Here is a 57,671-nt window from a genome sequence, read left to right as displayed (position 1 = left end):
CCGTGCGGCATGCCGTCGTAGCGGCGCAGTTCGACCGGCACCCCGGCGGCCCGCAGCGCCTCGGCGTACAGCTCGCCCTCGTCGCGCAGCGGGTCGTACTCGGCGGTGATCACGGTGGCCGGGGGCAGCCCGGCCAGCGAAGGGGCCCGCAGCGGGGAGGCCAGCGGGTCGGCGCCGTCGGCCGGGTCGGCCAGGTAGTGCGACCAGTACCAGGCCACCGAGCGGCGGTTGAACAGCAGCGGGTCGTCGTGCTCGCGGACGGACGGGGTGTCCGCGGCGTGGTCGGTGTTGGGGTAGACCAGCAGCTGGTGGCGGAGCGCGGGGCCGCCGCGCTCCCGGGCGAGCAGGGTGAGCGCGGCGGCCAGGTTGCCACCGGCGCTGTCGCCCGCGACGGCCAGCCGGGCCGGATCGGCGCCGAGGTCGGCGGCGTGCGCGGCGATCCACTCGGCGGCGGCGGCCACGTCGTGGACGGCGGCGGGGAAGGGGTGTTCGGGGGCGAGCCGGTAGCCGGCCGCGACGGTGACGCAGCCGACGGCGTTGGTGAGGCGGCGGCAGATCGCGTCGCCGGTGTCGAGCGAGCCGAGCGTCCAGCCCCCGCCGAACAGGTAGAGCAGGACCGGGAGCGGGTCGGCCGGGTCGGCCGTCCGAGCCTCGTCGGCCGCCGGGCGGTAGACCCGCAGCGGGAGCGGGCCGCCGGGGCCGGGGACGGTGAACTCCTGGACCGCGCCGACGGGTTCGGGGTTCCCGGCGGCCGCGCGGATGTCGGCGAGGTCGGCGGCGCGGGCCTCGGCGAGGGTGCGGGTGTACAGCGGGGGCGTGCCGGCCGCGGCGCGCTGTCGGCGCAGGGCCTCGGCCTGGGGGTGCAGTGGCAAGGGACGTTCCTGTGATCGGGCCGCCGGTCGGTGACGGCGGTCGGGTGCGGATGCGGATGCGGGTTCGGGTGCGCGGCGCGGCCTTGCCGGACGGCGGGGAGGGGGCGCGGCGCACGCGGGAGTGCGGGGACGGCGAACGCTCCCGAAGGCCCGGCCCGGCCACCGGTAGGTGACCGGACGAGGGGCACGGCCTGCCGCCGGATGGCGGCCCGGCCGGGACGCGGCGCGCGGGGGGCGCGGGAACCGCGGACGCCGCCGGACATCTGACCACAGGTCAACGACGGCACACCGACCGGGACCGGAACCGGAGCGGCCTGCCACCGGGTGGCGGTCCGGCCGGGGCGCGGGAACCGCGGACGCCTCCGGACAACTGACCACAGGTCAACGACGGCACACCGACCGGGACCGGAACCGGAGCGGCCTGCCACCGGGTGGCGGTCCGGCCGGGGCGCGGGAACCGCGGACGCCTCCGGACATCTGACCACAGGTCAGCGGCAGCGCACCGGCCGGGACCGGAGCGGCTGGCGGTCAGGGGCGGTCGGCGGGGGGCTCCGGGGCGACCGCGGTGGGGTCGAGGTCGGACAGCCGGGGGCGGCCGAGCAGGGCCAGGGCGTCGTCGAGTTCGGCCTTCAGCAGGTCGAGGACGCGGGCGGCGCCGGCCTCGCCGTCGACGGCGAGGCCCCACAGCAGGGGGCGGCCGATCAGGACGGCGCGGGCGCCGAGGGCGACCGCGAGGGCAACATCCGTGCCCGTACGGACACCGCCGTCCAGGAGGACGGGCAGGTTCGGCGGGACGGCGGCGGCCACTTCGGGCAGCGCGGCGAGGGACGGGAGGGCACCGTCGAGCTGGCGGCCGCCGTGGTTGGAGACCAGGACGGCGTCGACGCCGTGCTCGGCGGCGAGCCGGGCGTCCTCGGCGGTGAGGATGCCCTTGAGGACGATCGGCAGGCGGGTGCGCTCGCGCAGCCAGGCGAGGTCGGCCCAGGTCAGGGTGGGGTCGAACTGCTCCTTGGCGTGGTCGGCGATGCCCGAACTGCCCGGTCCGGCGCGGTGGCTGGCGGCCATCACGGCCTGGTCGACGTTGACGGCGCGGACGTGCGCGGGGACGGCAAAGCCGTTGCGGGCGTCGCGCAGGCGGCGGCCGATCCGGGGGGCGTCCACGGTCAGCACCAGGGCGCGGTACCCGGCGGCTTCGGCGCGGTCGACCAGGGCGGTCAGCACGTCGCGGCGGCGCAGCCAGTACAGCTGGAGCCAGAGCGGACCGGTGGCCGCCTCGGCGATGGACTCCAGGGTGCGGCTGGCGAAGATCCCGGCGACCATCAGCGCGCCCGCGCGGCCCGCGGCGCGGGCGGTGGCGACCTCGCCCTCGGGGTGGAACAGCTGGTGGTAAGCCATCGGGGCGATGCCGACCGGGGTCTCCAGGCGGCTGCCGAGCAGGGTGAGGCCCTGGTCGGTGGCGGAGACGTCGACCAGGGTGCGCGGGCGCAGCCGGCACTGTTCGAACCGGGCCCGGTTGGCGGCGAGGGTGCGTTCGGCGCCGCTGCCGCCCTGCACGAAGTCCCAGGTCCCGGCGGGGAGCCGGTCCCGGGCCGCGCGTTCGAAGTCCGCCAGTTCCAGGGCTTCCAAGGGTCTGCCTTTCCGGGCAGGCCTCGGTCGGGCCCGCTCCGGCCCGGCAGCGTAGGAGGCCGCGCCCCCAATGGTCTAGACCTTGCTTCGGCTCGAACGCCTGTGTCATGGTCGGGAAGCCGAACCGACCACGTCCGTCGCGACCGGCCCCCTTCCAACCTCCCCTCCGTGGAGTGGTGTTGACCGGATCTCCTTCCCTCCCCGGCCAGTCGTGCGAGGTTCCGCACGACTGGGTGGACCGCTACCTGCTGGCCGGCCCCGCCGACCAGGAGTGCCTGCGCTTCGGCGCCCCGGTGGACCGGGCCGCGCTGCGCGCGCTGGTCGCCGAGCAGGCCGAACGGCTCACCGCCGTCGGCCTGCGCCGCGGCGGCACCGCCGCACTGCGGCTGGCGCCCTCGCTCGGCTACACCGCCGCGCTGCTCGCCTGCTGGCGGCTGGGCGCCCAGGCCGTCCTGCTGGACCACCGGCTGACCGACCACGAGGTGGCGCTGGCCGTCGAACGGCTGGCCCCCCAGGTGCTGGTCGAGTCGGCGCACGGCCCGGCGGCGGCCATGCGCGGCTTCGCCGAGACCGACCCGGTGCCGGTGGCGCGGCCGGACGGCCGCCCGGCCGCGACCGGCCACGCCCTGGTGCAGCTGAGCTCCGGCTCGACCGGCCCGGCCAAGGTGATCGCCCGCACCGCCGCCGACCTGCTGCGCGAACTCGACTGCTACGCCCGGCTGGAGGCGTTCCCGAAGGCCGGCGAACGGGTCGTCCTGCTCTCCTCGGTGGTGCACGTCCTCGGCCTGGTCGGCGGGCTGCTCAACAGCCTGCACGCCCGGGTGCCGCTGACCGTCCCCGCCCGGATGACGACGGCGGGCGTGCTGGCCGCGATCGCCGAGGACGACCGGCCGACCACCGTGATCGGCGTCCCGTTCCACGCCGAGCTGCTGGCCGGCGCGGCCGCCCCGCCGCCGCTGCCGCAGCTGCGCCGGATGATCGTGGCCGGCGAGCTGGTCCGCCCCGGGCTGCCCGCCGCCTTCACCGCCCGCTACGGCGTGCCGCTGGGCACCATGTACGGGATGACCGAGCTCGGCGTCATCGCCACCGACCTCGACGGCACCCTGCACCCCGAGGCCGCGCCCGTCCACGGCGTGGACCTGCGCGAGGACGGCGGCGAGCTGCACATCGCGATGGCCGCCTCCCCGTACCCCGGCCTCACCGACCCGACCCGCTGGTCGGACGGCCGCCTGCACACCCGCGACGCCGGCCGGGTCGACCCGGTGACCGGGCGGGTCACCGTGCTCGGGCGGCGCGACTCCCAGGTCTCGATCGGCGGCCTCAAGGTCGACCTCAACGAGGTCGAGCACACCCTCGCGGCCCTGCCGGAGGTCCGCGAGGCCGTGGTGGTCTTCGCGGACGGCGCCATCGAGGCCTACCTGGCCACCGAGGGCGCCGGGACCGCCGACCGGGCGGACGCCGACCGGGCCGACGCCGTCCGCGCGGCGCTGACCCGCGAACTGGCCGCCTTCAAGCGCCCCCGGCAGCTCACCTTCCTCCCGGCGCTGCCGCGCACCGCCACCGGCAAGCTCGTCCGCGACACCGCCGTGCTGCGCGCCGCCGCCCCCTGACCGTCCCGAGACCGCACCGAACCCCGACCCCGCACGAGGAGCACACCATGCAGGAGCGCATCCGCACGTTCGTCATCGCGACGCTCGCCGAGATGAACTACGACACCGCCGAGGTCACCGGCGACACCGACCTCGGCCCCGCCGGCCTCGACCTGGAGTCGCTGGCCCTCGCCGAGCTCTCGGTCCAGGTCGAGGACGAGTTCGGGATCAAGTTCGACATGGACGAGCTGGAGACCACCGCGCTGATGACCCTCGACCAGTTCACCGCCGACGTGGCCCGCCGGGTCGCCGAGGGCGCCGCCACCGCCGGCAGCGCCGCGTGAGCACGCCCGTGCTGCCGGGCCGGGCCGAGGTCGTGCGGATGCTCGCGGCGTTCGGGCAGCGCCCCGAGAGCAGCGTGCCCGATACCCTCGGCTCGCTCGAACTCACCTGGCTGACCGCCGAGTTCGAGCAGCACTACGGCATCGAGCTGGACCTCACGGACGAGCAGTTCGCGGCCGTCCGCACGGTGGACGACGCCGTCGAGGTGCTGCGCGGGGCCGTGCTCGCCGCCAACCCCTCCCCCGGCACCGACGGGGCCGCCCGGTCATGAACAGCAGCGCACCGCCGGTCGGAGGGCCGGTGTTCACCGGCCTGGGGGTGCTCAGCGCCTTCGGCGCCGGGCTCGCCCCGCTGGCCGCCGCGACCGCCGGGACCGGGACCGGGGACGGGACCGGGGCCGGGTTCACCGAGGTGACCCGCTTCGACGTCACCCGGCGCGGCACCCGGCGGGCGGCCCTGCTGGCCGACCCGCCGCCGCTGGCCGCCGCGGTGCTCGGCGCCGTCGCCGACGCGTGCGCGCAGTCCGGGCTCCCGTCCGGCGCGCCGCTGCTGCTCGCCCTGCACAGCGACCTGCGGACCCGCGAGGTCGCCGCGGAGGTGTCGCAGGTCGCCGTCGCCCTCGGCCTGGCCGGGGTGACCCGGGTCTACACCGGCGCCTGCGTGGCCGCCGCCACCGCGGTGGCCGACGCCGCCGCGCTGGTCCGCTCCGGCCGCCACCCCCGGGTGGTGGTCGCGGCCGGGCACCTGGTGGAGCCGGGCGTCTTCGCGGCCTTCGACGCGGGCCGGGCCCTGGCCCGCGACGGCGAACTGCGGCCGTTCAGCACCGGGCGCAGCGGCACCCTGCTGGGCGACGCCGCGGCGGCCGTGGTGGTCGGGCGGCGGACGCGGCCGCCGGGCGCGGCGCCGCCCGCTGGCCCGGCTGGCCGGGTGGGGCGATCCGGCGACGCGCACCACGTGTGCCGGCCGCGGCCGGACGGTGCGGGCGTGGTCCGGGCCGTCCGGTCCGCGCTGGACCGGGCGGGGGTCGCCCCGGCCGAGGTCGGCTACGTCAACGCCAACGGCACCGGTTCGCCGATGTCCGACCTGGCCGAGGCGCGGGCGTTGCGCGAGGTGTTCGGCGGCGGGCCGGCCGGGCCGCCGGTCAGCTCCAGCAAGTCCGTGCACGGGCACGCCCTGGAGGCCTCCGCACTGCTCGAACTCGCCGTCACCATCGGCGCGTTGCAGAGCGGACGGCTGCCGGTCAACGCCGGCTGGCTGGGCCCGGACCCGGAGGTCGAACTGGACCTCGTGCTGCCCGGGCCGCGCGCGGACGCCCGTCCGCGCTACGCGCTGAGCCTCAACTCGGCGTTCGGCGGCGCCAACACCGCACTCCTGGTGGCCGCCGCGTGAACACCCTGCGCACCCTCGCCAGCGCGAGCTGGACCCCCGGCGAGCCGCCGCCCCCGCTGCCCGGCTTCTCCGCCTCGGCCTTCAACCCGCTGGTCGCGGCCGTCGCCGAGCGCTGCCTGGCCGCGCACTACGGCGAGCCCGGCGAGCCGCGCCGCACCGGCCTGCTGCTCGCCAGCGCCGGGGGCGACCGCGCCACCGCGCGGGCCATCGACACCGGCGCGGCGGGGCACCGGATGCCGCCGCTGCTGTTCTTCCAGTCCAACCCGAACGCCGTCCTGGGGCACGTCGCCGCCCGCTGGGGCCTGACCGGCCCGGTGGTCGCGATCACCCCCGTGGCGGCCGCCGCTCCCGGTGAAGTCCCGCCGGACGCACTGGAGTTGGCCGCCCTGCTGCTCGCGGACGGCGACGCCGACCAGATCCTGGTCATCGCCGCCGAACAGGCCGAACAGGCCGAGCCCGTCCAGCAGGTCGGTCCGGCCGAGCAGGCCGAGCAGGCCGAGCAGGCCGAGCAGGCCGAACAGGCCGAGCAGGCCGAACAGGCCGAGCACGCCCCGGGCGCCGACCACGCCACCGCCGTCCTGGTCACCGCCGCCTGAGCGCGCCGCCCCTTCGTCCACCCCGCCCCCTTCGTCCACCACGTCCGTACGCGTCCCCGGACGCCGCACCGCACCCGCATGGCCAGCACCATGGGAGGGATTCATCACCGTGAGCATCCGCAGCATCCGCAGTCTCCTGGCGAACGACCCGGACGTCGGCGCCGGGAACGTGCTGACCAGCAGGATCGCCCTGGGCGCCGGTCTCGACGAGCCCCGGCTGACCTTCGACACCGCGGTGGACGCCCACGCCGCCGGGGCGGCGCTCACCTTGCGCCAGGCCGACCACGCCGTCCGGGCCCGGGCCGCCGCGCTGCACGCCCTCGGGGTCGGCCGGCGCGACGTGGTGGTGGTGTACACGACGGCCGCCGCCGACCAGGTGCTGTGCTTCCTGGCGCTGGCCCGGCTCGGCGCGATCCCGGCGCTGCTCAACCCCGGGGTGGAGGGCGAGCGCGCGGCCCGCTACATCGCCCGGCTCGGCGCCGCGGGCATCCTCACCGACCCCGAGCACCGGGCCGAGCTGGCGGGGCACGACCCGGCGGCCCCGGTGCTCGCCGACGCCGCCGACCTCGGCACCGCCGACCCGGACGCGGCGCCCGCGCCCTACCGCCACCACGCGGACGACCCGGTGGCGATCACCCACTCCTCCGGCACCACCGGGATGCCCAAGGCCGTGTTGCACTCGCACGCCAGCCTGTACGCGTCGATCCGGCACCGCGCCGCGCTGCCCCGCCCGCAGGGCATCGACCGGGTGCTCAGCGCGCTGCCCGCCGCGCACGCCGCGACGCTGATCGCGGTCAACCTGGCGCTCAGCTTCGACGCCCAACTGCACCTGATCTCCCGGCAGACCGGCCCGGCGGTGCTGGAGGCGATCGAGCACTGGCGGCCGCAGAGCGTGTTCGGCTTCGCCACCACCTGGGCCGACCTGGCCCGGCAGGACCTCGCCGCCCGGGACCTCTCCTCGGTCGGCCTGTGGTGGAACACCGGCGACTGCGCGCACGAGGCGCACATCCGCCGCCTGATCGCCCAGGGCTCGCGCGAGACCGTCACCCGCGAGGGCCGCGGCCGCCTGGCGGGCTCGGTGTTCATCGACGGCCTGGGCTCCTCCGAGATGGGCCACTCGCACTTCCACATCACCCACGCCCCCGGCACCGAGAAATACGGCCGCTGCGTGGGCCGCCCGCACACCTTCGTCGACTGCGAGGTGGTCGGCCCGGACGGCGAGCCGCTCGGCCCCGGCGAGGTCGGCGAACTCGCCACCGCCTCCCCGACCCTGGCGCTCGGCTACTGGAACGACTCGGTCACCACCTACCGCACCCGGCTGCGCGGCCGCTTCCTCACCGGCGACCTGATGTACCGCGACGAGGACGGCTACTACTACCACGTCGACCGGCTGGTGGACGCGGTCGACCTCGGCGGCGGCCGACGGCTGTACACCGCGATGTCCGAGGAGCGGGTGCTGGCCGACGTCCCCGGCGTGCAGGACTGCACGGTCGTCGCGGTGAAGGACGTCGACCGGGTGGTCACCGACGTGCTGCTGCTGCTCGCGGACGGCGCCGACCCGGCCGCCGACCGCACCGCGGAGGTGCTCGCCGCGCTCGACCCGCACACCGCCGCCACCGTCCGCTCGGTCCTGGTGGTCGACGACGCGGACATCCCGCTCGGCCCGACCGGCAAGGTCCGCAAGGTCCTGCTGCGCGAGCGCCACCTCGCCGCGACGGCCCCGGCCCCGACCGCGACCGCCGCCACCGCCCCGGCGGCCGCCCGGTGAGCGGCGCCGGACGGCCCGGGGCCGTCGTCACCGGCCTGGGAATGGTCACCTCGCTGGGCCGCAAGCCCGCGGAGGTCTTCGAGGCGCTGACCTCCGGGCGCAGCGGCATCACCGCCGTACCGGAGGGCCACGTCGCGCACGGCTGGCTGTCCGCCGCCGGGATCGCCCCGGACATCGACGGCCGGGAGGTGCTGCCGCCGACCGAGACCCGCTGCGTCGACCGCTTCGCGCTGCTGGCGATGGCCGCCGCGGACGACGCGCTGGCCGACGCCGCCCTGGTGGTCGGCCGCGACGTCGACGCCCGGCGCACCGCCGTGGTGCTGGGCACCGGCGGCGGCGGCCTGGAGACCTACGAGCAGCAGGCGGGCCGCCGCCGGGAGCGCGGCCGTCCCGGGGTCAGCCCGTACCTGCTGCCCGGGATGCTCTCCAACATGGCGACCGCCCGGGTGGCGATCAAGCACGGCATCCGCGGCTTCAGCACCGCGATCGTGACGGCCTGCGCGGCCGGTGCCCAGGCGGTGGCCGAGGGGCTGCGGCTGATCCGGGCCGGCGACGCGGACGTGGTGGTGTGCGGCGGGACGGACGCCTCGCTGCACCCGACGATCATCTCCGCCTTCGCCAACGCCCGTGCGCTGTCCGTCGGTTGGGACGACCCGGCGCAGGCCTCCCGGCCGTTCGACGCCCGCCGCAACGGCTTCGTGCTGGGCGACGGCAGCGCCGTCCTGGTGCTGGAGAGCGCCGAGCACGCCGCCGCCCGCGGCGCCGCCGGGTACGCCGAACTGATCGGCTGGGGCTCCAGCACCGACGCCCACCACCCGACCATGCCCCGCCCGGACGGCTCGGGCGCCGCCGACGCCATGCGGGCCGCCCTCGCCAACGCCGGGCTGGAGCCGTCCGACATCGGCTACGTCAACGCGCACGGCACCGGCACCAAGCTCGGCGACATCGCCGAATCGGCCGCGCTGAACGCGGTGTTCGGCGCGCACCGGCCCGCCGTCAGCTCCACCAAGGGCGCCACCGGCCACCTGCTGGGCGCGGCCGGGGCGGTGGAGGCCGCCGTCACCGCGCTGGCGGTGGCCCGCGGCCTGCTCCCGCCGACCCTCAACCTGGACGAGCCCGACCCGGCCTGCGACCTGGACCACGTCCGCGGCGCCGCCCGCCCGGCCGTCCTGCGGGCCGCGCTGAGCAACGCCTTCGCGTTCGGCGGCCACAACGCCAGCCTGGTCTTCGGGCCGACGCCCACCCGCACCGCCAAGTAGGCCGTCCGGCACCGCAGTTCGCCAAACAGGCGCTCCTGCCCACCAGTTCGCCGAGCAGGCGCCCCGGCGCACCCGTTCGCCGAGCAGGCGCCCCGGCAATCCGGTCGGCCGAGTGGGCACCCCGGCAAGCCAGTTCGCCAAGTGGGCACCCCGGCCCGCCAGTTCGCCAAGGGGGCTGCCCGGCAAGGCAGTTCGCCGCCGTCAGCCCCCTCCGCTCTCCACTCCGCTTTCAGGGAGTCACGTTGTCGATCCAGACGATCACCCATGTCGAGTACCACTGCGAGGACGCCGCGCGGACCGCCGCCGAGCTGCAGACCCGCTTCGGCTTCCGGCGCGACGCCGACCAGCCCGAGTGGCAGCCCGGGATGCGGGCCGTCCACCTGCACCAGGGCACCATCCGGCTGCGGCTGCACTCCAGCGGGATCACCGACCACCCGGTGGCCCGCTACGTCGAGCGGCACGGCGAGGGCGTCGCCGTGCTGGCGCTCGGCTGCACCGACCCGCGGGCCGCACTGGAGCGGGCCGAGCGGCACGGCGCCGTGGTCCTGGACCGGGACGGCGCCCTGATCGCCGGCTTCGGCGACACCGCGCTGCGCTTCGTCGGACTGCCGGACGCCCAGGAGCCCTCCGGCGGCGAACTGCTGGACGCCCTCGACCACGTGGCGATCTGCGTCCCCGCCGGGCAGCTGGCGGAGGCCGTGCTGTTCTGCGAGGCCGCGCTCGGCATGCACCGGATCTTCGGCGAGTACATCGAGGTCGGCGAGCAGGGCATGGACTCCAGCGTGGTGCAGAGCCCCTCCGGGGACGTCACCTTCACCCTGATCGAGCCGGACACCAGCCGCCGGGCCGGCCAGATCGACACCTTCCTCGCCGACCACGACGGCGCGGGCGTCCAGCACCTGGCGCTGCGCACCGACGACATCGCCACCGCCGTCCGCACCGCCAGGTCGCACGGCGTCGAGTTCCTCTCCACCCCGGGCGCCTACTACGACGGCCTGGCCGAGCGGCTGGGCGACACCGCGATCCCGGTGGGGACGCTGCGCGAACTGGACGTCCTGGTCGACCAGGACCACGGCGGCCAGCTGTTCCAGATCTTCGCCCGCTCGACCCACCCCCGGCGGACCTTCTTCCTGGAGGTGATCGAGCGCCAGGGCGCGGGCACCTTCGGCACCGCCAACATCAAGGCGCTCTACGAGGCCGTCGAGCGCCAGCGCGCCGCCGCCTCCGCCTGACCCACCCCCGACCGCCCCCCGAGGAGGCACGCCCCGTGACCACCGCCCCCGCATTCGCCCTGACCGCGGCCGAGACCGCCCTGCTGCCCACGCCCGAGGAGGTGGCCGGCTACCGCGAGCACGGCTGGTACCTCTCCCGGAAGCTGTTCACCGACGCGGAGATCGACGCCCTCCAGGCCGCCACCGACGACTACTACGAGGGCCACCGCGACCGCACCCTCGCCGTCCGGCCGCCGAACCTGGCCGCCTGGGAGCCCGCGCACGGGCCGGTGCAGCGGCACAACGACTACGTGCACTACGAGAGCGACGCGATCGCCGCGATCCTGCGCAAGCCGCTGGTCGGCGCCGTCGCCGCGCTGCTCGCCGGCGCCGAGGAGATCCGGGTCTTCCAGTCGACCCTGATCCTCAAGCCGCCGGTGCCCGAGGAGCCCTCCAACCAGGTGCCGTGGCACTTCGACAAGCACTACTGGCACAGCTCCTCCTCGGAGGAGATGCTGACCGCCTTCATCCCCTTCCACGACTGCGGGGTGGAGAACGGCACCATCACCATGGTCGACGGCAGCAACCGCTGGGAGGAGCTCCCCTCCGCCGAGGACGCCACCCGGCACTTCGCCCGGCGCGACCGCTCCGAGCTGGAGTCGATCCTCGCCGCCAACGCCGCCCACAACGGCGCCGAGGTGCGCAAGGTCCCGGTGGTCATCCCGCGCGGGCACGTGAGCTTCCACCACTGCCGCACCTACCACGGCAGCGGCGCCAACCTGGCCGACTTCCCGCGCCGGGCGATCTCGCTGCACCTCCAGGACGGCGCCAACGAGTACCGCCACGCCACCCGCCCGGACGGCACCCTCGCCTCCTACAACCACGACGCGCTGGTGCGGCGCACCGCCGACGGCCGCCCCGACTACGCCGACCCCGAGATCTGCCCGGTGATCTGGCGGGAAGGCCGGTGACCCAGCACGACCCGGTGACCCAGCACGACCCGATGCCCCAGCACGACCCGGTCGACCCGGTCGGCCTCGGCTCGCCCGCCGGGCGCTACCGGATGCTGCGGCTGATCCGCGGCTTCGAGGAGCTGGCGCTCGGCCTGGTGAAGTCCGGGGAGATCACCGGCGGCATCCACCCGTACATCGGGCAGGAGGCGGTGGCGGTCGGCGTCTGCGCCGCGCTGCGCCCGCAGGACCGGATCACCTCCACCCACCGGGGCCACGGCCACGTGCTCGCCAAGGGCGCGGCCCCGGACCGGCTGCTGGCCGAACTCCTGGGCCGCACCGGCGGGTTGAACCGGGGCCGGGGCGGCTCGATGCACGCGGCGGACTTCTCGCTCGGCGTCCTGGGCGCCAACGGCATGGTCGGCGCGGGCGGTGCCATCGCGGTCGGCGCCGCCTGGTCGGCCCGGCAGGCCGGCGAGGACCGGGTCGCCGTCGCCTTCTTCGGCGACGGCGCGCTCAACCAGGGCGTCCTGCTGGAGTCCTTCAACCTGGCCGCGATGTGGCGGCTGCCGGTGCTGTTCGTCTGCGAGAACAACGGCTACGCCACCACGCTGCCGGCCGCCACCGCGGTGGCCGGCAGCGCCACCGGCCGGGCCGCCGCCTTCGGCATCCCCGCCGCCGAGGTGGACGGGATGGACACCGAGGCCGTCCGCGCGGCGGCCGCCGAGGCCGTCGAACGGGCCGCGTCCGGCGGCGGCCCCGGCTTCCTCGAGTGCCGCACCTACCGCTTCGAGGGGCACCACACCATGGAACGGCTGATGAAACTGCGCTACCGCACCCCGGAGGAGGTCGCCGACTGGCGCGCCCTCGACCCGCTGCCGCGCGCCGCCGCGCTCCTGCCGCCCGGCCGGGCCGGGCAGTTGGACGCCTCGGTGGCGCAACAGCTGGACGCCGCGCGGGAGTTCGCGCTCGCCTCCGAACACCCGGACCCGGCAGGGGCGTTGGAGCACCTGTACGCCGACGGGCTGCGGCCGAGGACGGGGTCCGGGGCATGAGGCTCTCCTACACCAAGGCGCTCAACCGGGCGCTCACCGACGCCCTTGCCGAGGACCCGGCGGTCTGCGTGTTCGGCGAGGACATCGGCGCCGGCATGGCCGGCCCCACCCTCAACCTGCTCGACCGCTTCGGCCCCGGCCGGATCGTCGACACCCCGCTCTCCGAGCAGGCCTTCACCTCGATGGCGATCGGCGCCGCCCTGACCGGCCGGCGGCCGGTGATCGAGTTCCAGATCCCCTCGCTGCTCTTCCTGGTCTTCGAGCAACTCGTCAACCAGGCCCACAAGTTCTCCCTGATGACCGGCGGCCAGAGCGCCGTCCCGCTGACCTGCCTGGTGCCGGGCTCCGGCTCCCGGGACGGCTGGGCCGGGCAGCACTCCGACCACCCCTACGGCCTGTTCGCGCACGCCGGGGTGAAGACCGTCGTCCCGGCCACGCCCACCGACGCCTACGGGCTGCTGCGCTCGGCGATCGCCGACCCGGACCCGGTGGTGGTGTTCGCCCCGGCCGCCGCGCTGCCGGTGCGGGAGACCGTCACCTGGGAGCTGGCGCCGGTCCCGCTCGGCTCGGCCCGGATCCACCGCGAGGGCACCGACGTCACCGTGGTCGCCGTCGGCCACCTGGTGCACGACGCGCTGGCCGTCGCCGAGGAGCTCGCGCCCGAGGTCTCCGTCGAGGTGTTCGACCCGCGCACCCTGCACCCCTTCGACTGGACGGCCCTGGCCGCCTCGCTGGAGCGCACCGGGCGCCTGGTCGTCATCGACGACTCCAACCGGAGCTGCGGCATTGGCGGGGAGGTCATCGCCACCGCGGCCGAGGGGATGCGCCTGGTCGCCCCGCCCCGGCGGATCACCCGGCCGGACGGCACCGTGCTGCCGTTCGCCCCCGGGCTCGACCGCGCCCTGCAGCCGAGCCGCGGGCAACTCCGCGACGCGATCGGCGAAGTGATGAAGCACCGGGCCCCGGTGCGCCCGCACGGCGAAGGCCCGGCCCGTTGAACCGGCCCGCCGCCCCCGGCCACCTCTCCCCCGCGCTGCGCGCCGCGCTGGCCGCGTCCACCGACGACCGGATCTTCTACGACCTGGCCGGGATCGCCCGCCGCTACGCCGCGCTGCGGGACGAACTGCCGGGCGTCGACGTCCGGTTCGCCATGAAGGCCTGCCCGGTGGACGAGGTGCTGGCCGGGCTGGCCGCGCTCGGCGCCGGGTTCGACGCCGCCAGCCCGCACGAGATCGCCCAGGCCCTGCGCACCGGCGTACCGGCCGCCCGGGTGCACTACGGCAACACCGTCAAGTCGGACCAGGGCATCGCCGAGGCGTACCGCCTGGGCATCCGGGACTTCGCCACCGACAGCCTCCCCGACGTCGCCGCGATCGCCGAACACGCCCCGGGCGCACGGGTGTTCTGCCGGCTCGCGACCAGCGGCGAGGGCGCGCTGTGGGGCCTGAGCCGCAAGTTCGGCTGCTCGGCGGCGGACGCCGTCCGGGTGCTGACCGCCGCCCGGGACGCCGGGCTGACCCCCGCCGGGCTCTCGGTGCACGTCGGCTCGCAGCAGCTGACCTCCAAGGCCTGGACGGCGGCCTTCGACCTGCTCGGCGACGTCCTGCTCGAAGCCCGGCGGCACGGCATCGAACTCGACCACGTCAACCTCGGCGGCGGCCTGCCCGCCCTCGGGTACGTCGACCGGCACGGCACCGCGCTCGCACCGCCGCTCGACGAGATCTTCCAGGCCGTCCGGGAGGGCGTCGACCGGCTGCGCCGACTGCACGGCGGCGCACTGGACTTCGTCCTGGAGCCCGGCCGCCACCTGGTCGCCGACCAGGGCGCGATCCGCACCCACGTCTACCGGCTGACCTCCCGCCAGCAGCCCGACGGCGAGCGGGAGCACTGGCTCTACCTGGGCTGCGGGAAGTTCAACGGCCTGTACGAGATGGACCAGGTGCAGTACCGGCTGCTCTTCCCGACCCACCCGGACCCGGAGTGCGTGCCCGCCGTGGTGGCGGGCCCGACCTGCGACAGCGACGACACCTTCCCGCACGGGCAGCAGTCCGGCCTGGTGCCGGTGCCCCGAACGGCGGCCTCCGGCGACCCGGTGTGGGTCCTCTCCACCGGCGCGTACGCGGTCAGCTACCTCACCCAGGGCTTCAACGGCTTCGAACCGCTGCCGTACACGGTGCTCACCGGCGGGGACGCTCAGCCGCCGGAGCCCGCCGCCCGGCAGAACAGCAGTTGCTTGGGCGAGGCGCCGGTGAACGGGGAGGAGTCGTAGTCCCCGTAGCGGTGCACGACGTCGAGGCCGGCCAGGCGGCACAGGGCGAGCAGTTCCTCCGGGAAGAAGCAGCGCATGCTGACCTTCTTGGTGCGCACCCGCTCCTCGCCGCGCAGGTAGTCGAGGGTGAAGTGCAGCACCTGGGTGGCGGCGTCGTAGCCGGTGGCGGCGCGCACCTCCAGCTCGGTGCCGTCCAGGTCGGTGACCGACTTGTGGTGGTAGGGGGTGTCGGGGAGCCGGGTGAGCTTGGCCGGGGCGGGGTTGAACACGTCCAGGAGCAGCGTGCCGCCGGGGAGCAGCGCCTCGCGGGCGGAGCCGAGGAAGGCGAGCACCGAGTCCAGGTCGTGCAGGTGCTGCATGGCGTTGGTCGCGGAGAAGACCAACGCGAAGCGGCGGTCGGTGCGGATGTCGCGGCAGTCCTGTTCGAGCCACTCGACCGGCAGGCCCTCGGCGGCGGAGCGGCGGCGGGCGAGCGCGAGCATCGAGGGCATCACGTCCAGGCCGGTGACGTCGACGCCGGCCCGGGCGATCGGCAGGGTGATCCGCCCGGTGCCGCAGGCCACCTCCAGCACCGGGCCGTCGGCCCGGACGGCCTGGTCCAGGAAGAACGGGACGTCGTGGGTGCGACCGGCGAACTCCCGGTCGTAGAAGTCGGCGTCGTCGTAGACGGCCAGGTCCTGCAGGGGTTTCATCGGACGTTCTCCGAAGCGGTTGCGGGTGCGGGTGGGGCGGGGGCGACGGGGGCGAAGGCCGGGGCGAGGCTGGTGAGGACGGAGCCGGTCCAGGGGGTGTCGCCGAAGGCGGTGGCGGGGATCGCGAGCAGGCCGTGCTCGGCCAGCAGGGCCTCGGCCGGGATGTCCACCGGGAAGAAGTAGTTGCCCGGGCTGGTGCGGGCGGCGGCGGGCACCTCCGCGAGGACGCCGGCCGGGAGCCGGGCGAAGAGCCGTTCGGCGCGGGCGGCCAGCGCGTCGGCGACCTGCCGCGGGGTGTCCGCGTGGTCGGCCAGCAGGCGCTCGGCGAGCCGGAGCCGGTCCTGGCCCGGCGGATCGCCCCGGAACGCCTCGGCCACGGCGGTGTCGTCCGGGCCGAGCAGGACGATGCCGAAGGTGCGGGGGTGCAGCCAGCCCTTGGTGGCCGAGTGCAGCAGGACCGTCCGGCCGGTCTCCAGCAGCCGCCGGGTGCCCGGCGCGAACGGGGTGCCCAGGTCGTAGACGGCGTCGATCAGCAGGCGCCGGTGCGGGGAGCCTTCCAGCCAGGCGGCCAGCCCGGCGCACTCGGCGTCGGTGAGGTGGCGGCCGAGCGGCTTGCTGGGGTTGGCCAGCAGCAGGTACTCGGGGCGGTCGTCCGGCGGGGCCTGCGGCAGGACGGGGGCGGGCAGCGTCGGGTAGGAGCCGGGGGCGAGTCCGGCGGCGCGGGCGAGTTCGAAGTAGACCGGGTACACGTCGGCGGGCAGCCACAGCCGGGCCCCGGCGGTGCGCAGGTGCCGGAACAGCAGGTCGAGGCCGTGCCGGACGCCGCCGCCGACCATCGCGCGGCGCGACCACTCCTCGGGCAGGCCGTAGCGGCGCAGCCAGGTGCGGGCCAGGTCGCACCGGTACACCGTGCGGGCGTCGTCACCGCCGCCACCGTCACCGCCGCCGCCCGGGGGCTCGGGGCGCAGCGGGGCGAGCGCCCGGTAGACGTTGGTCTCGGCGGCGTCCAGCAGGGACGGGTCGGCGGCGAGCAGTTGCTGCCGGTGCGCCTGGAACGCGTCGAACCTCATGCCGTCGCCCCTTCCTGCGCCGGGTGGACCGCTTCCGGGCCGACCGCTTCCGGGCCGACCGCTTCCGGCACGGCTTCTCGTCGCACGGCTGCGGTCGGGGGGTTCCCCGGCGGCAGGACCTCCAGCGGGAGGGCTCCCGCCGGGTGCACCTCGCTGGCCCGGTCCTCCAGGGAGGCGTAGCAGCGGCCGTCGGCCAGGACGTTCCAGCTGCGGGCGACGCCGTGGGTGCGTTCCCAGAGCAGGCTGGGCTCGGTGTAGGCGGCGATCCGCATCGGGCGGCCGTCCCAGCTGCCGTCGAGGACTGGCGCGCCCCAGGGCAGGCGGCTCGTCTGCGCGAAGCCGTGCCGCTCGGCGAAGCCGGTGACCACGGACAGCGAGACCTGGTGGTCGCGGCTCCAGCGGTTGGCGGCGTGGTCGTGGTAGAGCGACTCGGTGCTGGTGGAGACGTAGAGCTCCTTGAAGCAGACCTCCTCGATGCCGTGCGCGGCGGCCCAGGAGAGGTAGGCGGCGACGCCCTCCTCGTCGGCGACGCCGCCGTGCTGGAGCACGCAGATCAGCCGCATCCGCAGCCCGGGCCAGCGCTCGCGTCCCGCGCGCCAGGTGTCGGCGACCTCGCCGACCGGGGTGCGCAGCGCCATCAGCCGCTCGCTGGCGTCGTCGTCCTGGTGGTGCCGGGAGACGGCCAGCACGCTCAGCCCGGCGGCGGTCAGCTCGGCCAGACGGTCGGCCCGGTCGGCGGGGGCGAGCTTGGCGAGGTTGTGCGCGTTGCTGATCAGGACGGTCTTCGGGAAGGCGGCCGCGCAGGCCGCCACCAGGCGCAGCTGCTGGTCGAACGGGAGCAGGGTGGGCTCGCCGCCGCCGGTGATCACCGCCCGTTCGGCGCCCGCCGCACGGCCGCGCTCCAGCCAGGCGGCGACGGTGTCCCACGGGACCCGGGCGGGCGGCTGGTCGCTGGAGATCGAGGCCGCGGAGAAGCAGAACGAGCACTTGGCCTGGCAGGCGGCGGCCACCGGCAGGACCGAGACCGAGCGCGGCCGCAGCTCGCCGTAGGCCGCCAGGTCGGGGTTCAGCCGCAGCGAGGCGGCCATCGCGTCCTCGACGGTGGTCGGGTGCAGGACGATCCGCCCGTCCGCGTCCGGCTCGGCGGCGGGCTCGTGGACGGCCGACAGCCGGATGCGGTCCCGGCGCAGCTCCATGCCCAGGCCGGTGGCCTGGTTGGGCGCCAGGGCGTCCGGGTCGACCTCGGTCTCCAGCACCAGCAGCCGGTCGCCCGGTATCGCCAGCCGCTCCAGCAGCCGTCCGGCCTTGGCGGTTCCGATGCCCAGCTCGGCCCGGGTCAGCAGGTGGAACCTGTCCGGGAAGGTGCTCTCCGGGATGCCCGCCTTGCCGTAGGTGAGCGCGTACTTGTCGAAGCCCTTCGCGAAGTTCGACAGCACGATGACGTGGAAGCGCTGGTCGGTGCGGTTCATCGGGCCATCATGCCTCCGACCCTGCGGCCCGGGAAACGGGATTCGTGCCGCGACTTCCGGGGGGGGAGGACTCGACCGCCGCGGGCTCCGCGCGGGGCCCGCGGCGGTCGGTGCGGGTCGGCAGACTTTTCGGCAGACGTTTCAGGAGACGTTGACGTTGACGTCGTCGAGGACGAACGAGGTCTGCTTGGTGTAGTCCTCGGTGCCGGTGAACTTCAGCGTCACGCTCCGGCCGGCGTACCCGGCGAGGCTGAAGGTGCGCTGCTGGTAGCCGGTGGCGGCGTTGGTGTTGTCGTAGCGCGCGAGGGTGGTGCCGTTGGCGGTGACGGTGAGCGTGTCGAAGGCGGTGGTGGTGGAGGCGGCGCTGTCGATGTGCAGCCAGAAGCTCAGCGTGTACGCGGCGCAGCCGGTCGGGAGGGTGACCGTCTGGGAGAGGGTGTCGGTGGTGGTCGCGCCGTGGCCGTCGAGCCAGGCGTCGTAGCTGCCGGTGTGGGCGGGCTCGCCGCCACCGGAGTGGACGGTGCTGCTGCCGCCGCTGTTGGTCTCGGTCCAGCCGGCGGCGGAGCCGGTCTCGAAGCCGGGGTTGGTGATCAGCTGGGCGGCGGTGCAGCCGGTCCCGCCGCCGGTGCCGGTGCCGCTGCTGTTGGCCAGCCAGGCGGTGGCGTTCAGGGCGAGCGCGGCGTCGGTGCCGGCCGGGTCGTTCCAGCCGTCGTAGAGGGTGTTGCCGGACTGGCCGGTGCCGTCGTCGATCGGCGAGGAGTCGCCCCAGATCGCGACCCGGCCGCTGCCGAAGGCGGAGGTGACGAAGAAGGCGCCGGTGTTGCCGCTGTAGCCGGTGCGGTAGAGCAGGCCCTTGACCGAGGGGTTGTCGGCGGGCTTGAGGGTGAAGGTGGTGCCGTTGCGGATGATCGAGCCGGTGACCTTGCCGAAGGAGCCGTTCAGCACCGGGTCGGTGCTGTCGGCGATGGCGCGCGGGTTCTCGTTGGCGATGTTCAGCAGGTCGACGGAGAAGCCGAACGGGTCGGTGTTGTCGACGCCGTTGGTGGTCAGCAGGTCGTTGATGACGGCCGGGGAGTCCCAGCCGTCGTTGTTGCGGTCGCTGACGTTGTGGTCGGAGATCAGGAACAGGCCGCCGCCGTTCTGGACGAACTTCATCACCGCGGTCTTCTCGGCGTCGCTGAGCCTGACGTTGGGCTCGGGGAGCACGAACTCGTCGAAGTTGGCGAGGTCGAGCGCGCCGCCGGTGCCGTAGGTGATGGTGTTGCCGACCGGGAGGGTCTTGAGGCTGTAGTTGCCGGTCTTCTGCAGGGCGACCCCCCAGGCCGAGATGGCGCCGGTCCAGGAGGTCTCGCTACCGGGGTTGGCGTTCTGGGCGAGCGGGTCGGGCTGGCTGGTGGAGATGATCCAGTCGGCGTTGCCCGCGGTCTCGCCCTTGCTGTTGTCGAACAGCACCCGCCTGGGGGTGGTCGCGGTGGTGGTGGCCGCGGTGGTCGCAGTGGCCGCGGTGGCCGTGGTGACCGCCGAGGCGGGGTGCGGCTGGACGGTCGCGGCCGCAGCGGCGAGCAGCAGGCCGGTCGCGGCGAGGGCGGCCGGGCGGACGGCCTTCGAAGCCCTGGTCATCTGTTGATCTCCTCGTACCGTGGAAGGGAGCGGCACAGACGTGCGCTACGCGCGTAGGCGCATCGGCACGGTCCCATGGTGAGGTAAGCGGGGCTTGAACGGAACACGTCGACTCGGCGAGCCCTCCTCGGGGCCGCCGCACGGACCGCCCCGCCCTTCGGTGACGGTCCGCCAGCCGATCCGCCGTCAGGTGCCGGGCACACGGCCCCGGGAATCGCCGCGCTCTTGCCAAAAGCCCCGGGCGGCTTGTTTGGTGGAGGTCCGATCCGGCCGATGGGCCGCCGGTCGCGGAGGGGGACGGATGCGCGCGCGGGAGCTCGGGTACGCGGTGTCGGACGGACCGGCGATCTCGTTCGCCGCCACCGCGCAAGCGGTCGCGGAGAGGCGGAGCGATCGCTGGAGACGTCGCGTCCTCCTGGCCTGCTATCCGGTCCTCGCCGCGGCGGCCGCGTGGCTGGGATTCGAAACGGGACCGGAAAAGGGGATCATCGCTTTCCTGCTGGCGGGCTTTCTCCCTCCCCTGCTGCTGGGCGCCCGCTCCGTCGGGGAGAGGTACAAGCGCAGGACGCTTCTGGAGAACGGCCCGTGGCAGGTCTGGCCGGTGCGGATGGAGTTGTACGCGGGGAACCCGTACGGCCCCAGGCGCGTGGTCCTGCTCCGCCCGGACGGCAGTGCGGAGCGGGCGTTCAAGGCGAAGGTGCCGGAGTCGGTGTGGCTCGGGTACACGGACGGGCTGGGTCTGCTGTGGTTCTGCGGGGACCTGCGGTTCGGCGGGGTCATGGCGGCCCCGGGGGGCTCCGCGCCGTGGTCCGCGGAGGTGATCGAGGAGGAGGCCCGCGAGAGCGGACGGCCCGGCGAGGAGTCGGTCGTCGACGAACTGGCCCGGGAGGCCATGCGGTCCGTTTTCCGGGAGTGGCTGGCCTGACGCCGGTCCGGGAGGCGTCGGTTCCGTCAGCACGCCCCCGGGAAAGGGGGTGGGGTGCCCGCCGCGGCGCTCAGGCGTCGTCCGCGGCGGGCACCCCGTGGGGCGGGCCGGTCCACCAACCGGCCGCCCCGGTCAGGGGGGCGGGTTCACTGCGCGGTCAGGCGGAAGGACTGGGCCGAGCCGCCGGTGCAGGACCACTGCTGGAGGCGGGCGCCGTCGGCGGTGGAGACGTCGGTGACGTCCAGGCACTTGCCGCTGTTGCGGTTGACCAGCGTCCAGTTGCCGTCGGAGCGCTGGACGGGCTTGAACTGCTGGTTGGCGCCGGAGGACCACTGCCAGGTCTGGATCTTGGCCCCGTCGGTGGTGGCGGCGCCGGTGACGTCGAGCACCTGGGCGCCGGCGGCGGCGTTGCGGTTGGTGATCCGGTAGTAACCGCTGTCGGTGGGGGTGAACTGCCACTGCTGGTTGGCGCCGGTGCCGCAGGCCCACTGCTGGACGGCGGTGCCGTTGGCGGTGCCCCAGGCGGTGTCGTCCACGCACTTGCCGGAGTTGGCGTTGGCCAGGGTGTACCAGGCCGCGGTGTCGATGCCGCCGCTCGGCGGGGTGGTGCCGCCGCCGGTGGGGGCGCCGGGCCAGGTGAAGGTGGCGACCGCGCCGGCCGGGAGGTCGTAGACCAGGGAGCGGCCGCCGTCGCTGATCGAGAAGTGCTGGGAGCCGCCGGTGGCGTTGAGCACCACGGCGCCGCGCGAGCCGTCCGGGTTCAGGAAGGCGACGTCCTGCAGGCCGCCGCTGCCCTGGCTGGTGGAGCCGATCCGGTGGGCGCCGGGCTTGACGAACTTCGAGACGTGGCCGAGCGCGTAGTACTCGGCGTTCTTGCTGTACGTGCCGTTCGCGATCTCCAGCACGCCGTTGCAGTTGGTGGAGCAGTTGCCGTACTGCGGGCCGCCGTTGGCGTCCAGGGCGACGTTCCACAGCACGGCGGTGCGGCCCCCGCTGCGCAGGTTGCGGATGATCAGGTTCTCGGTCTGCCACTTCAGCGTGTTGCTGAAGGTCTGCGCCGGGGTGGCCGAGTCGGTGCCGGTGCACTCGGTGAAGAACACCGCCTTCCCGGTGTTCGCGACCTGCTGCTCGGCCTCGGGCTGGCCGCCGTAGCAGTGGAACGCGGCGCCCTTGAGCCGGGCCACCGAGGCGTCCTGGGAGAGCACGCCCAGCGGGAAGGAGGTGTCGTCCCAGTTGTGGTCGTACGCGTAGAGGTCGGTGGACAGGCCGGCCGCGGTCAGCTTGCCGTCCAGCACCTTGATGAAGTCGGCCTGTTGGGCGGCCGTCATCCCGGTGGAGGGGTAAGTGGTCTGGAACTTGGGCTCGTTGGCCACCGTCAGGTCGCTGATCGGGGCGCCCGCCGCGCCGTACGCCTGGATCGCCTTGACCAGGTAGTCGGCGAAGTCCCCGTAGTTCTCCGGCTTCAGGCTGCCGCCGTTGAGTGAGTTCGAGGTCTTCATCCAGGCGGGCGGCGACCACGGGGTGCCCATGATCCGGATGTTCGGGTTGACCGCCCGGGCCTGGTTGATCGCGGGCAGGATCTCCTGCTGGTCGCGGGCGATGGAGAACGAGCCCCTGGTGTCCTCGTACGAGTAGAACGGCAGGTGCGAGACGAAGTCGGAGGCACCGAGCGGCTGGCGCAGGTAGTTCAGGCCGATGCCGCTGCCGGCGGTGGAGAACAGGTCGTTCATCAGGGCGGCCCGGGTGCCGGCGGACAGGCCGGCCACCAGGTGGGCGGAGGACTCGGTGAACGCGGCGCCGAAGCCGACCAGCGGCTGCTGCACGTCGGAGGCGTTGACGGCGATGTCCTGCGCCTGCGGGGTGGTGGCGGAGAACGGGACGGCGGCGGCCTGGGCGAGACGGCTGGTGCCGTCGGCGGTGGTGATCCAGACCTGGGCGGTGGTGTCGGCGGCCTGGGCGGCCGTTCCGCCGGCGGTGGCGAGACCGGCGGCGGCCAGGGCGAGGGCCACGGCGAGGCGGGCGGGGCGGTGCGGTCCGGACATGGGACTGCTCCTCGTGGGGGGGTGGGGTGGGATGCTGCGCGGTGGTGCGCACGGAACGTCGGGTGTTCCGCGAACCGGAGGGGTGGCGGGGGTCAGCGGTAGAGGCGGACGTCCGCGAGGCTCCACCAGTTGGGCGCGGCGGCGGTGGCGGTGATCCGCAGGTAGCGGGCCCGGGTGTCGCGCGGCAGGTCGACGGTGGTGAGCTGGCCGGTGCCGGCGCCGGCGGCGAGGGGGCGCCAGCGGGTGCCGTCGTCGCTCGCCTCGATCCGCCAACCGCGGGCGTAGTCGCCGAGGTTGTCGCCGCTGTCGAGGGCGACCCGGTCGAAGGCGGTGCGCCGTCCCAGGTCGATCCGCAGGTACTGGCCGGGGGCCTGGGCCGCGCCGCTGGACCACCGGGTGGAGGCGTCCGCGTCGATCGCCGCGCGGGCGTCGGCGGCGGCCGGCCCGGCGGTGGCGGTGGCGCCGGTGAGCGGGACCTCGCGCCGGTCGGCCTTCGGCGCACCGGCCCCGGGCCAGCTGAAGGTGGCCAGCGCGCCGCCGGGCAGGGTGTACTCGAAGCTCTGGCCGCCGACCGCGACGGCGAAGTCGCGCGGGGCGTCGTTCTCGTTGTGCACCACCAGCACGGTCGACCCGTCCGGGTCGGTGAACGCGACGTCGGTCAGCTGCCCGTTCCAGCCCGGCGTGCCGAAGTTGGTGCTGGCGATCCGGACGGCGCCGGGGCGGACGAACTTCGACAGGTGGCCGATGGTGTAGTACTCGGCGCCGGTGGTGACGCTGTGGTCGTCGTGCACGGTCAGCAGGGCGGTGCAGGTGCCGCAGCCGCCGTTGTGCGGGCCGTCGTGCTCGTCCAGCGCGATGTTCCAGTTGAGCACGGACTCGGCCCAGTTGCGGGTCGCGCCGACGGTCAGGTTGCGAGCGTGCCAGGTCAGCGTCCCGCGGAAGGTCTGCGCGACGGTGTCGTCCGGCCCGTGCGAGCCGGAGCACTCGGTGAACCAGATGCCCTTGTCGGGGTGCGCGTCGTGCAGCGCGCTCTGCGCGGACGGGTCGCCCGCGTAGCAGTGGTAGGCGGTGCCGGCCAGCCACTTGGCGGCGTCGCTGTCCAGCAGCCGGTACGGGTAGTCGGTCTCCGGGTCCTCGCCGGGCGGGGTGTTGCGGACGTCGTCGGGGTGGGTGACCCAGTTGTGGTCGTAGCCGAGGATCTTCGTGCGCGGGCTGGCCTTCCTCAGCAGCGGCCCGAGCGCCTCGATCACCTTCTCCTCCTGCTCGGCGGTCAGGTCGGTGCCCGGGTACGCGTTGGGCTTGCGGTTCTGCGGCTCGTTCTGCACCGTCAGGTAGTCGACCGGGACGCCCGCCGCCGCGTACGCCTGCACGAACTTCACCAGGTAGCGGGCGTACGCGTCGTAGACCGCCGGGTCGTCCTTGAGCTTGCCCTCCAGCAGCGAGTCACCGGTCTTCATCCAGGCGGGCGGGCTCCACGGCGTCGCCACCACCTTCAACTCCGGGTTGAGGCGCCTGGCTCGGCGCAGCAGCGGGAGGATCTGCCGCTCGTCGTGGGCGATCGAGAAGCGGCTCAGTGCGAAGTCGCTCTGCCCGGCCGGGACGTCGTCGTAGGTGTAGTGCTCGGCGGCGGCCGTGAAGTCGGAGGAGCCGATCGGCTGGCGGACCATGCTGATGCCGATCCCGCCCGCGGGGTCGAAGAGCCGGCGCAGCGCGGCGTCCCGGTCGGTCGGGGGCAGGGTGCTCAGCACGGCGGCGGAGGAGTCGGTGATCGAAGCACCGAAGCCGTCCATCCGCTGGAAGGTCTGCGTCGGGTCGACGGTGATGGTGGTGCGGGCGGACGCCCCCGGGTGGAACGCCACCGAGGGGCGCTGGTGCAGCAGTTCGGCGCCGTCCGGGGTGGTGACCCAGACCCGGACCTCGGCCGGTCGGGTCGGCCGGTGCGCCGGGGCGGGGGCCGCGCCGGTCAGGCCCAGGACCACGGCCGCGGCCGTGGCGGTGCCGAGCACGCGTCGGTACATCGGATTCCCTTCGCCTTGCCTTCATGAAACAAAATGAAACGTTTCTGACATCTGTGCGTGCGTTCAGGAAACGGCACCAGCTTTCCCCCTGTCAAGATTCCTGCACGCCTTGGGAATTGGGAGTTGTATGATCGCTTCCATGAAACGAAACGATGAAACACATGGGTAGGCCGAAGTCGACCCGGGTCACCGTCCGGGAGATCGCGGCCGCCGCCGGGGTCTCCCCCGCGACCGTCTCCCGCGTCCTGACCGGGCAGGCCGCCGTCGCCGAGGAGACCCGGGCCGCCGTCCGCGCCGCGATGGAACGGCTCGGCTCCCCCGGGGCCGCCGCACCCCGGCGGACGGCCCGGCCGGGTGCGGTGTTCGTCCGCTGCCCCTACCTGCTCACCGACTACTTCGGCACCATCGTCACCGCCGTCGCCGAGGCGCTCGACCGGCACGGCCGGGAGCTGATCCTCAGCGCGGGCAGCAGCGCCCAGCACAACGGGGCGCTGGCCGCGCTGCCCCGCCGCCGCGACCTCGCCGGGGCGCTGCTGGTGCTGCCCGTCGAGGAGAGCACCGAACTCGAACGGCTGCGCCGCGAGGAACTCCCGTTCGTCGTCGTCGACCCCCGCACGCCCGTCCCCCGGGACATCGCCGCCGTCTCCGCGTCGCACTTCACCGGCGCCCGCAACCTCACCGCCCACCTGGTCGGGCTCGGCCACCGCCGGATCGGCTTCATCAACGGCCCCGCCGACTGGCTCGCCTCCACCTCCCGCTTCGCCGGCCACACCTCGGCGCTCGCGCAGGCCGGCGTCCTCATCCCCCCGGAGCTCGTCACCCACATCGAACCCACCAGCGACTGGGGCCACACCGCGGCCGCCCGCCTCCTCGACCTGCCACGGCCCCCCACCGCGCTGGTCGCCTTCAACGACAAGGCCGCCATCGGCGCCCTGCGCGCCGCCCACGAACGCGGCCTGCGCGTCCCCGCCGACCTCTCCCTCGTCGGCTTCGACGACGACTACCTCAGCCGCACCTCCATCCCCACCCTCACCACCGTCCGCCAGCCCCTGGAGGAACTCGGCGGCCTCGCCGTCAGCCTGCTGCTGCGCCTGATCGAGGGCACCGCGGTCGAAGCCCTGCACGTCGAACTCGCCACCGAGCTCATCGTCCGCGACTCCACCGGACCGGTGCCGGACGCCACCGCGTGAGGATGCCCCGCGGGCGGGCCACGGGCGGACCGCGGGCGGACCGCGGGGAGCGGACGGGGCGCAGCGGGCCCGGGAGGAGGGCATCGGGCCCGGGCCGCCGGGCGGCTGACGGACCGTCAGGAAGGCCGGGGTGTTTGCGGAACGGCACACGGGTCATCCGAGGCCGCGAGCGAACCGAACTGGGCGGCCCCGAGCGGGCGGCCCCCGCGTCAGGAGGCAGAGCATGTCCAGCGGTCTGATCGTGGCGATCGTCGTGATCGCCGTGGTGGTGGCGGCGCTCGCGTTCGCCGTCCGCCACCGGCAGCAGCACCCCAGCCTGAGCCGCCGGTTCGGGCCCGAGTACGAACGCACGGTCGCCCGGCACGGCGGCGACACCGCCGCGGCCGAGCGCGAGCTCGCCCAGCGGGTGGAGCGCCACCGGGAGCTGACCCTGACCCCGCTGAGCGAGGCAGAGCGCGCCCGGGCCGAGGAGCAGTGGGCGCAGGTGAAGGCACGCTTCGTCGACGACCCCCGGCAGGCCCTGGCCAACGCGGAGGCGCTGCTGGCCCGGGTGGCCCGCGACCGCGGCTACCCCGACTCCGACGTGGACGCGCAGATCGACACCATCTCGGTCGACCACGGCGAGCACGTCGAGTCCTACCGGACGCTGCGCGCGCTCTCCCGGCCGAACGCCACCGGACGGTCCTCGGCCACCGAGGAGCAGCGTGCGGCCCTGGTCCGGGCCCGGGAGCTGTTCACCGCGCTGGTCGGCACCGGGGACGAGCCGGAGCAGGCCCCCGCCCACGACATGACGAAGGCCGGAAGGCCGTCCTCCGGGCGGGTGCCGGCCCAGCACGGCCACCGCGCCTGAGCACCGGCCGGCCCCACCGCGACACCGCCGCCCCACCGTTCCCCGAGGAGGACAGCATGACCACCGACAACCCCAGCACCGAGCGCGCCACCGGCTCCGCCACCGACACCGACCGCGCCACCGGCATCGGCTCCGCCACCGGCGCCGGCGCCACCCGGGGCCGCTTCGTCTCCAACACCCCGCCGGCTCCCGGCACCGACCGCGCCAACGGCACCAATGGCACCGACCGCACCAACGGCACCCGCGCCGACCGCACGGAGACCGACCCCCGCGCCGACCGCGCCGACGGCACCGCCACCGGCACCGTCCCCGCCCCCCGCAGCGACCGCACGGACACCGACCGTACGGGCACCGACCGCACGGACACCGGCCGTACGGGCACCGACCCCCGCGCCGACCGCACGAGCACCGACGTCGACACCGACACCGACACCGCCCGTGCGTACGGCGACCGGACGGACACCGCCCCGCGCCCCACCGACATGACGAAGACCGCCGAGCCCGCCCGCCCGCGCTCCACCGCCGGGAACCCGACCGTGACGGACGGGGCCGACCTGCTGCTGCCGCCGGAGCTCACCTCCCGGCTGACCGGTCGGCTCGACCACGCCGTGGGCACCTTCGTGGACGACCCGAACCGGGCCGTGCAGGAGGCCGACGAGGCCCTGGACGAGACGGTCCGGGTGCTGACCGACCGCTTGCAGGAGCGCCGCACCGCGCTGCGCGACGCCTGGCGGAACGGCGGCGACCGGGGCGCCGCGGACGCCCCCTCCCGCACCGAGGACCTGCGCCTCTCCCTGCGCGCCTACCGCGACCTGCTGCACCAGCTCCTCGCGGCCTGACCGGCCCCCGCCGACGCCGAAGGGCCCGGCCGCTCCCGTACGGAGCGGCCGGGCCCTTCGGCACGTAGCTACGGAGCTACGGAGCTACGGAGCTACGCAGGTACGAAGCTACGAAAAGAGCCCCTAGCCGACGGACGAGTACGCGATGATGCCGCGCCGCATGCCGTCGACCGCCTTGCGGGCGGTCTTGCGCAGGTCGGTGTCGTCACCGGCCGCGTCCTGGATCTGCCCGAGCACGTCGATCAGCTGCTTGGTCCAGCGGACGAAGTCACCGGCCGGCATGTCGGCGTCGCGCAGGACGGCGTCGAGGTCGTGGCCGAGGGCCCAGCGGTAGGCGGTCCAGGCGAAGCCGAGGTCGGGCTCGCGCTGGCCGACGCCCTCGGCGGTGGAGATCTTGTGCTGCTCCTCCAGGGCGTCCAGCCGGCCCCAGATCCGGACCATCCGGCCGAGCGCCTCCTTGGCGCCGCCCTCGGGGACGCGGGGGGCGGTCGCGTCGTCGGACTGGCGGGCCTCGTAGACCAGCGCGGAGGCGCAGGCGGCGAGTTCGGCGGCGGCCAGGCCGTCCCAGACGCCTTCGCGGATGCACTCGGAGGCGAGCAGGTCGAGTTCGCCGTAGAGCCGGGCCAGGCGCTTGCCGTCGGCGGTGACGGTGTCGCCGCTGAGGTAGCCGAGGTCGGTGAGCAGGCCGCAGACCCGGTCGAAGGTGCGGGCGATGGTGTGGGTGCGCGAGCGCATCCGGCGTTCGAGGAGTTCGGTGTCGCGGTGCAGGCGGTGGTAGCGCTCGGACCAGCGGGCGTGGTCCTCGCGCTCGTCGCAGCCGTGGCAGGGGTGCTGGCGCAGGGCGGTGCGCAGCCGGCCGATCTCGGGGTCGTCGGCGGCGGCGGCGCGGCCCTTGCGGTAGCGCTCGGGTTCGAGGTGGCCGGCCTTGGTGCGCAGCGCGGAGGCGAGGTCGCGGCGGGACTGCGGGCTGCGCGGGTTGAAGGACTTCGGGATGCGCATCCGGTCGACCGCGGCGACCGGGTACGGGAAGTCGATCATCGCGAGGCGCTTGACCTGGCGCTCGGCGGTGAGCACGACCGGGCGCGGCCCGTCCTGGAAGTCGGGGTGACGCGGGCCGCCGCGGCCGTGCCCGTTGCGGCCGGCCGGGGGCAGGCCGGGGTCGAGGACGAGGGCGAGGCCGGCGAACTTGCCGGTCGGGACGTGGATGATGTCGCCGGGCTTGAGCTGCTCGATGGCCTCGACGGCGGCGTTGCGGCGCTGCGAGGAGCCCTCGCGGGCCAGCTCGTTCTCGCGGTCCTTGAGCGCGCGGCGCAGCCGCATGTACTCGTCGAAGTCGCCGAGGTGGCAGGTCATCGACTCGCGGTAGCCGTCGAGCCCCTCCTCGTTGCGCTGCACCTGCCGGGCGATGCCGACCACCGAGCGGTCGGCCTGGAACTGCGCGAAGGAGGTCTCCAGCAGTTCGCGGGAGCGGTGCCGCCCGAACTGGCCGACCAGGTTGACGGCCATGTTGTACGAGGGGCGGAAGGAGGACTTGAGCGGGTAGGTGCGGGTGCCGGCCAGGCCGGCCAGCGCCTCCGGGTCGAGGCCGCGCTGCCACAGGACCACCGCGTGGCCCTCGACGTCGATGCCGCGGCGGCCGGCCCGGCCGGTGAGCTGGGTGTACTCGCCGGGGGTGATGTCGGCGTGGGTCTCGCCGTTCCACTTGACCAGCTTCTCCATGACCACCGAGCGGGCGGGCATGTTGATGCCGAGGGCGAGCGTCTCGGTGGCGAAGACCGCCTTGACCAGGCCCTGGACGAACAGCTCCTCGACGACCTCCTTGAACCGGGGCAGCATGCCGGCGTGGTGGGCGGCGATGCCGCGCTCCAGGCCGTCCAGCCACTCGTAGTAGCCGAGCACGTGCAGGTCCTCGTCGGGGATGTCGCGGCAGCGCTCCTCGACGAACTGGCGGACCTTGAAGCGGTCGGCGTCCCGGTTCAGGCGCAGGCCGGAGTTGAGGCACTGCTGGACGGCGGCCTCGCAGCCGGCCCGGCTGAAGATGAAGGTGATCGCGGGGAGCAGGCCCTCGGCGTCGAGCCGGTCGATGACGTCGACCCGGCTCGGCGTCCAGACCCGGCCGGGGCGCCCGGCCGGCATCGAGCGGCCCCGGCCGCGGGCGAACCTGTCCCGGCCGCGGTCGGCCTCGGAGCGGGCCAGCCGGACCAGCTCGGGGTTGACCGCCTTGGCGGGGTTCTTCAGGCTGCCCTTGGGGCGGCCGTCCCGGTCGGGGCTGGCGAACAGGTCGTACATCCGGTTGCCGGCCATCACGTGCTGCCAGAGCGGGACGGGGCGGTGCTCGGAGACGATCACCTCGGTGCCGCCGCGGACGGTGTCCAGCCAGTCGCCGAACTCCTCGGCGTTGGAGACCGTCGCGGAGAGCGACACCAGGGTCACCGACTCGGGGAGGTGGATGATGACCTCCTCCCAGACGGCGCCGCGGAACCGGTCGGCGAGGTAGTGCACCTCGTCCATCACCACGTAGCCGAGGCCGTCGAGGGCGCTGGAGCCCGCGTACAGCATGTTGCGCAGGACCTCGGTGGTCATCACGACGACCGGCGCGTCCCCGTTGACGGAGTTGTCGCCGGTGAGCAGGCCGACCTTGGCCTGGCCGTAGCGCTTGACCAGGTCCGCGTACTTCTGGTTGGACAGCGCCTTGATCGGCGTGGTGTAGAAGCACTTGCGGCCGGCGGCCAGCGCCAGGTGGACGGCGAACTCGCCGACGATGGTCTTGCCGGAGCCGGTGGGCGCGGCGACCAGCACGCCCTGGCCGGCCTCCAGCGTGCGGCAGGCGCGGACCTGGAAGTCGTCGAGCGGGAAGTCGTACAGCTGCTGGAAGCCGTACAGCGCGGTGGCCTGCTCCTTGGCGCGCTCGCGGGCCGCGGCGTAGCGCTCGGCGGGGCTGAGCTCCTCCTCGGCGGCGGCGCGGGCCGCGGGGTCGAGCTGCTCCTCGGGCGTGGGGCTGCTGGGCACTGGCGTCACCTGTTCTTCCCGTGAGTGTGGCCGGACGAGAACGCAGACGGCGACGCCTGCGGCTGCGGGGCCGTGGCCGGGGGCGGCGACGGGGCGCAGCGGGTGCGTGGGGTGTGGTGATCGAGCATCTCAGCCTGAGATTACCCGTCCGGAGTGACATCAACATCAGACTTTCCCGGCAGTTCTGCGCTGACGTGCCCAGGTCAGCACAGGTCCGTCCGGCCGGGCGGAAAACCGGGTGACGGTCGGACGGGCGGGCCGCTAGCGTCCTGCCCGTGGCCAAGTTGAACCAGATCATCGCCGTGGAAAAGGGCGTCAAGTCGAAGTCGTTCCAGGAGCTGACGCAGTCCCACCAGGACCTGCAGAAGCCCGCGCTGCTGGCCGGTCTGTCCCGGACGTACCAGCCGAAGGACGAGGAGGGCGAGCAGCTGCCCCCCGAGTCGACCAGGGTGCAGGTCAAGGCGGAGGACGTGCTGCGGGCGACGGCGGCGACGCTGACCCGGCTGTTCGACGTGACGGCGACCAAGGACTGGGCGAACACCGCGGCCCGGGCCGACGTGGTGGTCGACGGGCGGACGCTGGTGGCCGGCGCCCCCGTGACGTACCTGCTGTTCCTGGAGAAGCAGCTGACCGACCTGCGGACGTTCGTGCGCAAGCTCCCGGTGCTGGACGCCGCGGAGTCCTGGTCGCTGGACGTGTCCACGGACGCGTGGAAGACCGAGGCGGTGCGGACGATCCGCACCAGGAAGGTGCCGCGCAACCACGTGAAGGCGGAGGCCACGGAGAAGCACCCGGCCCAGGTCGAGGTCTACTACGAGGACGTCCCGGTCGGGTACTGGACCACGGTGAAGTTCTCCGGCGCGCTGCCCGCGCGGCGGGTGAACGAGTTGCTGGAGCGGGTGGAGAAGCTGCAGCAGGCGGTGCAGTTCGCCCGTGAGGAGGCCAACGGCGCGGAGGTCGACGACCGGCGGGTCGGCGACGCCGTCTTCGGCTACCTGTTCGGGTAGCCCCACGAACGCCCCGGGTGAGACCGGGGTGGCGCGCGAAGCGCAAGCTGACACTGAGGTTGAAGCTGACTTCGGGGAACGGTGGGGGTTCGAGTCCCTCCCCCGGCACCACGTGCCGGGGTGGCCCAACACGGCAGAGGCACCCCGTGAAACTCAGGCTCTCGCTCAAGTCTCAGCATTCGCCACCGAGCGCCGGATCGACCGGACGGGGCCCATGGCGTGAGATGGGGGTTCGACTCCCTCCTGCGCCTCTACGTGGCGCGGTAGCTTCAACGGTAAAGCGAACGCCGTAAACATGATCGCCGTCCTTAAACGTGCCGGTGCGCAGCAATTGGGTGGCACACAGGGGCCCGGGAGCCGGATACCGCTCCCGGGCCCCGTCACGTTCCGGGGCCCTTCCCCGGGGGGTGCCGCAGAAATCGCGTACGCGTGAACTGTTCACATCCTGAGTTGCAAATGTCTTCATGTGGTCAGCAGATCGACACTGATCGATCAACCTTGAACCAGAAACGAAAGATTCCGGTCAACACTCGGCCGCAGTGCGATCCCGTTCCTACAGTCGTGCCGAACCGATCACAGCCACGACAGGAGACAGGCGATGGCGAACCTCGAAACCTCGCTCAAGGAAGCCATGACCATCGAAGGAGCCATCGGGGTGGCCCTGGTGGACTACGGCAGCGGCATGGCGCTCGGCACTCTCGGGGACGGCGGGGACATCGACCTGAACGTCGCAGCGGCCGCCAACACGGACCTCGTCCGTGCCAAGATGCGGGCGATGGAAATGCTCAATCTCCACGACGACGGCATCGAGGACATCCTGGTCACCCTGACCAACCAGTACCACCTGATCCGGCCGCTCACCACGTCCAGCGGACGCGGCCTGTTCCTGTACCTCGCGCTCAACCGCACCCGGTCCAACCTGGCGATGGCCCGGCACCAGTTGAAGCGGATCGAGTCGACGCTGGAGGTCTGAGCGCGGGACGGCGGCCCGCGTGCCGCCGGAAAAGGGGAGGAAGCATGCCCGTACCGCTGTACCAGGCCAAGGCCGAGTTCTTCCGGATGCTCGGCCACCCGGTGCGAATCCGGGTCCTCGAACTGCTCCAGGCCGGACCGACGCCGGTGCGCGACCTGCTGCCCGAGTTCGACATCGAACCGTCGAGCCTCTCCCAGCAGTTGGCCATCCTGCGCCGCTCCGGCCTGGTGACCGCGACCCGCGAGGGATCGACGGTGGTGTACGCCCTGGCCGGCGCGGACGTCGCCGAGCTGCTCCGGACGGCTCGGCGCATCCTCACCGAACTGCTCGCCGACCAGGGCATGCTGCTGGAGGAGCTCCGCGCCGCCCGCTGAGCGGACCGGACCGTGCGGACCGGACCGTGCGGTCCGGTCGGCTCCGACGGGGAGCCGTGACGCCGGCGGCTCCCGCCGTTCGCCTCAGCCGGCCCCCTCGGCGGCCAGCATCCGGAAGTCGTAGGCCCGCGGGAGTCCCGGTGCGGGCCGCGCGGCACCGGTGCCGTCGGCGTCGTCGGCGGCGTCGTCGGCGGCTGCTGCGGCGCGCCGGTGGGCGAACCAGAGGGCGTGCAGGGAGTCCTCGCCCTCGCGGAGGTCGGGGAGTTCGATGCCCTCGCGCAGCAGCCGGCCGCAGCGCTCGGTGTCGCCGGCGTCCAGCGCGGCCCGGGCCTCCGCCCAGCGGACCCGGCCGACGGCGCGGTGGGCCGGGTCGAGCGCCTCCACCCGGTCCAGGACCTCCTGCGGGTGCCCGGCCCGGAGCAGGACGCCGGCCGCCTCCAGGACGAGCGGCAGCAGCCCGGGGGCCAGGCCCAGCGCCCGGCGGTAGGCGCGGGCGGCCTCGTCGAGCCGGCCGGTGTGGGCGGCGAGGGCGCCGAGGTTGCGCCAGGCCCAGGCGGTGGGCCGCCGTTCCAGCGAGCGCAGCCAGGCCGCGCGGGCGGCCTCGTGGTCGCCGCCGTGGGCGTGCAGGGTGCCGAGGTGGAGGTGGGCGAGCCAGCCGTCGGCGGCGGCCAGCGGCCGCGTCCAGACCGGGTCGCTCTGGTGGGAGGACGGCGGCCGGTCCGGGTCGTCGGTGCTGATGGTGCCGTGGGTGAGGAGTTCGAGCCAGGGGGCCTGCTCGGGGCCCAGGGTGCGGGCCGGGAACGGGGTGCCGGGGGTGGGCAGGGGGGCTTCGCCGGCCAGGGTGCGGCGGTGCTGTTCCAGGGCGCCCCAACCGGAGCCGGTGTGCAGGATCTCCTCGGGTGCGCGGTCCGCCCAGTCGTCGGCGGCGGCCAGTTCGGCGTCCAGCAGGTGCTGCGGGAGCAGCGCGTCCAGGGCGCGTTCGGCCGCGGTGCGGGCGGCCGTCCAGTCGGCGCCGTGGACGGCGGCGGGGTCGGCCTCCAGCAGTCCGTACGCCTCGGTCCAGGCCCAGCGGGCGCCGGCCGGCATCGGCAGGTGTTCGAGCTGGGTGCGGGCCAGGCCGGCCTGGATCTCCAGGTAGGCCTGGCCGGGCCCGGACAGCCACTCCTGCCAGTGCCGGCCGCCCTCGCCCTGGCCCCAGAGGAAGAGCTTGCGGCCGCGGAGCCGTTCGGTGGAGGCCTGGACCAGGCCGCGGCCGCCCGCGTCGAGGGCGGCGACCCAGCCCCGGCGGCCCGCGGGGACGTCGAAGAAGTAGTCGGCGGCGTCCCGGGAGAGGGTGGTGCGGCTGAGGTCGGTGCCGTCGGGGGCGGGGAGGGCGACCCGGCGGACCTTGCGGTCGTAGGAGAACTGCCAGGCCGCGTCGGCCGGGGCCAGCACCCGGACGTCGGGGGCCTCGGGGACGGCGATGTTGGACCACCAGTACATCGGGACGGTGTCCGGACGCGGGTTGGTGATCCGGACGTGGACCAGCAGGACCGGGGAGTCGTCGGGGAGGCAGGCGTCGATCTGGAAGACCACGCCGCGCATCCGCTCGTACTCCCACATCCGCAGCACCGGGGTGCCGTCCGGGCGGGTGAGGCGGGCGGCGTGCAGGGGTTCGCAGGTGGTGGGCGAGTGGCCGATGGTGCCGATGTTCCACTCGACGCCGCCGGCCAGCCAGGCGCCGCGCAGGGCGAGGTTGGCGGGCTGGAACACCGGGTTGCGGAACAGGAGTTCGCGCCCGGTCGGCCGGTGGACCAGGGACTGGAGCCGGCCGCCCGCGCCGAGCAGGAAGACCGCGCGCAGGGTGTCGTTCTCCAGCACCGCGACGGGGTGCTCGGCGGGCGACCGCTCGCGGGCGTAGCCGTCCTGCACCAGGTAGGGCATGACGGAGGGCACCCGGCCGTAGCCGATGTTGTGGCGCATCTCCTCGTCCGCCTCGCCGGCGTCCTCGACCTGGTGCAGGTCCGCGCCGCCGAACAGCGGGGGGAGGGGGTTGACGGGTCCGACCGGGGCGGTCGGCAGCGTCAGGGTGGTCAGCCGCAGCTCACTCATCTGTTGCTCTGCCTCTTCGGAAGGTGTGCGGGGGGCTACTTGACGCTGCCGGAGGTGAGTCCGGCCTTCCAGTAGCGCTGCAGCAGGAGGAACATCACCACGATCGGGACGACCGACAGCAGCGAGCCGGTGATGATGAGGTTGTAGGGGACGGTCTGGCCGCGCTGCTCCTTCCAGGCGACCAGGCCCACGGTGACCGGCTGCAGGCGGTCGTTCGCGAGCATCAGCGACGGCAGCAGGTAGTTCGTCCAGACCGTCACGAACTGGAACAGGAAGACGGTGACCAGCGAGGGCTGCAGGACCCGCAGGGCGAGGGACCGGAAGATCCTGAACTCGCCCGCGCCGTCGAGCCGTCCGGCCTCCAGCAGTTCGTCGGGCACCGCGGCCGCCGCGTAGATGCGGGCCAGGTAGACGCCGAACGGGCTGACCACGCTGGGGATGAAGACCGCCCAGAAGGTGTTCACCAGGTGGGTGGCCGAGAACATCAGGTACAGCGGCAGGGCGAACAGCGGGGCCGGGATCAGGATCGCGCCCAGCACGGTGTTGAAGACCGCCTCGCGGCCGCGGAAGGCGTACTTCGCCAGCACGTAGCCCGCCATCGCGGACAGCAGGGTGGCGACGGCCGCGCCGCCGACGGCGTAGAGCAGGCTGTTGAGCAGCCAGCGGCCGAAGATGCCGTCCTGGACGCCGAGCAGGGTGGAGACGTTGCGCACGATCTCGATCCGCCCGGCGAACCAGAAGCCGTTGCTGGAGAAGAGGTCGCTGCTGTCCTTGGTCGCGGAGACCACCAGCCACCACACCGGCAGCAGGGAGTAGACCGCCGCGAGCACCAGGACGGCGAGCGTCCCGATCCGGCCGGCCGGGTTCGCGGGCCGGGCCGGGCCCCTCGACGCGTTCTTCACAGGGCCGCTCCGCGCTTGTTGACGAACCGCATGAAACCGAACGAGAGGACGAAGATCACCAGTGCGAGGATCACCGAACGGGCGGCCGCGGCCTGGTAGTTGTTGGCCGCCACCTCGTTCTGCGCGGCCATGATCGGGGTCCAGTCGCCGGCCAGGTTGGGGGCGACGGCCCGCATGATGACGGGCTCGTTGTAGAGCTGCGCCATGCCGATGATGGAGAACACCGTGCTCATCACCAGGGCGGGCCGCACCATCGGGATCTTGATGTGCCAGGCGAGCCGCCAGCCCGTGCAGCCGTCGAGCTCGGCGGCCTCGGCGTACTCGCCGGGGATCGCCTTCAGCGCCGAGTGGATGACGATCATGTTGTAGCCGGTCCAGCCCCAGGTCAGCATGTTGCCCACCGACCAGGGCAGCAGGCCCTCGGAGGTGAAGTCGACGTGCAGGCCGAGGCCGGAGAGCGCCCGGGCGATCGGGCTGACGTCCGGCTGGTAGAGGAAGGACCACATCAGGCCGCCGATCACCCCGGGGATCGCGTACGGCAGGAAGAAGGCCAGCCGGAAGAAGCGCTTGCCGGGCGTGCGGCGGCCGTCGAGCAGCAGCGCCAGCAGCAGCGCCAGGCCCAGCATCAGCGGCACCTGCACGGCGCCGATCAGCAGCACCCGGACGACGGCCGAGGTGAAGGCGCGGTCCGCCAGCGCCTCGGTGTAGTTGGCGAAGCCGGCGAAGACCGTGGACGGGGGCGTGAGCCCGAGGCCGGAGCGGTGCAGCTTGAACAGGCTCTGGTGGACGGCGTAGCAGATCGGCGCGACGAAGGTCAGGAGGAACAGCGAGCCGAACGGGAGCAGGAAGCCCAGCGGCGTCCAGCGCCGCCAGTCGACGGCGCGCCGCCGCGGGGCGTCCGGGCGCGGGGCGTCCGGCGGCGGGGTGGACCCGGTGCGCTCCCCCGGGCGCACCGGGGCGGGGGTGGTGGGGGACGGGTGCATGGTCAGCCGATTTCCATGCCCTGGGTCTTCATCTCGGCCAGGGTCTGGGCCTGCACGTCGGCCAGCGCGGCGTCGAGGGTGCCGGTGCCGGCGCCCGCCCGGCCGAGGCCGTCGCCGAGCGCGCCGGAGGTCTTCGTCATCACCGGGCCCCACTGGAAGCCGGGGTCGACCTGGGCGGCGCTCGCCTTGAACACGTCGTAGATCTGCTGGCCGCCGTAGAACGCGTCGGGTTCGGCGAGGGCCGGGTTGTCCAGGCCGGCGAGGGCGGCGGGGTAGATGCCGGTCTCCTTGATCAGGTTGCTGACGCTGGCCGGGTCGGTGCCGAACCAGTGGGCGAACTCGACGGCCTCCTTGGTGTGCTTGCAGCCCTTCAGCACGGCGTTGGGGGTGCCGCCGGCGTTGCCGGAGGCGGGCTTCGCGGCGTCCCAGACCGGCATCGGGGCGACGGCCCAGTTGCCGGAGGTCTGCTTGACGTTGTCGGCGAGGATCGGGGTGTCCCAGACGGCGTTGACGTCGGAGAGGATGGTGCCCTCGCCCATGCCCTGGTAGAGGGCGGTGTCGAAGCTCGGCACGACCTTGACCAGCTTCCGGTCGATCAGGTCCTGCCAGAAGGCGGCGACCTTCTTCGTGGCCGGGTCGTCCAGGCTGACGGTCCACTTGTCGCCGCTGGTGCCGAACCACTTCGCCCCGGCCTGCTGGGCGAGGCCGGCGAAGTTGTAGGCGTCGTTGCCGAAGTAGCCGATGTAGGCGTTCGGGTCGGCGGCGTGGATGGCGGCGGCGTCGGCGGCGTACTCGGCCCAGGTCTTCGGCGCCTCGGTGATCCCGTACTTGGCGAAGAGGTCCTTGCGGTAGATCAGGCCCATCGGGGCGATGTCCACGGGCAGGGCGTAGGTGTGGCCCGCGACCCCGGACTGGGCGAACGCCGAGGCGGCGTACTCCTTCGCGTAGGGCGCGGCGTCGGCCGTCGCGTCCTGGAGCGCGCCGGCGGCGGCGAAGGTGGGCAGCGTCTCGAAGCCGACCGACCCGACGCAGGGGGCGTTGCCGGCCTTCACGGCACTGAGCAGCTTGGTGTAGCCGCCCTTGGAGCCGGGCGAGATCTTGCTGTAGACGACCTGGACGCCCGGGTGGGTGGAGTTGAAGAGCTCGACGGACTTCTCGTAGCCGGGGGCCCAGCCCCAGAACTCGATCCTGACCGGTCCGGCGGCCTGGTCCCCCGACCCGCCGGAGCCGCCGGAGCCGCAGGCGGCGGTGCCGGCCAGCGAGGCGATCGCCACGGCGAGGGTGACGGTTCTGAGCGCGCGGTTCTTCATGGGGGTCCTCTTCTGCTGCCTGCTGCGGGTGGGCTCGGCCCCGGACGCGGGAGGTGGGGCCGCGGAACGCCTGGGCGGGTTATTTCGGCTAGTGTGTTAATTAAGGATCGAGGCTGTCAAGGGGCACGGCGGGCCGTTGCGCAACCGCGATGAACCGCCGCACCGCCGACCGGTACGGTCAACCCGACTGCCGTGCAGGCGCATTGGCGCAGCGCACGGCGGTCCGCCCGCGTCCCGGACGGCACCCGGGCCGCCGGTCGGCACCCGGCGGCCACCGGCTTCCACGGTTATTTCGTGTGCTGCATGAACTAATATGGCCAGGTCACCACCGCCTGCACGGCAGGCACCGGAACGAGGAGAGCACGTGCGACAGACGCAGCGCGGCACCACCGGCACCACCGGCACGGGCGGCTCCGCGGGCGCCGTCCTGGCGGGCCACCCCGAGGTCGCCGACAAGGCATCGCTGCGCCGCACCAACCTGGGCGTGATGCTGCGTCAGCTGCGCGAGAACGGCGCGCAGTCGCGCACCCACCTCGCCACCGCGAGCGGCCTGCCCCGGGCCACCGTCTCCGTCCTGGTCGCCGACCTGATCCAGCGCGGCCTGGTCCGCGAGGGCGAGCTCGACCGCGCGGGCGCGGTCGGCCGGCCGCACCGGATGGTCGAGCTCGACGGGCGCTGGATCTGCGGCATCGGCGCCGAGGTGGGCCCCGACCACGTCACCGTCCTCGCCCTCGACCTGCGCGGCACCGTCGTCCACCAGGAGCGCCTCGCCCTCGACGTCCCCGCCCTCACCCCGCAGGCCGCCCTGCGCGAGGTCGCCGACCTCGTCGCGGACTGCCTCAGCGCGGTCGCCGGGCGCGGCATGCACCCGATCGGGATCACCCTCGTCACCCAGGGCTCGATCGACAGCGCCACCGGGACGGTCGGCGTCGCCACCAACTTCGGCTGGCGCGACGTACGGGCCGTCCAGGAGTTGCGCGCCCGGCTGGGGCGGCACGCGCCGCCCGTCCTGCTGGAGAACGACGCCGAGTCCGGCGCCCTCGCCGAGTACCTGTCCGCCCCCGACACCGGCGCCGACACGCGCGAACTCGTGTACGTCACCGGCGGGATCGGCGCCGGCGGGGCCGGCATCACCGGCGGCAAACTGCTCCGCGGCTCGGAGATCGGCCACATGAAGCTCGACCGGCTCGACCGGCCGTGCAGCTGCGGGCGCACCGGCTGCTGGGAGGTGGCGGTCGGACTGCAGGCGCTGCTGGACGCCGCGGCCGACCCCGGCGACCGGGTGCACGACCGCTCGGTCGACCTGGCCGAACGGCTCGGCGACCTGCTCGACCGGGCCGACGCCGGGGACGCGCGCACCCTGGCCGCGCTCGCCGCCGTCGCCGACGACCTGGCGCTCGGGCTGAGCGTCCTGGCGGACGTGCTGAACCCGCCCCGGATCGTCCTGGGCGGCTACTTCGCGGTCTTCGGCCGGTACCTGGTCGGTCCTGCCCAGGAGTTCCTCGACCGCCGGCGGATCGCGCCCGGCTCCCCGCAGGTCGTCGTCCGCGCCTCCGAGCTCGGGCTCTCCAACGCCGCCCGGGGCGGCGCGCTACTGGCCCTCGAAGGGATCTTCCAGGACCCCTCCGACATCCCGGTCCGGCCGGAGCCGGCCGGGGTCGGCGCCCGCACCGACTGATCCCGCACCGGCCGATCCCGGCCCCGGGCGACCCCGCACCGGCCGACCCCGCACCGGCCGACTCCACCCCGACTGATCCCGCACCGGCCGATCCCGGCCCCCGGCCGGAGGAGCCCCGGGCCCCCGTGCGCCCCGGGGCTCCGCGGCACGGCCAACCCGCCCTCCCGCGCCGCGACTTGACCACCGGCTGCTCTTGACTTCGCCCCCGGGCGCTGCCACGGTGTGCGTGAAGTTGCTCGAAGCAGCACCCAAAAGCGCAGCTTCACGCACAACGAAACCGCACCGGTCGGCCGCGGGCACTCTCGCCCGACCCGGCCCGGCCCGTCCGGCCCCGGCCCGCTCCCACCGGGCCCCGGCCGCAGACGGCCGCACCGGCACGTCCGGCACGCCCGGCACGCCCGGTCCACCGCCCCCGCTCCCCCGGGGCGGCGGGCACCGCGGCCCCCGGGCCGCCGACCGGCCCGCCCCACCACGCGCAGCGCCCCCACCACGAAGCGCCCTCACCCAAGGAGCACCCGTGCCCTCCCCGCGCAGAGTCCTGGCAGCCCTGTTCACCGCCGCCGTCCTGCCCCTGACCGGGGCCGCCCCGGCGGCCCCCGCCGCCGCGGCCCCGGCTCCCCCGCCCGCCGCCGCGTACACCGTCGGCGTCGGATCGCCCGTGCCGTACGCGCACCCGACCGACACCCCGGCGAGCCCGTACCTCGACAAGGACGGCACCTTCTACTTCCAGCAGTCCGCCGCCCTCTACGGCGCGAACGACCCCAGGTACTGGGACTTCTTCACCGGCCCCGACTTCGACACCGCGACCCGCTCCGGCGCGATCAGCGACGCCGTGAACCCCGCCAACGGCAACGACCGGAACAACGACACCACCTGGCGCTGCAACAACAGCCCCACCGGCCGCACGGCCACCGCCGCGCCGAGCGGCTCCGGCTACGCGCAGAAGAACTACTGCGACCTCTCGGGGGTCTGGGTCGACCCGGACACCGGCGACTGGTACGGGCTGGTGCACAACGAGTTCACGCCCCAACCCTTCGGCGACGGGCTGCACTTCGACGCGATCGACTACGCCGTCTCCAAGGACCAGGGCCGGACGTGGACCATCGCGGACCACGCGATCACCTCCCCCTACAGCACCGCCCGGGGCGACACCGCCGCGTTCCCGAACCAGACGTACTCCTACGGCGACGGCGACCAGCGGCTGTACGTCGACACCGCCTCCGGGTACTTCTACGTCTTCTACGGCTCGCGGATCCTCGACAAGAACGGCGGCTGGAAGGCGTTCTACGAGCACGTGGCCCGCGCCCCGATCTCCGCCAAGATGGCGCCCGGCTCCTGGCGCAAGTGGTACGACGGCGCCTGGACCCAGCCCGGCACGGGCGGCCGGGAGAGCAACATCGTCCCGGTCGGCTCCGGCAGCACCACCGGGTACACCCCCGCCTCCGCCGAGTACGACCCGGCGAACACCGGCACCGCCGACCAGCAGATCGCGGCCGGCAAGATGCCCCCGACCTCGCCGCTGTTCGTCATGAACATCACCTACGACGCCCACCTGAAGCTGTACATCGGCGAGCCCGAGCCCGACGCCCAGGGCGGATCGGTGTCCCAGCCGCTCTACGCCACCGCCGACCTCTCCACCCAGAAGTGGTTCCCGATCGGCGACACCGGCAGCTACCGCACCTCCTCCTGGTACCGCTGGTTCCTCGACGGCGCGAGCCGGACGGGCACCTCGATCGTCGGCCGGACCTTCCGCTCCTACTGCTCGATCAGCTGCTCGCCGCGGCCCGGCGGCGGCACCAACGGCGGCGAGTACGTCGACATCACCCTGGACGCCTCGGCCACCGCCCCCGGGCCGGTCGACGAGACCGGCTCGTACCGGATCGGCAGCGGGGCCGGCCGGGTGCTCGCCCAGGTCTCCGGCGGCTCCGCCACCACCTCCACGGGCGCCGCCACCGGCTCCGCCCTGGAGTCCTGGACCTTCACCGGCAACGGCGACGGCTCCTACCGGATCGCCAACGCCGCCACCGGCGGGCTGCTCGGGGTGGACTCCACCGCCACCGCGGGCCGCGCCTGGGGCGCCCGGCCCACCGTCACCGCCGCCGGCTCCGGCGGCCCCACCGTCGGACAGCAGTGGTGGGTCGTCCCCGGCACCGCCGCCGACAACACCCCCACCGGCACCGTCCGCCTGGTCAACCGCTACAGCGGCCTGGTGATCGGCCTCTCCGCGGACGCCGGCCGCCCCGCCGAGACCACCCCCGCCCGCAGCTGGACCAACGCCACCGGCAACCCCGTCGGCGGCACCCGCACCGCGGCCGAGCAGACCCTCACCCTCACCCGGACCGGCTCGGCGCCCGAGAGCGTCTCGGTCTCCTCCCCCGGCGACCAGTCGGGCACCGTCGGCACGGCCGTCTCGCTCCAGCTCACCGCCCACGACAGCGCCGGCAAGCCCCTCACCTTCACCGCCGCCGGCCTGCCCGCCGGGCTGACGGTCAACTCCGCCGGCCTGGTCTCCGGCACCCCGTCGGCCGCCGGGTACTCGACCGTCACGGTCACCGCCTCCTCCGGCACCGCCACCGGCACCGTCTCCTTCGCCTGGGCCGTCGCCCCGGTGCTCAGCGGCACCCACACCCTGGTCACCGGCGGCAAGGCCCTGGACGACCCGAACCACTCCCTCGACCAGGGCGTCCAGCTCATCACCTGGGGCACCAACGGCGGCAGCAACCAGAGCTGGGTCTTCACCCGGCAGTCGGACGGCAGCTACCAGATCGCCAACGCCCTCTCCCACCTCTGCGTGGACGTCAGCGGCGGCTCCGCCTCCGCCGGGGCGCAGGTCATCCAGTGGTCCTGCACCGGCGGCACCAACCAGCGCTGGGTGGTCGCCCCCGCCGCCGGGGGCGGCTACCGGATCACCTCCAGGAGCAGCGGCCTCTCGCTGACCACCGCCTCCACCGCCAACGGCGCCGGCGTCACCCAGCAGGCCGACACCGGCTCCGCGCTCCAGCGCTGGACCATCGGCTGACCTCCGTCCGGGGCCCGGCCGCACCCGCGGCCGGGCCCCGGCGGCGCGGCGTCAGCGGGTGATCAGCCCGGCCAGGCCGTCGGCCAGCCGCAGGTACTCCTCGGGGCGGTTGTAGAGCTGGGCACTGATCCGGAGGATGCCGCCGCCCGCCCAGGGGCGGACGGCGACCCGGGTGTCGAGGGCCTTGCGGACGGCGACCATCAGGGCCTTCGCGGCGTGCTCCCGCTCGGCGACGCCGGGCGGCAGCCGGACGGTGCGCATGCCCAGGCCCGGCACGCCCGGCAGGGCCCGCAGGCCGGCCCGCTCGACCAGCAGCCGCTGGCCGTACGCGGCCAACCGCGCGTTGTGGGAGCGCAGTCGCTCGACGCCGATCCGCTCCAGCAGGGCGAATCCGGCCGGGGCGGCCAGCCAGGGCGTGTAGTCGAAGGTGCCGCGCCACTCGACCCGGCGGGGGAAGCCGCGGTCGTGCTCCCAGGAGAGCGTCAGCGGGCGCACCCGCGGCCGCCAGGGCCGGTCGACGGCGAGGACGGCGGCGGCGCGCGGGGCGAAGGCCCACTTGTGCAGGTTGCCGACCCAGAAGTCGGCGCCGCCGGCCGCGCGGCCGAGGTCGACGGGCAGCGCGCCGGGGGCGTGCGCGGCGTCGACCACGGTGGTGACGCCGCGGGCGCGCAGGGCGGCGAGCAGCGCGGGCGTGGCGACGGTCCGGGCGGTGGGCGAGGTGACCAGGTCGAGGACGGCGATCCGGGTGCGCGGGGTGACGGCGGCCAGGACGCGTTCGGCGACGGCCTCCTCGTCGGGGGCGTGCGGGGAGATCCGCACGCAGCGCACCACGGCGCCGGCTTCGGCGGCCCGCCGTTCGGCGGCCCGGGTGACGACGCCGTAGCCGTGGTCGGTGACCAGGACCTGCTCGCGTTCGCCGAGCGGGATCGACTCCAGGGCGACGGCGACGCCCTCGGTGACGTTGGTGACCAGCGCGAGCCGGGAGGGGTCGCCGCCGAGCGCGGCGGCGATCTCGGCGCGGGCCCGGTCGATCCGGTCGGGGGCCGTCAGGAAGAAGCCGTCGGGGTCGCGTTCCATCTCGGCGCGCAGTCCGGCCTGGTGGCGCTGGACGGGGACGGGGACGGCCCCGTACGAGCCGTGGTTGAGGTGGGCGGTGCCCGGGTCGAGGGCGAACAGGGTGCTGCTGCCGCGCAGCGGGGCGGGCCGGTCGGTGCCGTCGGTGCGGGCGCCCGGGGCTGCCGGTGCCGGGCGCGGGTTCCCCGGATTCGTCATCTCCACCCTCCAAATGCTGTGTGACATTTCACACTGCATACTTCTAGCCGACCGGGGCCCGGCGCGGCAACCATCGGCGGGTGACCCACACCGACCCCTACCTCGCGCTGAGCGCCGCCACCGGCCGCTTCAGCTACGGCGCCCCGCGCGCCGTCACCCTCGCCGCCGACGCGAGCCGCGCCCTGTTCCTGCGCTCCACCGGCCCCACCGACCCGGTCGAGCGCCTCTGGCTGTACGACCCGGCCACCGGCCGGGAGCGGCTGGTGGCCGACCCGGCGGCCCTCCTGCCCGAGCGCACCGGCGCCGCCTCGGCGCTGCCCCCGCTGGAGCGCCGGCTGCGCGAGCGGATCCGGCTGTGGGCCCCCGGCATCGGCTCGTTCGCGGCCACCGCCGACCTCGCGCAGGCCGTCTTCTCCCTGGACGGCCGGGTCTTCCGCTGCGACACCGCCACCGGCACCAGCACCGAACTCCCGGTGGCCGCACCGGCGTTCGACCCCCGGCCGAACGCCGACGGCTCGGTGGTGGCGTACGTCGCCGACGGGGCGCTGCACCTGACCCCGGGCGGGCGGATCAGCCCCGGGGACGGCGCGCTGTGGGGCGTGGCCGAGTTCGCCGCGCAGGAGGAGCTGGGCCGCCTGCGCGGCCACTGGTGGGCGCCGGACGGCACCGCCCTGCTGGCCGCCCGGGTGGACGAATCCGCCCTGCCGCTACGGCACTTCGCCGACCCGGCGCACCCGGAGCTGGCCCCCGGGTCCTTCGCCTACCCGCAGGCCGGCGGCCCGAACGCGGACGTCCAGCTGTGGGTGCTGCGCCCGGGCGGCGCGGCGACCCGACTGCGCTGGGACGGTGCGCGGTTCCCGTACCTCACGGCGGCGGACTGGGAGGGCGACGGCGAGATCCTGCTGACCGTCGCGGACCGGCTGCAGCAGAACGTGCTGCTGCTGAGCGCCGACCCGGCGACCGGCGCGACCCGCGAACTGAGCCGCACCGAGGACGAGTTCTGGGTCGATCCGCTGCCCGGCACCCCGCTGCGGCTGGCCGACGGCCGGGTGCTGACCTCCGCCGACACCCCGGCGGCCCGCGGGGTCGCGCTGGACGGCAAGATCCTCACCGACGAGCGGCTCCAGGTGCGCCGGGTGGTCGGGCCGTGGCGGGACGGCCGACTGCTGATCGAGGCGGGCGACGGCGACCCGGCCGACCAGCACGTGTTCCTGCTCGACCCGCACACCGGGGCGCTGGAGAAGCTCACCGCGGGCCCGGGCGTGCACACGGTGGCCGCCCACGCCGAGGACGTGCTGCTGCTCACCTCGGCCTCGCTGGACGGCGTCCGCCGCGAGCTGCGAACGGCCGCGGGCAGCAGGGACTTCCCCGACCTGACGGCCGAACTCCCCTACCGCCCGCGGCCGTTGCTGGCCCGGGTGACCGAACTCGGCCTGCCCAGCGCGGTGCTGTACCCGCGCGGGCACCGCAGCGGCCGCAAGCTGCCGGTGCTGCTGGACGTGTACGGCGGCCCGGGCTCCCAGGTGATCGCCAACGAGCCGCGCCGCTGGCAGCCCAAGCAGTGGTGGGCCGACCAGGGCTTCGCGGTGGTGACGGTGGACAACCGGGGCACCCCGTTCGTCTCGCCGGACTTCACCCGGGCGATCTTCCGCCGCTTCTCGCAGGTCGCGCTCGACGACCAGGTGGCCGCCCTCCGGGCCCTCGGCGCCGCCCACCCGGACCTGGACCTGGACCGGGTCGGCGTGCGCGGCTGGTCGTACGGCGGCTACTTCGCGGCGCTCGCGGTGCTGCGCCGCCCGGACGTGTTCCACGCGGCCAGCGCGGGCGCCCCGCCGACCGACTTCCGGCTGTACGACACCGCGTACACCGAGCGGTACCTGGGCCTGCCGCAGGACAACCCGGAGGGGTACGCGGCGGACTGCCTGATCGGCGACGCGCCGGGGCTGAGCCGTCCGCTGCTGCTGGTGCACGGCCTGGCCGACGACAACGTGCACCCCGCGCACACCCTGCTGCTGTCCGAGGCGCTGACCCGGGCGGGCCGGCCGCACAGCGTGCTGGCGCTGCCGGGGGTGAGCCACATGACGCCGGACGGGGTGCTGGAGCGGATCGCCGTCCAGGAACTCGCCTTCCTGCGCCGGGAACTGGGTGCGGCCCCTTCCCTGTAGTGGATGACATGTGAAATATTACCGGCCGTCCACCTGTCCACCCCCTCTGGAGGAGCGGGTCACTTGCGCAGACTTCCCACAGCCCTCACGGCTGCGCTGACCACCGGTGCGATAGCACTGACCATCACCCCCGCGTTCGCCCAACCCGCCAAGCCTGCCGTCGAGTTGACGGCCCAGCAGGGCGCGGACGGCCGGGAGGCGCCGCCCTCCCCGCTGCCGCCCCAGGAGAAGGCCCGGCAGGCCCTCAGGGCGCAGGCCCTGGAGCAGGTCAACCAGGGCAAGGTCGCCAAGAACGGCAGGTCCGCACCGGCCAAGGTGAAGATCGGCAACGACTACGTCCAACTGGCCAAGCAGCGCACCGACAAGGTGTTCGTGATCCTGGCCCAGTTCGGCGACCGGGTCGACACCACCACCCAGTACGACGGCCAGGCCCGCTACGGCGGCACCCCCGGCCCGCAGCACAACGCCATCCCGCAGCCGGGCAGGAGCGACACCCACACCTACTGGGAGCGCGACTTCAGCCGCGACTACTACCGGAAGATGTTCTTCGACGACGCGCCCGGCGCGAACTCCATGCGCACCTACTACCGGACCCAGTCCTCCGGCCGGTACGACCTCCAGGGCACCGTCTCCGACTGGGTGACCGTGCCGTGGAACGAGGCCCGCTACGGCTCCAACAAGGGCCCGCAGGGCGGCGGCGCCTGGACCCAGGCCCAGGAGTTCGTCCGGGACGCCACCAAGGCCTGGTACGACGGCGAGCTCGCCAAGGGCCGCAGCGCGGCGGACGTCAAGGCGGAACTGGCGCAGTACGACACCCAGGACCGCTACGACTACGACAAGGACGGCGACTTCGACGAGCCGGACGGCTACCTCGACAACGTGATCGTGGTGCACGCCGGCGTCGACGAGACCTGGGGCGGCGGCGCGCAGGGCTCCGACGCCCTGTGGGCGCACCGCAGCTGGGACTTCCCGGACCCGTCCGGCCGGACCGGCCCGACCGGGAACCGGATCGGCGGCGCGCCGGTCGGCGACACCGGGCTGTACGTCTACGACTACGTGCAGGCGGGCGAGAACAGCGGCGTGGGCCTCTTCTCGCACGAGTTCGGCCACAACCTCGGCCTGCCCGACCTGTACCCGACCACCAGCGGCGACAACTCGGTCGGCTTCTGGTCGCTGATGTCCTCGGCCTCGTACCTGGGCAAGGGGAAGAACAGCACCGGCGAGTACCCGGGCGACCTGGACGCCTGGAGCAAGCTGCAGCTGGGCTGGCTCGACTACGACGAGGCGCAGTCCGCGACCCGCTCCAGCCACATCCTGGGCGTCAGCGGCTATCACACCGACCAGGCGCAGGCCGTCCTGGTGCACCTGCCGCCGAGCAGCACCACCACTTCGCTGGCCACCCCGTTCGAGGGCGGCAAGCAGTGGTGGAGCGACACCGGCGACAACATGGACGCCTCGCTGTCGCGCACCGTGGACCTGACCGGCGCCACCGGCCCGGCCGCCCTGGACGCGGCGACCTGGTACGACATCGAGCAGGACTACGACTTCCTCTCGGTGGAGGCCTCGGCCGACGGCGGCAAGACCTGGACGCCGCTGCACGGCACCGTCGACGGGCAGCCGATCGACGACACCACGGCCCTCACCCCGGGCCTGAGCGGCACCTCCAACGCCTGGCGGCAGCTGCACGTCCCGCTCGACGCCTACCTGGGCAAGAGCGTGCAGGTGCGCTTCCACGTCACCTCGGACTCCAACACCCACGGCAAGGGCGTGCTGGTCGACGCGGTCAAGCTGACCGCGGGCGGCGCGGTGCTGCTCACCGACGGCGCGGAGGACGGCGGCGCCAACGGCTGGGCGCAGGTCGGCTTCTCGGTCGTCCAGGGCAAGGACGCCGTCAAGCAGCACCCGCGGGCGTACCTGGTGGAGAACCGCCGCTACGCCGGCTACGGCGCCTTCCTGAAGACCGGCCCGTACAACTTCGGCTACTCGGGCGTCGCGGGCAAGGCCGATGTGATCGACACCTACCCGTACCAGGAGGGCGTGCTGGTGTGGCTGTGGGACACCGCCTACGGCGACAACAACACCGTCGACCACCCGGGCGGCGGCCTGATCCTGCCGGTGGACGCGCACCCGAAGGCGCTGCGGTTCGCGGACGGCTCGGCCGCCAACGGGCGCGCGCAGCCGTACGACGCGCCCTTTTCGCTGAAGCCGACCACCTCGTTCACCCTGCACAGAGCGGGCGCGGCGACCAAGGTCCCGTCCGAGCCGGCGGTGCCGGTGTTCGACGACCGCACCGGGGTGTACACCGACCCGGCGATCCCGCAGCTCGGGGTGAAGGTGCCGGACACCGGCACCAGGATCGAGGTCGTCCGGGAGACCCAGGGCGGCAAGCTCACCACGGTCAGGGTGGGTCCGGCCTCCTGACCCCGGCGTGATCTACTGGAACCCGCAGGTCGGCAGCTTGTAAAGATTTCTTTCTAAAGCTAGCTTTAGAACATGAGCGAAGAGCTGCCGGCCGTCCGGCTCACCGACCCGCGCGCCCTGCGCGCCTACACCCATCCCACCCGGATGGCACTGGTGGGCCTGCTCCGCCTGCACGGGCCGCTGACCGCGACCCGGGCGGCGGAGCTGCTCGGCACCGAATCGGTGGCGAGCTGCTCCTTCCACCTGCGCCAGCTCGCCAAGTACGGCCTGGTGGAGGAGGCGGGCGGCGGACGCGGCCGGGAGAAACCCTGGCGCGCGACCGCCGCCTTCACCAGTTGGGACGCCTCCCCCGCCGACCCGGAGCGGGCCGCCGCCACCGAGGCACTGCAACGGGCCGTCCTGGACGGCTACTTCACCCGCGCCACCGGCTGGCTGCTGCACCGCGGCACCGACGCCCCCGCGTGGCGCGAGGCCGCCTCCTTCGGCGACAGCGCCGTCCTGGTCACCGCCGAGGAGCTCACCGAGCTGAACGCCAGGATCGCGGAGCTGACCCGCCCCTACGTGGAGCGCCTGGGCTCCGCCGGGCCCCGCCCCGCGGGCGCCCGCACCGTCCAGCTGATCCACCTCGCCGTCCCCACCGAGCCGCACGGGGAGGCCGCGCCGTGACCCTCCTCGACACCCGCCCCACCCGCGCGATCCGCCGCCGGATACCCGAGCTGCTGCACGACCCCGCCTTCCGCCGCTACTGGACCGGGCAGACCGTCTCCTCGCTCGGCGACCAGGTCACCCTGCTGGTGATCCCGCTGATCGCGGTCTCCGCGCTGCACGCCGACGCCGCCCAGATGGGGTACCTGAGCGCCGCCGGGTACCTCCCCTACCTGCTGCTCTCGCTGCACGCGGGCGGCTGGGCCGACCGCTACGGGCACCGCCGCCGGACGATGATCGCCACCGACCTGGCCCGCGCCGCCGTCCTGCTCACCGTCCCGGTCGCCCACGCCGCCGGGGTGCTCACCCTGACCCAGCTGTACGCGGTGGTGCTCGCCGTCGGCGCGCTGTCGGTGCTCTTCAACGTCTGCAACCCGCCGCTGTTCGTCGCCCTGGTGCCCCCCGAGCAGTACCTGCGCGGCAACGCGCTGGTCAACGGCAGCCGGGCCGCCACCTACGTGGCCGGCCCCGGCCTCGGCGGCCTGCTGGTCCAACTCCTGGCCGCGCCGCTGGCGCTGGTGGTGGACGCGCTCTCCTTCCTGGTCTCCGCGGCCTTCCTGCGCCGGATCGACCCGGTCGAGCCGCCGCCCGCGCAGCAGGGCCGCGGCGGCACCGCCGAGGGCATGCGCTGGATCCGGCGCGACCCGGTGATCCGGGCCACCCTGCTCGGCACCGCCACCGTCAACCTGTTCACCTTCGTCATCGGCGCGCTGTTCGTCCTCTACGCCACCCGGGAACTGCGCTTCAGCGCGGGCCTGCTGGGCGCGGTGATGGCCGCCGCGGCGGTCGGCACCCTGTTCGGCGCGGCGCTCACCGGACGGCTGTCGGCCCGGATCGGCGTCGGCCCGGCCCTGCTGTTCGGGCTGGTGCTCTTCCCCGCCCCGCTGCTGCTGGTCCCGCTGGCGGGCGGCTCGGTGACCGCCGCCGCGGCGCTGCTGTTCGGCGCCGAGTTCCTCTCCGGGGTGGGCGTGATGATCCTGGACATCACCGCCGGCGCGGTCTTCGCCGCCTGCATCCCCGACGCCCTGCGCTCCCGGGTCTCCGGCGCCTACCAGGCGGTCAACTACGGCGTCCGCCCGCTCGGTTCGCTGCTCGGCGGCCTGCTCGGCAGCACCCTGGGCCTGCGCCCCGCGCTGTGGATCGCCGCGGTCGGCGCGCTCTGCTCCGGCCTGTGGGTGCTCTGCTCGCCCATCCCCCGGATGCGCGAACTCCCGGTCCAGGAGCGGGCGCAGGCCACCGGGGACTGACCCGCCCGCGCCCCGCCGCCCGCGCCCCGCCGCCTTCACCCGGACGCTTCTGCACACCGTCAACGGCCGCGCACCATAGCGCATTCGCGCATATGCCCGAGGGATATGGCCGAAAGTCTCGCCCTCCCGGGGCGGCGCCGGTAGCGTTGCGTCCTGGTCAGACTACCGCAGGTGAAGGCGGTGGCGGCGACGCACCGTGCCCCGCGCGGTGGGGAGGGAAGGCGGTACGTGCCCGGGATCGAGGAGTGCCTTGCGGAAGCCATGGGGATCACCGGCGCCCTGGGGGTCAGCCTGGTCGACTGGACCAACGGCCTGGCCATAGGCACCGCCGGACTCGGCCCCGACGGCGACCACGAGGTCGGGGCGGCCGACGCCACCGAACTCGCCCGCGCGGTCACCCAGACGCCCTCGTTCGCCGATCCGGACACCGGTGCGCCGCCCGCCGAGGACGTCATCGTCACCTCGGGCGGCAGCTACCACCTGCTCCGCTTCGTCCCCGCGCCCTTCGACGCCAACGTCTTCCTCTACCTGCGGCTGGACCGGGACACCGCCAACCTGGCGATGGCCCGGCTGCGACTGGCCGCCATCGCCGACCGGCTGGTGCTCTCCTGATGTGGTCCACCGACACCCTCGCCCCGACGCCGCCCGTCCCCCCGGTGCCGCCGTCGCCACCGCTGCCGCCCGTGCCCTCGGTGCCGCCGCTGCTGGTGGCCTCCCCGGTCTCGGTGCACCGGCTGGTGCCCGCCGCCGAGCGGTTCGGGTCGGCCGCGGACGTCCCCGGCCCGTACCTGACGGCCGGGCCCGCCGGCGCCGAGCACCCCGGCGCCCGGGCCCGCCGTCGCGGCCCCGGGCCCGCGGCTCCCCGCCGAGGCCGCGCGCCCGCGGCGGACCCACGCCGCCCGCTCCCCGGCGGCGGCGCTCCAGCTGCGCGCCCGCCACCACCTTCGAGGCCGCGCTGACCGACCTCGCCGCCGACGGCTCCACCGGCGCGCTGCACGGCCCCGGCGGGGCGGTGCACCTGGCGGGCGGCCTGGTGGTGCACGCCGAGGCGCCCTCCGCCGCGACCGTCGGCCACCTGCTGACCGGGGCCGGCCGGATCACCGTGCGCGCCTGGGAGGAGAGCCTGCTGCTGGGCGCCGGGCGGCTCGCCGAGCACCTGGTGGGCAGCGGCCTGGTCGGCCCGGGCGAGCTCGAACTGGCCCGGCTGGCCGCCACCCTGGACGGCGCCCAGGAGGCGCTGGCCCAGCCCGACGGGGAGCTGCGCTTCGACCCGGCCGCCGTCCCGGCGTTCCGGCTGGCCCGGCCGCTCTCGGTGCTGGAGCTGCGCGGCGCGGTCGGCCGCCGCCGCTCGCTGCTGGCCGGCTGCTGGCCGTCCGCCGAGCTGGACCGGGCCCCGCTGCGGGCCACCGGCGCCGCCCCGACCCGCCGCACCGCGGTGCCGCGCCGCCGCCGGCAGGCGCTGCTGGCCGCGGCCGACGGCACCCGCACCGCGCCCGAGCTGGCCCGGCTGCTGGGGCGCTCCACCTACGGCACGCTGCTGGACGTCCGGCAGCTGGCCGCCGCGGGGCTGCTCGCGGCCCTGCGGCCGACCGCCGTCCCCGACCCGCCGCCGGCCGCCGCGCCGCGAACCGCGCCGCCGGACGTGCTGTTGCCGCCCGGTCCGCGCTCCTACGACTCCTCGGACCCGGAGGTGGGCCTGCTGCTCCGACTACGCGCTGCCCTGGAGGCCCTGTGACCGCCCCGCCCACCCGCCCCGTCCCGCCGACCGAGTCATGAAGCGGACCTTTCGACAACTGACCGCGAGGAGGACCCCCGTGCTGCCGGAAGCCGAGGTGCAGGCCGAACTGCAGGGCCTGCGGGCGCGGATCCCGCACCTGACCGGGTCGCTGGTGGCGACCATCGACGGTCTGGTGGTGGCGCACGACGCCTCCGCGCTGGAGGCGGAGAGCGTGGCCGCGCTGACCGCCGCCGCGCTGGGCGTGGGGTCGCGGCTCACCGAGGCGACCGGGCAGGGCGCCTTCCGGGAGCTGATCACCCGCGGCGAGCGCGGCTACACCGCGACGTACGCGGCCGGCGCGTACACCGTGCTGACCCTGCTGGCCGGTTCGCAGGCCAACGTGGGCCGGCTGCACCTGGAGGCCCGCCGGGCCGGGGCCCGGATAGCGGCGCTGGCCGACGCCGACCTCGACCGGACGACCTTCTGACCTCCGCCCCGACTCCCGACCCGACCCCTGACACTCATCTCACCCCACCGAAAACCCGTCGCAGCAAAGACCTGACGGGTCGTCAGTTCCTTTCACGGAAGAGGTACTTGGAAAAAATGGCTGCTGTGGAAACCGCGCTGAAGGACATCATGAGCGCGATCGAGGGCACCATCGGTGTCGCCCTGGTCGACTACAACAGCGGAATGGCGCTGGGCACCATCGGCGGCGGGTCCGACCTGGACCTGAACGTCGCGGCCGCGGGCAACACCGACGTGGTGCGGGCCAAGCTGCGCGCGATGGAGCTGCTGAACCTGAACGAGGCGATCGAGGACATCCTGATCAGCCTCTCCACCCAGTACCACCTGATCCGGCCGCTGACCTCGCGCACCGGCAAGGGCCTGTTCCTGTACCTGGCGCTGGACCGGAACCGGGCCAACCTGGCGATGGCCCGGCACCAGCTGAAGCGGGTCGAGGCCGAGCTGGAGGTCTGACCCTCCGGACCCGGCCCCGATCGACGGCGGTCGCTACCTGCGCAGGGTGAGCAGGCCCCCGGTGGGGACGCGGACGGACAGCTCCGTCCCCCCGACCGGGGTCCGCGCCCGGGCGACCGTCCCGCCCCGGCAGTCCTGCACCAGCAGGTCGACGGTGCCGGGCGCGCGGTCGAACCCGACCCGCACCAGGGTGTCCTGGTCGGCGTTGGCGACCAGCAACAGCTCCCACTCGCCGTCGGCCCGCAACGGCAGCGGCGCGTACCGGCCGAAGGCCAGCCGGGCGCCGCTGCGGGCCTCGATCACCGGGTAGGCCGACTCGGGCCGGTGCGGGCGCAGTTCGCCGCGCTGGAGCAGGTCGCGGTGCTCCTTCATGACGCCGAGCCAGAAGGCGAGGGCGGTCAGCTGCCCGGCGTCCTGGGCGGCGAGGTCGACGGAGACCTGGGCGGTGGCGAACAGCACCGACTGGAGCAGGACGGCGATCCGCTCGGGGCTCTCCCGCGGGTGCCAGGTGAGCGGGTCGGCGTGCACGGCGAGCGGCCCGGCGGTCAGGCGCAGGTCGGCGGTGCGGACGCGGTTCTCGACCGCGCCCAGCGGGCAGTCGGCGGCGCGGACCATGGTGGCGTAGGGCCACAGGCCGGGGCCCACGTAGTCCTGGCGGTGCTCGACCAGGACGTCCGGGCGGGCGGCGCGCAGCCGGGCGTCGAGTTCGGCCAGCAGCCTGTGCACGCCTTCGGCGACGGTGGCGCAGTCCGCCTCCGGGGAGGCGGTGCCGGGGGCGGCGGCGGGCGCGGTACCGGGCGCGGGCTCGCGGGCGAAGGTGTCCACGAAGTCGATCTTGAGGCCGTCCACGCCGTGCACCTCGACGGCGGCGGCGAGCCGTTCGACCTGGTGGGCGCGGACGGTGGCGCTGCGCGGGTCGAGCAGGAAGGTCTCCAGCTGCGGCAGGTGGGCGAGGGTGTGGCCCGCCAGCCGCCCGGCGGCCTCGCTGCGGTCGCCGGCGAACGGGATCGCGTGCCAGAGCAGGTAGGCGAGGCCGAGGTCCTGGACCCGGCGGACGTGTCCGGCGAAGTCGGGGAAGTCGTGCGGGGCGGGCCGCCAGTCGCCGGTGGTGGCGTAGGAGCGGGTGCGTTCGTCGGTCTGCCAGCCGTCGTCGACGATCAGCGAGCGGAAGCCGAGCGGTGCGGCGAGTGCGGCGAGCCGTTCGACGTCGGCGGAGGTCATCGCCAGGTGCAGCGCGTACCAGGTGCAGAACACCGGCTCGAACGCGGCATCGGGGACGGCCCGGACGGGGACGAGGGTGCCCCACCAGGCGGCGGACTCCCGTACGGTGTCGGCGAAGTGGCGTCCGCTCAGGTCGAGGCGCAGGGCGAGGCGCGGGCCGTCCTGCTCGACCCACCAGCCGTAGCGGCCGGTCTCCTCGACGGCGCCCTCGCCGATGGTGACGGGGCGGACGGGTTCGCCGACCGCGAAGGTGCACAGCGCGCGGTCGCCGGGGCCGACCAGGCTGCCGACGGGGGCGCCCTTGGGCAGCGAGACCTCCCGGGGCGGGGACCAACTGGGCGGCAGCCAGCGGGCGTTGGTGTCCGGGGTCCAGTAGGCGGTGGCGCCGGTGCAGGGCAGCTGCCACTCGATCCGCAGCCGGGTGTCCGGGGCGGCGGTGGCGGCCTCGACCAGCAGCACGCCGGGGGACGGCAGTTCGGTGACGGTGACGGCCGGGGCGGTATCGCTGCCGACGGCGGTGACCCGCAGGGCGAGCCGTCCGGCCTCGACGGTGCGGGAGGTCTCGGTGCGTCCGGACGGCGGCGCGGAGCCGTCCCAGGACAGCGCGGCGTTTCCTGCCACGGGGCGGTGGTTCCTTTCACGGGGTGGACCCGCCCCGGCCGGCCGCGGAAGCGGTCGGACGGCCGGCCGGGGCGGGAGCGCGGGCGCGGGCCGCTACGCCTCGGGGAAGTGGCAGGCGGCCTGGCGTCCCGGGCCGGTGAGGGTGAGCAGCGGGGCTTCGGTCCGGCAGACGGCCCGGGCCTTGGGGCAGCGGGGGTGGAAGGTGCAGCCGGCCGGGGGGTTGGCGGGGCTGGGCGGGTCGCCGAGCAGGACGATCCGCTCGCGGGTGCGTTCGGCCACCGGGTCGGGCAGCGGGACGGCGGACAGCAGCGCCTTGGTGTAGGGGTGCGCGGGGTGGTCGTAGACCTGCTGCTTGTCGCCGATCTCGACGATCCGGCCGAGGTACATGACGGCGACCCGGTGGCTGATGTGCTTGACCACGGCGAGGTCGTGCGCGATGAACACGTAGGCGACGCCGAGTTCGGCCTGGAGGCGTTCCATCAGGCCGACGATCTGGGCCTGGATGGAGACGTCGAGCGCGGAGACGGGTTCGTCGGCGACGACGAGTTCGGGGCGGGTGGCGAGGGCGCGGGCGATGCCGATGCGCTGGGCCTGCCCGCCGGAGAACTGGTGCGGGTAGCGCTCCAGGTGTTCGGGGGCCAGGCCGACCAGCCGGATCAGGTCGCGCACCTCGGACCGGATGCGCGCCTTCGGCTCGCCCTGGGCGCGCAGCGGTGCGGCGACGATCTGCTGGACGGTCTGCCGCGGGTTGAGCGAGGCGAACGGGTCCTGGAAGATCATCTGGAACCGGCTGCGCAGCGGCCGCAGCCGGTGCTGCGAGGAGCGGGTGATGTCCTGGCCCCGGAAGCTGACGGTGCCGGCGGTCGGGTCGAGCAGCCGCACCAGCATGCGTCCGGTGGTGGACTTGCCGCAGCCGGACTCGCCGACCAGGCCGAGCGTCTCGCCGGGGCGGACGTCGAAGCTGACGCCGTCGACGGCGCGGACGCCGGCCCGGCGGCGGAGGGTGCCGCGCGGTCCGGGGAAGGTCATGCCGAGGTCGCGGACGCTGAGCAGGGCTTCGGGCGTGCCGGGGTCCGCGGCGTCGGCGAGCGGGGCGGTTTCGGTGGTCATGCGGTCACCTCGTCGAGGACGCACGCGCTGCGGTGGCCGTCGGCGACGGTGCGCAGCGGCGGGCGGTCGCCGGTGCAGCGGGCGTCGGGCCGGGCCGCGTGGACGGCGCAGCGCGGGTGGAAGGCGCAGCCGGGGGGTGGGGCGAGCAGGGAGGGCGGGCTGCCGGGGATGGAGCGGAGTGCGGTGCCCTCCCCGGCGTCGAGGCGGGGCAGCGAGTCGAGCAGGCCGCGGGTGTAGGGGTGCCGGGGGGTGGTGAAGAGGGTGTCGGCGGGGGCCTGTTCGGCGGCGGACCCGCCGTACATGACGAGGACGTCGTCGGCGACCCGGGCGATGACGCCGAGGTCGTGGGTGATCATGACGATGCCGAGTCCGCGGTCCTGCTGGAGGCGCATCAGGAGTTCGAGCACCTGGGCCTGGACGGTGACGTCGAGGGCGGTGGTGGGTTCGTCGGCGATGACCAGGTCGGGTTCGCAGGAGAGCGCGAGGGCGATCATGGCGCGTTGGCGCATGCCGCCGGAGAACTGGTGCGGGTACTCGTCGGCCCGGCGGGCGGGTTCGGGGATGCCGACGTCGCCGAGGACGTCGACGGCGCGGGCGAGGGCGGCCTTGCGGGTGCCGCCGAAGTGCTCGCGGTAGGCCTCGGCGATCTGGTCGCCGACGGTGAAGTAGGGGTGCAGCGCGGTGAGGGCGTCCTGGAACACCATCGCCATCCGGCGGCCGCGGAGCCTGCGCAGCTGTTCGTCGGGGGCGCCGATGAGTTCGGTGCCGTCGAGCCGGGCGGAGCCGGTGACGGCGGCGCCGCGGTGCAGACCCATGACGGCGAGCGAGGTGACGGACTTGCCGGAGCCGGATTCGCCGACGATGCCGAGGGTGCGGCCGCGTTCGACGGTGAAGTCGACGCCCCTGACGGCCCGTACGGTGCCTTCCTCGGTGGTGAACTCGACGGCCAGGTCGCGCACGTCGAGCAGCGGGTGGGAGGTCATGACAGCCTCGCCCTCGGGTCGATCCAGGCGTAGACGAGGTCCACGACCAGGTTGGAGCTGATGATGAAGAAGGAGGCGAGCAGGGTGATGCCCATGATCACCGGCTGGTCGGCCTTGTTGAGGGAGTCGGCGAAGAGCTTGCCGATGCCGGGGAGGCTGAACAGCGATTCGGTGATGAGCGCGCCGGCCAGCAGTCCGCCGAGGTCCATGCCGAGCATGGTGGCGACGGGGGTGAGGGCGGGGC

General features: G+C 74.5%; 48 protein-coding genes (2 of these 48 running past the window's edge). 30 read left to right on the top strand and 18 right to left on the bottom strand.

Annotation, left to right across the window (positions count from 1 at the left end; all coding sequences use genetic code 11):
* Positions 1–872, bottom strand: partial view of an alpha/beta hydrolase gene (locus HUT16_RS31835; RefSeq protein WP_176191480.1) — the 5' portion only. It extends 85 nt beyond the left edge of the window; the window shows 872 of its 957 coding nt (coding positions 1–872); its start codon is at positions 870–872; the stop codon falls past the left edge of the window.
* Positions 873–1,400: 528 nt separating this feature from the next.
* Complete coding sequence (locus tag HUT16_RS31830; protein ID WP_176191479.1) at positions 1,401–2,498, bottom strand: alpha-hydroxy acid oxidase; 1,098 nt, start codon at positions 2,496–2,498, stop codon at positions 1,401–1,403.
* A 176-nt stretch (positions 2,499–2,674) separates the two neighbouring features.
* Here HUT16_RS31830 and HUT16_RS31825 point away from each other — a divergent pair, with 176 nt between their 5' ends.
* From HUT16_RS31825 to HUT16_RS31770, 12 genes are all read left to right on the top strand, one after another.
* Positions 2,675–4,108 (top strand): class I adenylate-forming enzyme family protein, encoded by a 1,434-nt coding sequence (locus HUT16_RS31825; protein ID WP_254898399.1) that lies wholly within the window; start codon positions 2,675–2,677, stop codon positions 4,106–4,108.
* 47 nt (positions 4,109–4,155) lie between these two features.
* Positions 4,156–4,431 carry an acyl carrier protein gene (locus tag HUT16_RS31820; protein WP_176191477.1) on the top strand — a complete coding sequence of 92 codons (276 nt, stop codon included), beginning with the start codon at positions 4,156–4,158 and terminating at the stop codon, positions 4,429–4,431.
* Positions 4,428–4,700: an acyl carrier protein gene (locus tag HUT16_RS31815; RefSeq protein ID WP_217712125.1), complete on the top strand. Its 273-nt coding sequence runs from the start codon at positions 4,428–4,430 to the stop codon at positions 4,698–4,700. The genes HUT16_RS31820 and HUT16_RS31815 overlap by 4 nt, the downstream gene beginning before the upstream one ends.
* Complete coding sequence (locus tag HUT16_RS31810; protein WP_176191476.1) at positions 4,697–5,818, top strand: beta-ketoacyl synthase N-terminal-like domain-containing protein; 1,122 nt, start codon at positions 4,697–4,699, stop codon at positions 5,816–5,818. Before HUT16_RS31815 ends, HUT16_RS31810 begins: the two co-directional genes overlap by 4 nt.
* Complete coding sequence (locus HUT16_RS37460; RefSeq protein WP_217712124.1) at positions 5,815–6,414, top strand: beta-ketoacyl synthase N-terminal-like domain-containing protein; 600 nt, start codon at positions 5,815–5,817, stop codon at positions 6,412–6,414. Before HUT16_RS31810 ends, HUT16_RS37460 begins: the two co-directional genes overlap by 4 nt.
* Positions 6,415–6,523: 109 nt before the next feature.
* On the top strand, positions 6,524–8,182 hold the full coding sequence (locus HUT16_RS31800; protein ID WP_176191475.1) for a class I adenylate-forming enzyme family protein: 1,659 nt from the start codon (positions 6,524–6,526) through the stop codon (positions 8,180–8,182).
* Positions 8,179–9,441 (top strand): beta-ketoacyl-[acyl-carrier-protein] synthase family protein, encoded by a 1,263-nt coding sequence (locus tag HUT16_RS31795; RefSeq protein WP_176191474.1) that lies wholly within the window; start codon positions 8,179–8,181, stop codon positions 9,439–9,441. The genes HUT16_RS31800 and HUT16_RS31795 overlap by 4 nt, the downstream gene beginning before the upstream one ends.
* A 242-nt stretch (positions 9,442–9,683) precedes the next feature.
* On the top strand, positions 9,684–10,673 hold the full coding sequence (gene hppD / locus HUT16_RS31790; RefSeq protein WP_176191473.1) for a 4-hydroxyphenylpyruvate dioxygenase: 990 nt from the start codon (positions 9,684–9,686) through the stop codon (positions 10,671–10,673).
* A gap of 35 nt (positions 10,674–10,708) precedes the next feature.
* Entirely contained in the window at positions 10,709–11,623 is a 915-nt protein-coding gene (locus HUT16_RS31785) for a phytanoyl-CoA dioxygenase family protein (RefSeq protein WP_176191472.1), read from the top strand.
* The gene (locus HUT16_RS31780) at positions 11,620–12,657 is read left to right on the top strand and encodes a thiamine pyrophosphate-dependent dehydrogenase E1 component subunit alpha (protein WP_254898077.1); all 1,038 of its coding nucleotides are present in this window, start codon (positions 11,620–11,622) and stop codon (positions 12,655–12,657) included. Before HUT16_RS31785 ends, HUT16_RS31780 begins: the two co-directional genes overlap by 4 nt.
* Positions 12,654–13,655 carry an alpha-ketoacid dehydrogenase subunit beta gene (locus HUT16_RS31775; protein WP_176191471.1) on the top strand — a complete coding sequence of 334 codons (1,002 nt, stop codon included), beginning with the start codon at positions 12,654–12,656 and terminating at the stop codon, positions 13,653–13,655. The genes HUT16_RS31780 and HUT16_RS31775 overlap by 4 nt, the downstream gene beginning before the upstream one ends.
* Positions 13,652–14,926, top strand: coding sequence for a type III PLP-dependent enzyme (locus HUT16_RS31770; protein WP_176191470.1), 1,275 nt, complete (start codon positions 13,652–13,654; stop codon positions 14,924–14,926). Before HUT16_RS31775 ends, HUT16_RS31770 begins: the two co-directional genes overlap by 4 nt.
* Here the strand turns inward: HUT16_RS31770 and HUT16_RS31765 are convergent.
* From HUT16_RS31765 to HUT16_RS31750, 4 genes are all read right to left on the bottom strand, one after another.
* Positions 14,851–15,618 (bottom strand): bifunctional 2-polyprenyl-6-hydroxyphenol methylase/3-demethylubiquinol 3-O-methyltransferase UbiG, encoded by a 768-nt coding sequence (locus tag HUT16_RS31765; RefSeq protein ID WP_176191469.1) that lies wholly within the window; start codon positions 15,616–15,618, stop codon positions 14,851–14,853. The genes HUT16_RS31770 and HUT16_RS31765 overlap by 76 nt on opposite strands.
* Complete coding sequence (locus HUT16_RS31760; protein ID WP_176191468.1) at positions 15,615–16,688, bottom strand: aminotransferase class I/II-fold pyridoxal phosphate-dependent enzyme; 1,074 nt, start codon at positions 16,686–16,688, stop codon at positions 15,615–15,617. The genes HUT16_RS31765 and HUT16_RS31760 overlap by 4 nt, the downstream gene beginning before the upstream one ends.
* Positions 16,685–18,157, bottom strand: a complete 1,473-nt coding sequence (locus HUT16_RS31755; RefSeq protein WP_176191467.1) for a radical SAM protein — start codon at positions 18,155–18,157, stop codon at positions 16,685–16,687. Before HUT16_RS31755 ends, HUT16_RS31760 begins: the two co-directional genes overlap by 4 nt.
* 141 nt (positions 18,158–18,298) lie before the next feature.
* A complete protein-coding gene (locus HUT16_RS31750; RefSeq protein ID WP_176191466.1) occupies positions 18,299–19,777 on the bottom strand; it encodes a hydrolase in 1,479 nt (492 codons plus the stop codon).
* Between the two features lie 301 nt (positions 19,778–20,078).
* Here HUT16_RS31750 and HUT16_RS31745 point away from each other — a divergent pair, with 301 nt between their 5' ends.
* Positions 20,079–20,702 carry a hypothetical protein gene (locus tag HUT16_RS31745; RefSeq protein WP_176191465.1) on the top strand — a complete coding sequence of 208 codons (624 nt, stop codon included), beginning with the start codon at positions 20,079–20,081 and terminating at the stop codon, positions 20,700–20,702.
* Positions 20,703–20,848: 146 nt separating this feature from the next.
* On the opposite strand, the gene HUT16_RS31740 is transcribed toward HUT16_RS31745, so the two are convergent.
* Entirely contained in the window at positions 20,849–22,744 is a 1,896-nt protein-coding gene (locus tag HUT16_RS31740) for an RICIN domain-containing protein (RefSeq protein WP_176191464.1), read from the bottom strand.
* Positions 22,745–22,836: 92 nt separating this feature from the next.
* The gene (locus tag HUT16_RS31735; RefSeq protein WP_176191463.1) at positions 22,837–24,762 is read right to left on the bottom strand and encodes a discoidin domain-containing protein; all 1,926 of its coding nucleotides are present in this window, start codon (positions 24,760–24,762) and stop codon (positions 22,837–22,839) included.
* Positions 24,763–24,923: 161 nt separating this feature from the next.
* Between HUT16_RS31735 and HUT16_RS31730 the strand changes: the two genes are divergently transcribed.
* The 3 genes from HUT16_RS31730 to HUT16_RS31720 all read left to right on the top strand — a co-directional run bounded on the left by HUT16_RS31730 (position 24,924) and on the right by HUT16_RS31720 (position 27,641).
* The gene (locus HUT16_RS31730; RefSeq protein ID WP_176191462.1) at positions 24,924–25,952 is read left to right on the top strand and encodes a LacI family DNA-binding transcriptional regulator; all 1,029 of its coding nucleotides are present in this window, start codon (positions 24,924–24,926) and stop codon (positions 25,950–25,952) included.
* A gap of 223 nt (positions 25,953–26,175) precedes the next feature.
* Positions 26,176–26,802: a hypothetical protein gene (locus tag HUT16_RS31725; protein WP_176191461.1), complete on the top strand. Its 627-nt coding sequence runs from the start codon at positions 26,176–26,178 to the stop codon at positions 26,800–26,802.
* 56 nt (positions 26,803–26,858) lie between these two features.
* Positions 26,859–27,641: a hypothetical protein gene (locus HUT16_RS31720; protein ID WP_176191460.1), complete on the top strand. Its 783-nt coding sequence runs from the start codon at positions 26,859–26,861 to the stop codon at positions 27,639–27,641.
* Positions 27,642–27,764: 123 nt separating this feature from the next.
* Here HUT16_RS31720 and HUT16_RS31715 read toward each other — a convergent pair whose 3' ends face one another.
* A complete protein-coding gene (locus tag HUT16_RS31715) occupies positions 27,765–30,650 on the bottom strand; it encodes an RNA helicase (protein ID WP_176191459.1) in 2,886 nt (961 codons plus the stop codon).
* Positions 30,651–30,925: 275 nt separating this feature from the next.
* On the opposite strand from HUT16_RS31715, the gene HUT16_RS31710 reads away from it, so the two are divergent.
* The 3 genes from HUT16_RS31710 to HUT16_RS31700 all read left to right on the top strand — a co-directional run bounded on the left by HUT16_RS31710 (position 30,926) and on the right by HUT16_RS31700 (position 33,004).
* The gene (locus HUT16_RS31710; RefSeq protein WP_176191458.1) at positions 30,926–31,657 is read left to right on the top strand and encodes a hypothetical protein; all 732 of its coding nucleotides are present in this window, start codon (positions 30,926–30,928) and stop codon (positions 31,655–31,657) included.
* A gap of 598 nt (positions 31,658–32,255) precedes the next feature.
* Complete coding sequence (locus tag HUT16_RS31705) at positions 32,256–32,630, top strand: hypothetical protein (protein ID WP_176191457.1); 375 nt, start codon at positions 32,256–32,258, stop codon at positions 32,628–32,630.
* Between the two features lie 44 nt (positions 32,631–32,674).
* A complete protein-coding gene (locus tag HUT16_RS31700) occupies positions 32,675–33,004 on the top strand; it encodes a helix-turn-helix transcriptional regulator (RefSeq protein ID WP_176191456.1) in 330 nt (109 codons plus the stop codon).
* A gap of 84 nt (positions 33,005–33,088) precedes the next feature.
* On the opposite strand, the gene HUT16_RS31695 is transcribed toward HUT16_RS31700, so the two are convergent.
* From HUT16_RS31695 to HUT16_RS31680, 4 genes are read right to left on the bottom strand one after another with little or no spacing between them, the layout of a single operon-like run.
* Complete coding sequence (locus tag HUT16_RS31695) at positions 33,089–35,095, bottom strand: DUF5107 domain-containing protein (protein WP_176191455.1); 2,007 nt, start codon at positions 35,093–35,095, stop codon at positions 33,089–33,091.
* Between the two features lie 35 nt (positions 35,096–35,130).
* Complete coding sequence (locus HUT16_RS31690) at positions 35,131–35,997, bottom strand: carbohydrate ABC transporter permease (protein ID WP_176191454.1); 867 nt, start codon at positions 35,995–35,997, stop codon at positions 35,131–35,133.
* A complete protein-coding gene (locus HUT16_RS31685) occupies positions 35,994–36,980 on the bottom strand; it encodes a carbohydrate ABC transporter permease (protein ID WP_176191453.1) in 987 nt (328 codons plus the stop codon). Before HUT16_RS31685 ends, HUT16_RS31690 begins: the two co-directional genes overlap by 4 nt.
* Positions 36,981–36,982: 2 nt before the next feature.
* A complete protein-coding gene (locus HUT16_RS31680; RefSeq protein ID WP_176191452.1) occupies positions 36,983–38,290 on the bottom strand; it encodes a sugar ABC transporter substrate-binding protein in 1,308 nt (435 codons plus the stop codon).
* A 364-nt stretch (positions 38,291–38,654) separates the two neighbouring features.
* On the opposite strand from HUT16_RS31680, the gene HUT16_RS31675 reads away from it, so the two are divergent.
* Both HUT16_RS31675 and HUT16_RS31670 read left to right on the top strand, forming a co-directional pair.
* Positions 38,655–39,968 carry an ROK family transcriptional regulator gene (locus HUT16_RS31675; RefSeq protein ID WP_217712123.1) on the top strand — a complete coding sequence of 438 codons (1,314 nt, stop codon included), beginning with the start codon at positions 38,655–38,657 and terminating at the stop codon, positions 39,966–39,968.
* Between the two features lie 517 nt (positions 39,969–40,485).
* A complete protein-coding gene (locus HUT16_RS31670; RefSeq protein WP_217712122.1) occupies positions 40,486–42,987 on the top strand; it encodes an RICIN domain-containing protein in 2,502 nt (833 codons plus the stop codon).
* 51 nt (positions 42,988–43,038) lie between these two features.
* On the opposite strand, the gene HUT16_RS31665 is transcribed toward HUT16_RS31670, so the two are convergent.
* The gene (locus tag HUT16_RS31665) at positions 43,039–44,259 is read right to left on the bottom strand and encodes an aminotransferase class V-fold PLP-dependent enzyme (protein WP_176191450.1); all 1,221 of its coding nucleotides are present in this window, start codon (positions 44,257–44,259) and stop codon (positions 43,039–43,041) included.
* An 80-nt stretch (positions 44,260–44,339) separates the two neighbouring features.
* Between HUT16_RS31665 and HUT16_RS31660 the strand changes: the two genes are divergently transcribed.
* The 9 genes from HUT16_RS31660 (at position 44,340) to HUT16_RS31620 (ending at position 53,492) form a co-directional block, all read left to right on the top strand.
* The gene (locus tag HUT16_RS31660; protein ID WP_176191449.1) at positions 44,340–46,424 is read left to right on the top strand and encodes a prolyl oligopeptidase family serine peptidase; all 2,085 of its coding nucleotides are present in this window, start codon (positions 44,340–44,342) and stop codon (positions 46,422–46,424) included.
* A 63-nt stretch (positions 46,425–46,487) separates the two neighbouring features.
* Positions 46,488–48,845, top strand: a complete 2,358-nt coding sequence (locus tag HUT16_RS31655; protein WP_254898076.1) for an immune inhibitor A domain-containing protein — start codon at positions 46,488–46,490, stop codon at positions 48,843–48,845.
* Positions 48,846–48,917: 72 nt separating this feature from the next.
* Positions 48,918–49,511 carry a helix-turn-helix domain-containing protein gene (locus HUT16_RS31650; protein WP_176191447.1) on the top strand — a complete coding sequence of 198 codons (594 nt, stop codon included), beginning with the start codon at positions 48,918–48,920 and terminating at the stop codon, positions 49,509–49,511.
* Positions 49,508–50,797: an MFS transporter gene (locus tag HUT16_RS31645; RefSeq protein ID WP_176191446.1), complete on the top strand. Its 1,290-nt coding sequence runs from the start codon at positions 49,508–49,510 to the stop codon at positions 50,795–50,797. Before HUT16_RS31650 ends, HUT16_RS31645 begins: the two co-directional genes overlap by 4 nt.
* Positions 50,798–51,025: 228 nt before the next feature.
* The gene (locus HUT16_RS31640) at positions 51,026–51,409 is read left to right on the top strand and encodes a hypothetical protein (protein ID WP_176191445.1); all 384 of its coding nucleotides are present in this window, start codon (positions 51,026–51,028) and stop codon (positions 51,407–51,409) included.
* On the top strand, positions 51,409–51,756 hold the full coding sequence (locus tag HUT16_RS39460) for a hypothetical protein (protein WP_176191444.1): 348 nt from the start codon (positions 51,409–51,411) through the stop codon (positions 51,754–51,756). The genes HUT16_RS31640 and HUT16_RS39460 overlap by 1 nt, the downstream gene beginning before the upstream one ends.
* Positions 51,757–51,809: 53 nt before the next feature.
* Positions 51,810–52,532 carry a transcriptional regulator gene (locus HUT16_RS31630; RefSeq protein WP_176191443.1) on the top strand — a complete coding sequence of 241 codons (723 nt, stop codon included), beginning with the start codon at positions 51,810–51,812 and terminating at the stop codon, positions 52,530–52,532.
* A gap of 79 nt (positions 52,533–52,611) precedes the next feature.
* On the top strand, positions 52,612–53,001 hold the full coding sequence (locus HUT16_RS31625) for a roadblock/LC7 domain-containing protein (RefSeq protein ID WP_344552770.1): 390 nt from the start codon (positions 52,612–52,614) through the stop codon (positions 52,999–53,001).
* 116 nt (positions 53,002–53,117) lie between these two features.
* Positions 53,118–53,492, top strand: coding sequence for a hypothetical protein (locus HUT16_RS31620; RefSeq protein ID WP_176191441.1), 375 nt, complete (start codon positions 53,118–53,120; stop codon positions 53,490–53,492).
* Between the two features lie 33 nt (positions 53,493–53,525).
* Here the strand turns inward: HUT16_RS31620 and HUT16_RS39455 are convergent, their stop codons facing one another.
* The 4 genes from HUT16_RS39455 to HUT16_RS31600 form a co-directional block, all read right to left on the bottom strand.
* Positions 53,526–55,334, bottom strand: a complete 1,809-nt coding sequence (locus HUT16_RS39455; RefSeq protein WP_176191440.1) for a glycoside hydrolase family 36 protein — start codon at positions 55,332–55,334, stop codon at positions 53,526–53,528.
* A 93-nt stretch (positions 55,335–55,427) separates the two neighbouring features.
* Positions 55,428–56,444, bottom strand: coding sequence for an ABC transporter ATP-binding protein (locus HUT16_RS31610; RefSeq protein ID WP_176191439.1), 1,017 nt, complete (start codon positions 56,442–56,444; stop codon positions 55,428–55,430).
* The gene (locus tag HUT16_RS31605) at positions 56,441–57,427 is read right to left on the bottom strand and encodes an ABC transporter ATP-binding protein (protein WP_176191438.1); all 987 of its coding nucleotides are present in this window, start codon (positions 57,425–57,427) and stop codon (positions 56,441–56,443) included. Before HUT16_RS31605 ends, HUT16_RS31610 begins: the two co-directional genes overlap by 4 nt.
* Positions 57,424–57,671 carry the final stretch of an ABC transporter permease gene (locus HUT16_RS31600; protein WP_176191437.1) on the bottom strand. The gene runs 742 nt beyond the window's last position, so 248 of the gene's 990 nt are visible here — the last part of the coding sequence; its start codon lies off the right edge, out of view — the gene reads right to left on this strand; its stop codon occupies positions 57,424–57,426. Before HUT16_RS31600 ends, HUT16_RS31605 begins: the two co-directional genes overlap by 4 nt.

Origin of the sequence: Kitasatospora sp. NA04385, assembly GCF_013364235.1 — a bacterium.
In the GTDB taxonomy this organism is placed as follows: Bacteria; Actinomycetota; Actinomycetes; order Streptomycetales; family Streptomycetaceae; genus Kitasatospora.
Note: the sequence above shows the minus strand (reverse complement) of the source record. Positions and strands in the feature narration are given on the sequence as shown.

Coding starts and splice junctions, on each gene's coding strand:
- HUT16_RS31725 (WP_176191461.1), top strand. CDS start 26,176: ATGTCCAGCGGTCTGATCGTGGCGATCGTCGTGATCGCCGTGGTGGTG.
- HUT16_RS31740 (WP_176191464.1), bottom strand. CDS start 22,744: ATGTCCGGACCGCACCGCCCCGCCCGCCTCGCCGTGGCCCTCGCCCTG.
- HUT16_RS31605 (WP_176191438.1), bottom strand. CDS start 57,427: ATGACCTCCCACCCGCTGCTCGACGTGCGCGACCTGGCCGTCGAGTTC.
- HUT16_RS31650 (WP_176191447.1), top strand. CDS start 48,918: ATGAGCGAAGAGCTGCCGGCCGTCCGGCTCACCGACCCGCGCGCCCTG.
- HUT16_RS31735 (WP_176191463.1), bottom strand. CDS start 24,762: ATGTACCGACGCGTGCTCGGCACCGCCACGGCCGCGGCCGTGGTCCTG.
- HUT16_RS31665 (WP_176191450.1), bottom strand. CDS start 44,259: ATGACGAATCCGGGGAACCCGCGCCCGGCACCGGCAGCCCCGGGCGCC.
- HUT16_RS31685 (WP_176191453.1), bottom strand. CDS start 36,980: ATGCACCCGTCCCCCACCACCCCCGCCCCGGTGCGCCCGGGGGAGCGC.
- HUT16_RS31760 (WP_176191468.1), bottom strand. CDS start 16,688: ATGAGGTTCGACGCGTTCCAGGCGCACCGGCAGCAACTGCTCGCCGCC.
- HUT16_RS31820 (WP_176191477.1), top strand. CDS start 4,156: ATGCAGGAGCGCATCCGCACGTTCGTCATCGCGACGCTCGCCGAGATG.
- HUT16_RS31680 (WP_176191452.1), bottom strand. CDS start 38,290: ATGAAGAACCGCGCGCTCAGAACCGTCACCCTCGCCGTGGCGATCGCC.
- HUT16_RS39460 (WP_176191444.1), top strand. CDS start 51,409: ATGTGGTCCACCGACACCCTCGCCCCGACGCCGCCCGTCCCCCCGGTG.
- HUT16_RS31705 (WP_176191457.1), top strand. CDS start 32,256: ATGGCGAACCTCGAAACCTCGCTCAAGGAAGCCATGACCATCGAAGGA.
- HUT16_RS31700 (WP_176191456.1), top strand. CDS start 32,675: ATGCCCGTACCGCTGTACCAGGCCAAGGCCGAGTTCTTCCGGATGCTC.
- HUT16_RS31755 (WP_176191467.1), bottom strand. CDS start 18,157: ATGAACCGCACCGACCAGCGCTTCCACGTCATCGTGCTGTCGAACTTC.
- HUT16_RS31750 (WP_176191466.1), bottom strand. CDS start 19,777: ATGACCAGGGCTTCGAAGGCCGTCCGCCCGGCCGCCCTCGCCGCGACC.
- HUT16_RS31745 (WP_176191465.1), top strand. CDS start 20,079: ATGCGCGCGCGGGAGCTCGGGTACGCGGTGTCGGACGGACCGGCGATC.
- HUT16_RS31775 (WP_176191471.1), top strand. CDS start 12,654: ATGAGGCTCTCCTACACCAAGGCGCTCAACCGGGCGCTCACCGACGCC.
- HUT16_RS31620 (WP_176191441.1), top strand. CDS start 53,118: ATGGCTGCTGTGGAAACCGCGCTGAAGGACATCATGAGCGCGATCGAG.
- HUT16_RS31720 (WP_176191460.1), top strand. CDS start 26,859: ATGACCACCGACAACCCCAGCACCGAGCGCGCCACCGGCTCCGCCACC.
- HUT16_RS31695 (WP_176191455.1), bottom strand. CDS start 35,095: ATGAGTGAGCTGCGGCTGACCACCCTGACGCTGCCGACCGCCCCGGTC.
- HUT16_RS31765 (WP_176191469.1), bottom strand. CDS start 15,618: ATGAAACCCCTGCAGGACCTGGCCGTCTACGACGACGCCGACTTCTAC.
- HUT16_RS31810 (WP_176191476.1), top strand. CDS start 4,697: ATGAACAGCAGCGCACCGCCGGTCGGAGGGCCGGTGTTCACCGGCCTG.
- HUT16_RS31610 (WP_176191439.1), bottom strand. CDS start 56,444: ATGACCACCGAAACCGCCCCGCTCGCCGACGCCGCGGACCCCGGCACG.
- HUT16_RS31730 (WP_176191462.1), top strand. CDS start 24,924: ATGGGTAGGCCGAAGTCGACCCGGGTCACCGTCCGGGAGATCGCGGCC.